Source organism: Actinoplanes hulinensis (assembly GCF_019429605.1).
Lineage (GTDB): Bacteria > Actinomycetota > Actinomycetes > Mycobacteriales > Micromonosporaceae > Actinoplanes > Actinoplanes campanulatus.
On the sequence record NZ_JAHXZI010000007.1, the window covers coordinates 75,377 to 131,271 of the forward strand.

General features: G+C 70.7%; 57 protein-coding genes. 30 read left to right on the forward strand and 27 right to left on the reverse strand.

All coding sequences use genetic code 11. From position 1 onward, the window contains the following. Positions 1-90 precede the first annotated feature (90 nt). Positions 91-855, reverse strand: a complete 765-nt coding sequence (locus KZ829_RS44490) for a CAP domain-containing protein (protein ID WP_308285482.1) — start codon at positions 853-855, stop codon at positions 91-93. A gap of 227 nt (positions 856-1,082) precedes the next feature. Here KZ829_RS44490 and KZ829_RS14545 point away from each other — a divergent pair, with 227 nt between their 5' ends. From KZ829_RS14545 to KZ829_RS14555, 3 genes are all read left to right on the forward strand, one after another. Further along, positions 1,083-2,390, forward strand: a complete 1,308-nt coding sequence (locus KZ829_RS14545) for a choice-of-anchor B family protein (RefSeq protein ID WP_220144429.1) — start codon at positions 1,083-1,085, stop codon at positions 2,388-2,390. A 38-nt stretch (positions 2,391-2,428) separates the two neighbouring features. After that, a complete protein-coding gene (locus KZ829_RS14550; protein WP_308285483.1) occupies positions 2,429-3,250 on the forward strand; it encodes a DUF8832 domain-containing protein in 822 nt (273 codons plus the stop codon). 64 nt (positions 3,251-3,314) lie between these two features. After that, entirely contained in the window at positions 3,315-6,239 is a 2,925-nt protein-coding gene (locus KZ829_RS14555) for a glycosyl hydrolase family 65 domain-containing protein (RefSeq protein WP_220144430.1), read from the forward strand. Between the two features lie 12 nt (positions 6,240-6,251). On the opposite strand, the gene KZ829_RS14560 is transcribed toward KZ829_RS14555, so the two are convergent. Together KZ829_RS14560 and KZ829_RS42950 are read right to left on the reverse strand one after the other, a co-directional pair. Then, positions 6,252-8,378 (reverse strand): PQQ-dependent sugar dehydrogenase, encoded by a 2,127-nt coding sequence (locus KZ829_RS14560; protein WP_308285484.1) that lies wholly within the window; start codon positions 8,376-8,378, stop codon positions 6,252-6,254. Positions 8,379-8,563: 185 nt separating this feature from the next. Next, positions 8,564-9,199 (reverse strand): hypothetical protein, encoded by a 636-nt coding sequence (locus KZ829_RS42950; RefSeq protein WP_246635642.1) that lies wholly within the window; start codon positions 9,197-9,199, stop codon positions 8,564-8,566. Positions 9,200-9,320: 121 nt separating this feature from the next. Here KZ829_RS42950 and KZ829_RS14565 point away from each other — a divergent pair, with 121 nt between their 5' ends. Then, entirely contained in the window at positions 9,321-9,923 is a 603-nt protein-coding gene (locus KZ829_RS14565) for a YdeI/OmpD-associated family protein (protein WP_220144431.1), read from the forward strand. 71 nt (positions 9,924-9,994) lie between these two features. After that, a complete protein-coding gene (locus KZ829_RS14570; RefSeq protein ID WP_220144432.1) occupies positions 9,995-10,756 on the forward strand; it encodes a DUF899 family protein in 762 nt (253 codons plus the stop codon). Positions 10,757-10,766: 10 nt separating this feature from the next. Here the strand turns inward: KZ829_RS14570 and KZ829_RS14575 are convergent, their stop codons facing one another. Beyond that, positions 10,767-11,432: a nitroreductase gene (locus tag KZ829_RS14575; RefSeq protein WP_220144433.1), complete on the reverse strand. Its 666-nt coding sequence runs from the start codon at positions 11,430-11,432 to the stop codon at positions 10,767-10,769. 82 nt (positions 11,433-11,514) lie between these two features. Between KZ829_RS14575 and KZ829_RS14580 the strand changes: the two genes are divergently transcribed. The 3 genes from KZ829_RS14580 (at position 11,515) to KZ829_RS14590 (ending at position 14,128) form a co-directional block, all read left to right on the forward strand. Continuing rightward, a complete protein-coding gene (locus KZ829_RS14580; protein ID WP_220144434.1) occupies positions 11,515-12,702 on the forward strand; it encodes an extracellular catalytic domain type 1 short-chain-length polyhydroxyalkanoate depolymerase in 1,188 nt (395 codons plus the stop codon). A gap of 53 nt (positions 12,703-12,755) precedes the next feature. Next, positions 12,756-13,454, forward strand: a complete 699-nt coding sequence (locus KZ829_RS14585; RefSeq protein WP_220144435.1) for a nucleotidyltransferase domain-containing protein — start codon at positions 12,756-12,758, stop codon at positions 13,452-13,454. 155 nt (positions 13,455-13,609) lie between these two features. After that, on the forward strand, positions 13,610-14,128 hold the full coding sequence (locus tag KZ829_RS14590; protein WP_220144436.1) for a hypothetical protein: 519 nt from the start codon (positions 13,610-13,612) through the stop codon (positions 14,126-14,128). Here KZ829_RS14590 and KZ829_RS14595 read toward each other — a convergent pair whose 3' ends face one another. Both KZ829_RS14595 and KZ829_RS14600 read right to left on the reverse strand, forming a co-directional pair. After that, positions 14,129-15,397 carry a metallophosphoesterase gene (locus tag KZ829_RS14595; RefSeq protein ID WP_220144437.1) on the reverse strand — a complete coding sequence of 423 codons (1,269 nt, stop codon included), beginning with the start codon at positions 15,395-15,397 and terminating at the stop codon, positions 14,129-14,131. A 271-nt stretch (positions 15,398-15,668) separates the two neighbouring features. Next, a complete protein-coding gene (locus tag KZ829_RS14600) occupies positions 15,669-18,017 on the reverse strand; it encodes an MMPL family transporter (protein ID WP_220144438.1) in 2,349 nt (782 codons plus the stop codon). Positions 18,018-18,135: 118 nt separating this feature from the next. Here KZ829_RS14600 and KZ829_RS14605 point away from each other — a divergent pair, with 118 nt between their 5' ends. The 3 genes from KZ829_RS14605 (at position 18,136) to KZ829_RS14615 (ending at position 22,323) form a co-directional block, all read left to right on the forward strand. Then, the gene (locus KZ829_RS14605) at positions 18,136-18,717 is read left to right on the forward strand and encodes a TetR family transcriptional regulator (protein ID WP_220144439.1); all 582 of its coding nucleotides are present in this window, start codon (positions 18,136-18,138) and stop codon (positions 18,715-18,717) included. Positions 18,718-18,851: 134 nt separating this feature from the next. Continuing rightward, the gene (locus KZ829_RS14610; RefSeq protein WP_246635643.1) at positions 18,852-20,723 is read left to right on the forward strand and encodes a sigma-70 family RNA polymerase sigma factor; all 1,872 of its coding nucleotides are present in this window, start codon (positions 18,852-18,854) and stop codon (positions 20,721-20,723) included. Between the two features lie 181 nt (positions 20,724-20,904). Then, positions 20,905-22,323, forward strand: coding sequence for a pectate lyase family protein (locus KZ829_RS14615; RefSeq protein WP_220144440.1), 1,419 nt, complete (start codon positions 20,905-20,907; stop codon positions 22,321-22,323). Positions 22,324-22,371: 48 nt separating this feature from the next. Here the strand turns inward: KZ829_RS14615 and KZ829_RS14620 are convergent, their stop codons facing one another. Together KZ829_RS14620 and KZ829_RS14625 are read right to left on the reverse strand one after the other, a co-directional pair. Further along, entirely contained in the window at positions 22,372-23,142 is a 771-nt protein-coding gene (locus KZ829_RS14620) for an SDR family NAD(P)-dependent oxidoreductase (RefSeq protein WP_308285485.1), read from the reverse strand. Positions 23,143-23,179: 37 nt separating this feature from the next. Then, complete coding sequence (locus KZ829_RS14625) at positions 23,180-24,112, reverse strand: S41 family peptidase (protein ID WP_220144442.1); 933 nt, start codon at positions 24,110-24,112, stop codon at positions 23,180-23,182. A gap of 85 nt (positions 24,113-24,197) precedes the next feature. On the opposite strand from KZ829_RS14625, the gene KZ829_RS14630 reads away from it, so the two are divergent. Both KZ829_RS14630 and KZ829_RS14635 read left to right on the forward strand, forming a co-directional pair. Further along, positions 24,198-25,073, forward strand: coding sequence for a GNAT family N-acetyltransferase (locus KZ829_RS14630; RefSeq protein ID WP_220144443.1), 876 nt, complete (start codon positions 24,198-24,200; stop codon positions 25,071-25,073). Between the two features lie 72 nt (positions 25,074-25,145). After that, complete coding sequence (locus KZ829_RS14635; protein ID WP_220144444.1) at positions 25,146-25,952, forward strand: class I SAM-dependent methyltransferase; 807 nt, start codon at positions 25,146-25,148, stop codon at positions 25,950-25,952. A 40-nt stretch (positions 25,953-25,992) separates the two neighbouring features. On the opposite strand, the gene KZ829_RS14640 is transcribed toward KZ829_RS14635, so the two are convergent. Continuing rightward, positions 25,993-26,079 carry a ricin-type beta-trefoil lectin domain protein gene (locus tag KZ829_RS14640; RefSeq protein ID WP_220144696.1) on the reverse strand — a complete coding sequence of 29 codons (87 nt, stop codon included), beginning with the start codon at positions 26,077-26,079 and terminating at the stop codon, positions 25,993-25,995. Between the two features lie 130 nt (positions 26,080-26,209). Here KZ829_RS14640 and KZ829_RS14645 point away from each other — a divergent pair, with 130 nt between their 5' ends. The 4 genes from KZ829_RS14645 to KZ829_RS42955 all read left to right on the forward strand — a co-directional run bounded on the left by KZ829_RS14645 (position 26,210) and on the right by KZ829_RS42955 (position 28,751). Beyond that, the gene (locus KZ829_RS14645) at positions 26,210-26,452 is read left to right on the forward strand and encodes a hypothetical protein (RefSeq protein WP_308285486.1); all 243 of its coding nucleotides are present in this window, start codon (positions 26,210-26,212) and stop codon (positions 26,450-26,452) included. Between the two features lie 128 nt (positions 26,453-26,580). Beyond that, a complete protein-coding gene (locus KZ829_RS14650) occupies positions 26,581-27,021 on the forward strand; it encodes an SRPBCC family protein (RefSeq protein ID WP_220144445.1) in 441 nt (146 codons plus the stop codon). A 63-nt stretch (positions 27,022-27,084) separates the two neighbouring features. Next, complete coding sequence (locus KZ829_RS14655) at positions 27,085-28,068, forward strand: RNA polymerase subunit sigma-70 (protein ID WP_220144446.1); 984 nt, start codon at positions 27,085-27,087, stop codon at positions 28,066-28,068. Between the two features lie 5 nt (positions 28,069-28,073). Next, complete coding sequence (locus KZ829_RS42955; protein WP_308285487.1) at positions 28,074-28,751, forward strand: DUF6069 family protein; 678 nt, start codon at positions 28,074-28,076, stop codon at positions 28,749-28,751. A gap of 14 nt (positions 28,752-28,765) precedes the next feature. On the opposite strand, the gene KZ829_RS14665 is transcribed toward KZ829_RS42955, so the two are convergent. From KZ829_RS14665 to KZ829_RS14685, 5 genes are all read right to left on the reverse strand, one after another. Further along, a complete protein-coding gene (locus tag KZ829_RS14665) occupies positions 28,766-28,954 on the reverse strand; it encodes a hypothetical protein (RefSeq protein ID WP_220144447.1) in 189 nt (62 codons plus the stop codon). 108 nt (positions 28,955-29,062) lie between these two features. Then, positions 29,063-30,520, reverse strand: coding sequence for a class I adenylate-forming enzyme family protein (locus KZ829_RS14670; RefSeq protein WP_220144448.1), 1,458 nt, complete (start codon positions 30,518-30,520; stop codon positions 29,063-29,065). After that, positions 30,517-31,494, reverse strand: coding sequence for an acyl-CoA dehydrogenase family protein (locus KZ829_RS14675; protein WP_220144449.1), 978 nt, complete (start codon positions 31,492-31,494; stop codon positions 30,517-30,519). The genes KZ829_RS14670 and KZ829_RS14675 overlap by 4 nt, the downstream gene beginning before the upstream one ends. Further along, positions 31,491-32,648 carry an acyl-CoA dehydrogenase family protein gene (locus KZ829_RS14680; RefSeq protein ID WP_220144450.1) on the reverse strand — a complete coding sequence of 386 codons (1,158 nt, stop codon included), beginning with the start codon at positions 32,646-32,648 and terminating at the stop codon, positions 31,491-31,493. Before KZ829_RS14680 ends, KZ829_RS14675 begins: the two co-directional genes overlap by 4 nt. Positions 32,649-32,658: 10 nt before the next feature. Beyond that, on the reverse strand, positions 32,659-33,933 hold the full coding sequence (locus KZ829_RS14685) for a cytochrome P450 (protein WP_308285488.1): 1,275 nt from the start codon (positions 33,931-33,933) through the stop codon (positions 32,659-32,661). Positions 33,934-34,155: 222 nt separating this feature from the next. Here KZ829_RS14685 and KZ829_RS14690 point away from each other — a divergent pair, with 222 nt between their 5' ends. Then, complete coding sequence (locus KZ829_RS14690; RefSeq protein WP_246635644.1) at positions 34,156-34,914, forward strand: ZIP family metal transporter; 759 nt, start codon at positions 34,156-34,158, stop codon at positions 34,912-34,914. Positions 34,915-35,524: 610 nt separating this feature from the next. Here the strand turns inward: KZ829_RS14690 and KZ829_RS14695 are convergent. The 3 genes from KZ829_RS14695 to KZ829_RS14705 all read right to left on the reverse strand — a co-directional run bounded on the left by KZ829_RS14695 (position 35,525) and on the right by KZ829_RS14705 (position 37,022). Beyond that, complete coding sequence (locus KZ829_RS14695) at positions 35,525-35,905, reverse strand: hypothetical protein (RefSeq protein ID WP_220144452.1); 381 nt, start codon at positions 35,903-35,905, stop codon at positions 35,525-35,527. After that, positions 35,902-36,624: a rod shape-determining protein gene (locus KZ829_RS14700; RefSeq protein WP_220144453.1), complete on the reverse strand. Its 723-nt coding sequence runs from the start codon at positions 36,622-36,624 to the stop codon at positions 35,902-35,904. The genes KZ829_RS14695 and KZ829_RS14700 overlap by 4 nt, the downstream gene beginning before the upstream one ends. 68 nt (positions 36,625-36,692) lie before the next feature. Next, entirely contained in the window at positions 36,693-37,022 is a 330-nt protein-coding gene (locus KZ829_RS14705) for a TraR/DksA family transcriptional regulator (protein WP_220144454.1), read from the reverse strand. 388 nt (positions 37,023-37,410) lie between these two features. Here KZ829_RS14705 and KZ829_RS14710 point away from each other — a divergent pair, with 388 nt between their 5' ends. After that, a complete protein-coding gene (locus KZ829_RS14710; RefSeq protein ID WP_220144455.1) occupies positions 37,411-38,400 on the forward strand; it encodes a restriction endonuclease in 990 nt (329 codons plus the stop codon). A gap of 125 nt (positions 38,401-38,525) precedes the next feature. Next, a complete protein-coding gene (locus tag KZ829_RS42960; protein WP_308285489.1) occupies positions 38,526-39,107 on the forward strand; it encodes an NADP-dependent oxidoreductase in 582 nt (193 codons plus the stop codon). Between the two features lie 9 nt (positions 39,108-39,116). Here the strand turns inward: KZ829_RS42960 and KZ829_RS14720 are convergent, their stop codons facing one another. Then, positions 39,117-39,914, reverse strand: coding sequence for an alpha/beta hydrolase (locus tag KZ829_RS14720; RefSeq protein ID WP_220144456.1), 798 nt, complete (start codon positions 39,912-39,914; stop codon positions 39,117-39,119). Between the two features lie 226 nt (positions 39,915-40,140). Continuing rightward, complete coding sequence (locus KZ829_RS14725) at positions 40,141-40,623, reverse strand: hypothetical protein (protein ID WP_188123656.1); 483 nt, start codon at positions 40,621-40,623, stop codon at positions 40,141-40,143. 149 nt (positions 40,624-40,772) lie between these two features. Here KZ829_RS14725 and KZ829_RS14730 point away from each other — a divergent pair, with 149 nt between their 5' ends. Genes KZ829_RS14730 through KZ829_RS14745 form a run of 4 tightly spaced genes read left to right on the forward strand, consistent with a single transcriptional unit; the run spans position 40,773 to position 44,218 of the window. Continuing rightward, entirely contained in the window at positions 40,773-41,678 is a 906-nt protein-coding gene (locus KZ829_RS14730) for an ATP-binding cassette domain-containing protein (RefSeq protein ID WP_220144457.1), read from the forward strand. After that, positions 41,675-42,382 carry a hypothetical protein gene (locus tag KZ829_RS14735; RefSeq protein WP_220144458.1) on the forward strand — a complete coding sequence of 236 codons (708 nt, stop codon included), beginning with the start codon at positions 41,675-41,677 and terminating at the stop codon, positions 42,380-42,382. Before KZ829_RS14730 ends, KZ829_RS14735 begins: the two co-directional genes overlap by 4 nt. Before the next feature lie 10 nt (positions 42,383-42,392). Beyond that, positions 42,393-43,571, forward strand: a complete 1,179-nt coding sequence (locus KZ829_RS14740; RefSeq protein ID WP_220144459.1) for a sensor histidine kinase — start codon at positions 42,393-42,395, stop codon at positions 43,569-43,571. Beyond that, positions 43,568-44,218, forward strand: coding sequence for a response regulator (locus KZ829_RS14745; RefSeq protein ID WP_220144460.1), 651 nt, complete (start codon positions 43,568-43,570; stop codon positions 44,216-44,218). Before KZ829_RS14740 ends, KZ829_RS14745 begins: the two co-directional genes overlap by 4 nt. Here KZ829_RS14745 and KZ829_RS14750 read toward each other — a convergent pair. Both KZ829_RS14750 and chrA read right to left on the reverse strand, forming a co-directional pair. Then, entirely contained in the window at positions 44,194-46,233 is a 2,040-nt protein-coding gene (locus KZ829_RS14750) for a hypothetical protein (protein ID WP_220144461.1), read from the reverse strand. The two genes, KZ829_RS14745 and KZ829_RS14750, sit on opposite strands and share 25 nt — an antisense overlap. A 226-nt stretch (positions 46,234-46,459) precedes the next feature. Further along, on the reverse strand, positions 46,460-47,836 hold the full coding sequence (gene chrA, locus KZ829_RS14755) for a chromate efflux transporter (protein ID WP_220144462.1): 1,377 nt from the start codon (positions 47,834-47,836) through the stop codon (positions 46,460-46,462). Positions 47,837-48,132: 296 nt separating this feature from the next. On the opposite strand from chrA, the gene KZ829_RS14760 reads away from it, so the two are divergent. From KZ829_RS14760 to KZ829_RS14775, 4 genes are read left to right on the forward strand one after another with little or no spacing between them, the layout of a single operon-like run. Beyond that, positions 48,133-48,459, forward strand: coding sequence for a PadR family transcriptional regulator (locus KZ829_RS14760; protein WP_220144463.1), 327 nt, complete (start codon positions 48,133-48,135; stop codon positions 48,457-48,459). Continuing rightward, the gene (locus KZ829_RS14765) at positions 48,456-48,812 is read left to right on the forward strand and encodes a DUF1048 domain-containing protein (RefSeq protein ID WP_220144464.1); all 357 of its coding nucleotides are present in this window, start codon (positions 48,456-48,458) and stop codon (positions 48,810-48,812) included. Before KZ829_RS14760 ends, KZ829_RS14765 begins: the two co-directional genes overlap by 4 nt. Position 48,813: 1 nt before the next feature. Next, positions 48,814-49,119 carry a DUF1048 domain-containing protein gene (locus KZ829_RS14770; protein ID WP_220144465.1) on the forward strand — a complete coding sequence of 102 codons (306 nt, stop codon included), beginning with the start codon at positions 48,814-48,816 and terminating at the stop codon, positions 49,117-49,119. 24 nt (positions 49,120-49,143) lie between these two features. Next, on the forward strand, positions 49,144-50,760 hold the full coding sequence (locus KZ829_RS14775) for a sensor domain-containing diguanylate cyclase (protein WP_220144466.1): 1,617 nt from the start codon (positions 49,144-49,146) through the stop codon (positions 50,758-50,760). 172 nt (positions 50,761-50,932) lie between these two features. Here the strand turns inward: KZ829_RS14775 and KZ829_RS14780 are convergent, their stop codons facing one another. The 3 genes from KZ829_RS14780 to KZ829_RS14790 form a co-directional block, all read right to left on the reverse strand. Continuing rightward, complete coding sequence (locus tag KZ829_RS14780; protein ID WP_220144467.1) at positions 50,933-51,082, reverse strand: hypothetical protein; 150 nt, start codon at positions 51,080-51,082, stop codon at positions 50,933-50,935. Positions 51,083-51,273: 191 nt separating this feature from the next. Further along, positions 51,274-51,684 (reverse strand): nuclear transport factor 2 family protein, encoded by a 411-nt coding sequence (locus tag KZ829_RS14785; RefSeq protein ID WP_220144468.1) that lies wholly within the window; start codon positions 51,682-51,684, stop codon positions 51,274-51,276. A 68-nt stretch (positions 51,685-51,752) separates the two neighbouring features. Continuing rightward, positions 51,753-52,154: a hypothetical protein gene (locus KZ829_RS14790; protein WP_220144469.1), complete on the reverse strand. Its 402-nt coding sequence runs from the start codon at positions 52,152-52,154 to the stop codon at positions 51,753-51,755. Between the two features lie 368 nt (positions 52,155-52,522). Here KZ829_RS14790 and KZ829_RS14795 point away from each other — a divergent pair, with 368 nt between their 5' ends. Next, positions 52,523-52,996 carry a hemerythrin domain-containing protein gene (locus tag KZ829_RS14795; protein WP_220144470.1) on the forward strand — a complete coding sequence of 158 codons (474 nt, stop codon included), beginning with the start codon at positions 52,523-52,525 and terminating at the stop codon, positions 52,994-52,996. Here the strand turns inward: KZ829_RS14795 and KZ829_RS14800 are convergent. The 3 genes from KZ829_RS14800 to KZ829_RS14810 all read right to left on the reverse strand — a co-directional run bounded on the left by KZ829_RS14800 (position 52,974) and on the right by KZ829_RS14810 (position 54,987). After that, positions 52,974-53,441 carry a GNAT family N-acetyltransferase gene (locus KZ829_RS14800; protein WP_220144471.1) on the reverse strand — a complete coding sequence of 156 codons (468 nt, stop codon included), beginning with the start codon at positions 53,439-53,441 and terminating at the stop codon, positions 52,974-52,976. The genes KZ829_RS14795 and KZ829_RS14800 overlap by 23 nt on opposite strands. Positions 53,442-53,788: 347 nt before the next feature. Next, positions 53,789-54,634, reverse strand: coding sequence for a sigma-70 family RNA polymerase sigma factor (locus KZ829_RS14805; RefSeq protein WP_220144472.1), 846 nt, complete (start codon positions 54,632-54,634; stop codon positions 53,789-53,791). Next, positions 54,631-54,987, reverse strand: a complete 357-nt coding sequence (locus tag KZ829_RS14810; RefSeq protein WP_246635682.1) for a VOC family protein — start codon at positions 54,985-54,987, stop codon at positions 54,631-54,633. Before KZ829_RS14810 ends, KZ829_RS14805 begins: the two co-directional genes overlap by 4 nt. A 75-nt stretch (positions 54,988-55,062) precedes the next feature. On the opposite strand from KZ829_RS14810, the gene KZ829_RS14815 reads away from it, so the two are divergent. After that, positions 55,063-55,851 (forward strand): sulfite exporter TauE/SafE family protein, encoded by a 789-nt coding sequence (locus KZ829_RS14815; RefSeq protein WP_246635645.1) that lies wholly within the window; start codon positions 55,063-55,065, stop codon positions 55,849-55,851. The last annotated feature ends 44 nt before the right edge of the window (positions 55,852-55,895 follow it).

Below are 55,895 nucleotides of genomic sequence, written 5' to 3' on the forward strand. Positions count from 1 at the left end.
CCCCCCCCCATAAATCCCCCCCCCCCCTCGTGCGGGGCGGCCCCCCCCCCCCCCCCCCCCCGCTTCCGCATGTGTGTATCGGCAGCCGGGTCAGGCGGGTGTGGCGAAGTTCTGGGTCCAGTACAGGGTTCCGGAGGAGGACTTCGCCAGGCCGACGCCGATCTCGGTGTAGTCGCAGTTGAGGATGTTGGCCTTGTGGCCGGGGCTGTTCATCCAGCCGTCCATGACGCTGGACGCGGTGGTGTAGCCGGCCGCGACGTTCTCGGCGACGCCGCGCCACTGGTAGCCCGCGGCGGTGACCCGGTCGCCCATGCTCGCCTCGCCGGGCAGCTGGTGCGACATGGTGTTCTGCGCGGCCTGCAGGCCGGAGTGCTTCTGCGCCGCCGCCTCCAGATGCGACTCCCGGCCGAGCCCGGAGCAGCCGGCCTTCTCCCGTTCGGCGTTGACCAGGCGGAGCACCTCGGCGTTGACCGTGGCGGAGCCGGTGGAGCCGCTCGACGGCGCCCTGGTCGTCGTGGTGGGCTTCGCCGTCGCGGTCCGCCGGCTGGTCGTGGCCGTCGTCCGCGAGCTCTTCGGGCGCACGGTCGCCGACCTGCTCGCCGATGGTGTGGCCGATGCCGCCGGTGTGGCGGGCGCCGAGGCCGTGGGCGGCGTGGACGGCGCCCCGGTCTCCGTGATCTCGTCCGGCGCGGCGGTCCCGGCCGTGGTGGTGGCAGGGTTGGTCGCGGCCAGGCGGATCTCCCGGTCCCCGGTGCCGGCGCCCGCGACGATCGTGGCCGAGCCGGCTCCGATCAGTCCCAGGGCCCCGATGGCCGTCAGGACGTAGCGGGTCCGCCGTTGGGATGGGGTGGGCACGAAGGTACTCCTCGTCGACTCGCCTGGTAGCAGCCGACTCACTATTCATGCCCAGCGCGCGTGAAGATCGATACTAAGGAACGCTTAAGGATCGCCTCATCGAAATCTAACGGTCGGCCGGGCTAGGACATTGACGATTGTCGAAGTGCGGCTTAGCGTTCAGGCACGCATCCGGTGCGTGCCACACCCCCGCGCGCGCCGGTTCCCCCGCGCGAAAGGGCGTCGACATGCTCCGAGGCGTACGTCGCACCATCCTTGCCGTCACCGGATTCCTGCTGCTGCTGGCCGTCGCCGGCCCACCGGCCACCGCGCACGACCCGGACACCCCGGAGGGCAGAGCCGAGCAGGCGGAGATGCTGCGCATCTACCAGCCCACCTGGCGTAGCGGCGAACTCCTCGCCGGCGCGCCGATCACCTGCGTCAACGGAATGGCCGACAAGTACCCGTGCAAGAACGTCGACCTGCTCAGCTTCCTGCCGCAGTCGGCGCTGGGCGGCGGCGGCTCGTCGAGCATGTGGTATTGGACCGACACCCGCGACAGCAACGAGTACATCCTGTACTGCCGGTCCAACGGGGTCTCGTTCGTCAACGTCACCGACCCGTCGAACCCGCGCTACCTGGGCAACCTGCCGTCGTCGAACGGGGTCAGCTCGTCCTGGTGCGACGTCCGCACCTACAAGAACTACGCCTACATCGGCAAGGACTCGGTGTCGCACGGCATCCAGATCTTCAACCTCAACAAGCTCCAGGGCGTCACCACCCCGCAGACGTTCACCGCCGACGCGCGGTTCACCGGCCTGACCAACAGCCACACGCTGCAGATCAATCAGAACACCGGTTTCCTGTACGTCTCCGGCGCGAACACCTGCAGCAAGGGCCTGACGATCTACAACATCAAGACGCCGCTCACCCTGACCCTGGCGGGCTGCTACAGCCGTGAGGTCTACTCGCACGAATCGATCGTGGTGAACTACGCCGGCCCGGACACCCGCTACACCGGCCGGGAGATCGCGTTCAACTACACGGGGCAGGGCAAGCGGTTCCAGATCCTCGACGTGACCAACAAGTCGAACATCGTCGTCCTGTCCAGCGTCACGCACCCGGGCGCCAGCTTCATCCACCAGGGCTTCGCCACCAGCGACTACAAGCACATGATCGTCAACGACGAGACGATCAGCACCGCCAGTGGCAGCCCGGACTTCGTCTACAACATCGAGAAGCTCGACGCCGCCCGGTACGTGGGCAGGGACAACGGCACCCGCGGCACGTTCGTCAACCACAACGGCTACACCGTCGGCAACCGGCACTTCCAGGCCTCGTACCGCGGTGGCCTGCGCATCCTCGACACCACGAACGCCGCCTCGGCCTCGCTGCCCGAGGTCGGCTACTTCGACGTCGACCCCAGCTCCAACGCCAGCGGGTACAGCGGCAGCTGGATGGCACTGCCGTACCTGAAGAACGGTGTCGTCGCCGTGCAGAGCATCGGCGTCGGGTTGTTCCTGGTCCGGCCGACCGGAACGGCGGCGGTCAGCTGACCGGCACCGGATCGCGTCACCGCCGCCTCTCGGCGGCGGTGACGCTGGCGGGTTTCGTGGCGGCCGCCTACCTCTTCGCCGACAGCCGAGGCCCGTCTCCGGCCACGGTTCCGGCGCCGGCCGCCTCGGCGGTCGCCTATCACAGCGACGGGCTCTCCGACAGCTACGACGGCTTCCGGGTGGAGCCGCTGGCCCTGCCCACCGGCCGCGGCCCAGGCCGGGTGTCGCTGCGGGTCACCGGGCCCGGCGGCGCCGCCACCGACTTCCAGCACGTGCACACCAAACCCATGCACATGTACGTGCTCCGCGACGACCTCTCCGAATATCAGCACCTGCACCCGGAGGTGACCGACGGCGCCTGGACCGCCCCGGTGACCATCGCCGACGGCGGCGCCTACCGGGTGTACATCGAGTTCGTCCCGCACGGTCGTCCGGCGGGCGCCGACCCCACCGTTCTCGGGGTCCCGTTCGTGATCGCCGGCGACACCAACATGGTGCCCGTCCCGGCCCCGCAGGCCCAGGCACGCTCCGGGCCCTACCTCGTACGCCGCCTCGACGGCACCGCCGACCTGGTCTCCGGCACCCAGACGGCGTTGCGGTTCCAGGTGTTGCGCGACGGCCGCCCCGTGGTGCTCGAACCGTACCTCGGCGCCTACGCCCACCTGTCGAACTTCGAGGTGCGCACCCAGGGCCTCAAGCACCTGCACCCGATCCCGGCCGGCCCGGACGGCGCCGCCCCGCCCGACGCCGTCCTCGCGTTCCACGCCGCCTTCGCCGAACGCGGCGACAAACGCCTGTTCCTGCAGTTCCGGGCCGGCGGCGCCATCCATCAGGTAGCCTTCACCATTTTCGCCACCTGACCAGCGGCGATGCCATCCGCTGGGGGTGATGGCGCCGAGATGATCCGGGCCCATCCTGTCTCTCATGAGTGGTACGTCGGTGACCGGTCGGGACTTCGACGCGGTGCTCTTCGGCCTGGACGGAGTCCTGATCCCGCGCACGCCGGGCACCGCGGACCGGCCGAGCGCCGGGATCGAGGCGTTCCCCGGATCCATCGCCTGGGTCCGTGAGTTACGCGAGGCCGGTCTCCGGACCGCCGTGGTCACCGACCGCGCGGACCGCGCCGCCGTTCTGGCCTGCGCGGGCCTGACCAACCTGTTCGACACCGGCGTCGACGGCCGGGCGGCACGGGAGCTGAGACTCTCCGGTGAACCGGGCCCCGGCATGCTCCTGGAGGCCGCCCGCTGGCTCGGTGTCGCGCCGGCACGCACGGTGGTGGTCGAGGACACGGCCGCGGGCGTAGCGGCCGGCGGGGCGGGAGGGTTCGGCCTGGTCATCGGGGTCGACCGGGACGGGGCCGCGGCGGCGCTCACCCAGAACGGAGCCGACCTCGTGGTCGCCGACCTCGGTGAGCTGCTGGTCGCGGCGACCGACGACGTGCACCGGGCCGGGCCGAAGGAGCACCGCCTCCTGGCCGCGAGCCGCCGGCTGGTGGCCGCGGCCGGAGACCATCCGACCGATCCCTGGCACATCGTCGAGCACATGTACAACCCCGGCTACGTCGAACAGACCGAGACGTTGTTCGCGGTGGCCAACGGCTTCCTGGGCATCCGCGGCGCGTTCGAGGAGGGCAAGCCGTCCTTCCGGCCCGCCACGCTGCTCAACGGCTTCCACGAGACCTGGCCGATCGTCTATCCGGAGAACGCGCACGGCTTCGCCACCACCGGGCAGACCATCGCACCGGTCCCGGACGGCACCGCCCTCCGGCTGTACATCGACGACGACCCGGTGACCTGTGAGACGACCGAGGTCCGGGAGTTCGAACGGGCCCTGGACATGCGCCACGGAGTCGTTGTTCGCACGGTGGTCTACCAGCTGGCCGACGGACGGCGGTTCCGGTTGGTGACGACCCGGTTCGTGTCCCTCGTCCAGCGCCACCTGGCCGGCATCCGCTTCGAGCTGACCGCGCTCGACGGCCCCGGCCATGTCGTCATCTCCTCGGAGATGGTCCTGCACCGCCCGGCGACGGAGACGGCGGCCTTCGACCCGCGGCAGACCCGGGCACTGGACGACCGGGCCCTGGTGCCCGACGGCGATCGAACGGACGGCGCCCGGGTGATCCGCACCTACCGGACGGCGCGCAGCGCGCTGCGCGTGGCGGCCGGAATGGATCACGAGTTCGACGCCGAGGCGCTCACCCACCTCCGCACGAAGCTCGAGGACGACCGCGCCATCGTGGCGTTCGAAGGGGAGGTGCCGGCCGGCCGGACCGTCACGCTCACCAAATGGCTCGCCTACCACTACGGCCCGACGACCGACACCGACCTGATCGAACGCGCCGCGGTGACCCTGCACCGGGCGCGGAGCACCGGCTATCCGGCCACGCTGGCCGCCCACCATGATCAGGTCCGCGCCTTCTGGGATCGCAGTGACGTGATCTGGGAGGGCTCGCCGGCGGCCCAGAAGGCGCTGCGTTTCAGCCTGTTCAGCGTCATGCAGGCCACGCTGCGCGCCGAGGGGCACGGGATGCCGGCCAAGGGCCTGACCGGGACCGGGTACGAGGGACACTACTTCTGGGACACCGAGGTGTACGTCCTGCCGTTCCTGGTGCACACCTGCCCCGAGGTGGCCCGCAGCCTGCTCATGCACCGGGTGCGGATGCTGCCGGACGCCCGGCGCCGGGCCCGCGAGGTGGGTTGCGCCGGCGCGCTGTTCCCGTGGCGCACCATCGGCGGCGACGAGGCGTCGGCGTACTACGCGGCGGGAACGGCCCAATACCACATCGACGCGGACATCGCCTACGCGCTCGACCAGTACGTCCGGATCACCGGAGACGTCGACCTGTTGTTCCGGCACGGCGCCGAACTGCTGGTGGAGACCGCCCGGATGTGGGCGCACCTCGGCTTCTTCTCGGAACGCCGGAACGGCCGGTTCGTGATCCACAAGGTGACCGGGCCGGACGAGTACACCACGGTCGTCGACAACAACCTGTTCACCAACATGATGGCCGCCGAGAACCTGCGCCTCGCCGCGGACGTGGTGGACCGTCTGCGGCTGGAGTCGCCGCCGGATCACCTTCGGCTCGTCGACCGCACCGGGCTGGACGACGAGGAGGTGCGGGTCTGGCGGCGGGCCGCCGACGAGATCTACATCCCCTACGACGAGCAGGCCGGGGTGCACCTCCAGGACGACGGCTTCATGGACCAGGCACCGTGGGACTTCGCCGGCACACCACGCGACCGGTACCCGCTGCTGCTGCACTACCACCCGCTCGTCATCTACCGGCACCGGGTGATCAAGCAGGCCGACGTCGTCTTCGCCACGGTCCTGCTCCCGGAGCGGTTCACCGCCGTTCAGCGCCGCCGGATCTTCGAGCACTACGACCCGCTGACCACCGGCGACTCCTCACTGTCCGAATGCGTCCAGGCGATCGCGGCGGCCGACGTGGGCAAGTACCGGACCGCGGAGGAGTACCTGGTCGACGCCGCGGCCGTCGACATGGCGGACACCGCCGGCAACCTGCGCGACGGCATCCACATCGCGTCGGCCGGCGGCACCTGGATGGCGCTCGTCTACGCCTTCGCCGGGTACCGCTGGCGCCCACCGGAACCCGAGTTCACCCCGATGCTGCCGACCCGCGCCCGCCGGCTGCGGTTTCCGCTGCGGATCCGCGGGTCGGTGCTCGAGGTCGACATCGAGGAGGAGCGGGTCACCTACTCGATACGCGACGGTGAACCGCTGACCGCCCGGCACCACGGGCAGCTGTTCACCGTCACCGCCGCGGCACCGGTCTCCTTCCCCGGCCGGTACCGCACCCACGACGCCGGGCCCGGTTCGCCACCACGGTGACGAACCGGACCGTCACAGGCGGGGTTTGAGCAGGGTGATCCGGTTGGCGCCGAGTTCGGTGACGTAGAGGAAGCCGGTGGCGGTGTCCTCGATGAGGTCGAGAGGCTGCCGGAAACCGGTGAAGCCGGGAATGCCGGTCCGCCGGTTGGACAGTGCGCCGCCGGCCGCCACGTCGAACGTCTGCAGGTCCTGGCTCACCGAGTACCGCACGTTGATCAGTCTGCCGCGCAGCGCGCCACCGAACGCGCCGCCCCGGTACTCGATGACGCCGTTGGCGCTGGCGTGCAGGCCGGCGTCGTAGGTTCCGGCCAGGTCGAAGTTCGGGTCGGGGGCGGTGCCGTCCGGGTAGTCGGGCACCTCGTACGGGTCGGTACCGCCGCTGGGATCGCCGCCGGCCAGCACCCACTCGCAGCGCAGCGGGTTCGGGTGCCCGTAGTAGCGGCCGGGCTTCACGTCGAAGACGTAGTCGGTCTCCGCGGTCGACACGCCGGCCAGCGCGGGCACCGGCGGCCCGGTGTAGCCGCGCCGCGCGCACGAGGCAGGCAAGGTCGCCGGTGTGCCCGGGGTGTTGCCGCCCGCCGCCGAGCCGTTCGTCGGCGCGTAAAGATGACCATTGCTGTGCCACAGCAGATCGAACGCGTTACGCACGCCGGTGGCATACAAGGTCAAAGGCGCACCTTGGGCGTACGGGTCGTATGCGCCGCCGGAGGCGGTCCTGACGTCGAGCGGCAGGCCGGCCGGAAGGCGCGCCGGGTCGAGACGCAGGACGGCCGCACTCAACAGCTGGTCGGGCCGGTTCCCCCAGGTCGAGTCGGCGGCGCCCATCGCGTTGTTGGAACCCTGGCTGACGTACAGGGCCCCGTCCGGGCCGAACGCCAGCGAGTTGGTCTCGTGATCCTTCACCGAGCGCGGCAGGTTGACCACCACGGACGTGTAGGTGCCGAGGTCGGGGCCACTGAGCCGGCCGACGCGCCCGGTCCAGTCCGGCACGTTCGAGGTGCCGGTGTACTGGTAGTTGTCGGTGACCCACAGGATCGGGGCGGCCGCCGTCGACGCCGGGTCGAAGGCCATCCCGATGACGGTCCGGTTGGGCTGACCGGGCAGGTTCACGGCCGCGGCGTTCACCCGTACCGTATCGATGATCGTGGCCGCGCCGAGCGTGCCGTCGGCGTTGATCGGGAAGCGGTGGATCTGGCCGGTGAGCGTTCCGGCGTAGAGCCGGCCGTCGGGTCCCTTGACGACCGAGGTGAACGCCGCACCGGTGGCCACGCCCTCGGTCTTGTCGAAGGCGATGCCGTCGGCCGGCTCGCCGCCGCCGGCGGCCGTGGTGAAGACCGTCGAGAACGGCAGGAACGCCTTCCCGGTGACGTCGCGGGCGGCGGCGGTGACGGTGAACCGGTACGTGGTCGCGGCCGCCAGCGGCGACGCGGGCGAGAAGTTGACGACGTCGCCGCCGCCGCTGGTGAACGCCTGGCCCGGCACGGTCGCGCCGGTGTCGGCGCGGGTCAGGGTCACCGCCGTGGCGGTGAGGGAGGTGGCGTCGACGGCGCCGTTCGGCAGGATCAGATCATCGACGATGCTGGCCGTGACGCTGACCTCGGTGGCGAGGTTGGCGGGGGTGCTGGTGCGCACCGACGGCTGGGCGCCGGCCTTCGGCACGCTGACGATGTCGATGTAGTCGAACTTGGTGTTGACACCGCCCGCCGGGCTCAGGGTCAACCTGCCGTCGGTGACGGTCACGGTACGGGTGGCGGTGGCGTGCCGGACCGCGGCGGTCGGCCGGAACTCGGCGATGGCGTTCTGGTCCTCGACGTTGGCCCAGTGGACGCTGTCGGTGGCGGTCCCGGAGTCGCCGACGGCCACCGTGACCTGGTAAGTGCCGGCCGGGACGGTCGCCTCCCAGGCGCCGGGGGTGTGCGATCCGGCGGAACCCGCGGGCAGCTGCGCGTGGATGAGGGTGGCCAGGCGCAGGTCGGCCTGCCCGGCGGCCGGGTTCCGGTTACGGCCGTTGCCGACCAGGCTCGCCGGCGTCAGCTCGCCGAGGTCGATCCAGCCGTGTCCACGGGCGGCGGTGAACGCCTCCCCGAAGTCGCGGACGTAGCCGGCCGGCGGTGCGGTGGCCGCGTCGGAGAAGTTCACCCTCAACGAGAACGCCTGCGGGGTGGCGCTGACCGTGGTGCTCCGTCCGCCGTCGGCCGCGCGGACCTCGTACGCATAATTCGTGCCGTTGACGACGTCGGTGTCGAGATAGGCGGGTCTGGCGGTCGCGCCGATCCGGGCGCCGTCGCGGTAGACGTCGTAGGAGGCGGCCGCACCGGTCCAGGTCAGGTCACCTGGCTGTCGCCGGGCGTGGCGGTCAGCGCGGTCGGCGGGTCGACCCGGGCGATGTCGGCGTAGCCGAGTTTGGTGTTGGCGCCGCCGATCGCGTCGATGGTGATCCGGCCGTCGGACACCGGCACGGTCACGGTGGCGGTGCGGTACTCGGCGGCGGCCGTGGAGACGAACCCGCTGATCGCGGGCACACCCTCGACGCGCAGGGTGTGACTGCTGTCGTAGGCGGGCCGGTCCCCCGCCGCGACGGTGACCTGGTAGGTGCCGTTCGGCACGGCGTACTCCCAGGCGCCCGCGGTGAGAGTGCCGGCGGTGCCGCCGACGTCGCCGTACTGGAGATGGATCAGCGTGTTGAGCCGGGCGTCGACGCCGGCGCGGGCCCGGTCGCGAGTGTTGGCGGTCAGGTCGAGCGGCACCCGGGCACCGCCGACACTGTCCTGGCGCACCCACCCGTATCCGCGGGCATCGGTGAACGCGGCGCCGGTGTCGGCCCGGTAGCCGGCGGGCGTGGTGGAGGCGGCCGGCTGGAAGTCGATCCGGTCCACGATGGTCACCGCCGCGCGGGCGGGGACCGCCGGAAGGAGGGTGAGCAGCAGAGGCGTGACCAGGGCGAGCACTCGCAGGCGCATCGTCGTCCTTTCGCGCCGGGCCCCCGTGGACTCCGGCGCGCCCCACCCTCGCATGTGGATGGTCGGCTCCTCGATGTCGAAAAGACCGTTCCCAGCTCATCCGCTCAACTACCCTGCCGCCATGGGGAAAGCGGAACTGGAAGAGTTGATCGTCGCCGACGCCGCGGAGCTGCGGGTCTGGCTGGCCGAGCACCACACCACGTCACCCGGGGTGTGGCTCGCCCTGACCAGGAAGGGCGGCACGGTCACCACGCTCACCTGGCAGCAGGCCGTCGACGAGGCCCTGTGCGCCGGCTGGATCGACGGTCAGGCCCGCAAACGGGACGAGCACTCGTCGTGGATCCGGTTCACCCCTCGTACGGCCCGAAGTTCCTGGTCGCAACGCAACGTCGGCCATGTCGCCCGGCTGGAGGCGGAGGGCCGGATGCTGCCCGCCGGCCGAGCCGCGGTGGAGGCCGCCCGGGCGGACGGCCGGTGGGCGGCGGCCTACGCCCCTCCGTCGGAGGCCGAGGTGCCGGCCGACCTGCTGGCCGCGATCACCGCCGTCCCGGCCGCGCGGGCCATGTTCGAGGTCCTCACGAAAGCCAACCGGTTCGCCCTGATCCACCGGCTCAACGCCGTCAAACGGGCCGAGACCCGCGAACGCAAGATCGGCGAGTTCGTCGCGATGCTGGCCCGCCACGAGACCGTCTACCCACAGAAGGCGAAGCCCGCCACGGAATGACCACCGCGTACCGATGAGTTCTGGTCTGGTCGTCGGTCTACCAGGGTGACCCACTGACTCCGGAGGTAACCGTGACCGACATCAAGCCCGGCTTTCCACCCGTCGCCGACCTGGCCACCTGGCAGGCCGCGCGCGACGAACTCCTCGTCCGGGAGAAGGCGCACACCCGGGAGGGCGACGCGATCGCGGCGGCCCGCCGCCGGCTTCCGATGGTGGAATTCGACGGTACGGTCGAGGTCACCGGGCCCGGCGGGCCGGTGCCGTTCATCGATCTCTTCCAGGGCCGCGACGAGCTCGTCGTTTACAAACACATGTGGTACGACGGCGCGCCGCACCAGGGGCAGTGCGAAGGCTGCACGAACGCCGCCTGGCATCTGCGGGACGCGGCCTACCTCAACGCGCGCGGGGTCTCGTTCGCGGTGCTGACCACCGGGCGGTGGCCGGAGGTGGCGGCGTTCACCGCGTTCATGGGGTACACGCAGCCGTGGTATTCGGTGCGCGGTGTGGACGGCCCGGCCGGCGGCGAGATGGGCTATCTCACCGCCTACCTGCGCGACGGTGACCGGACGTTTCTCACCTACGCCACCACCGGCCGCGGGAACGAGGCGACGAATCCGACGTTCGCGCTGCTCGACATGACGGCGTACGGGCGCGGCGAGGCGTGGGAGGACCAGCCCGACGGCCGTCCCGAGGGACGCCACCCGTGCTGGTACTGGCGCACGGAGGAGGACGGCGCGCCGTCGTGGGGTCCGGCGAGCCGGCCCGTGCCGCAGTGGACCCGGCCCGGCGTGACCGCGGAGACCACCCTCGGCCGCGACGGCCACTGCCACTGAGCCGCCCTGATCACCAGCCCACGAAACGAACCGTCTCGCCCATCTCGGCCCGCCCCGTGCGCAGGGGCGGCACGCCGGGATCCTCGAAGCCCACCGAGACGCCGCAGAGCAGTGACAGTCCGTCCGGGGCGCCGACGATCCGGCTGACGGTCTCGCGGTACATCGTCCACATCACCTGCGGGCAGCTGTGCAGCCCTTCGGCTCGCAGCAGCAGCATGACCGTCTGGAGGCACATTCCCGCGTCCGCCCACTGGCCCGGCCCCATCGTGCGGTCGAGATAGCAGAACAGGACGACCGGAGCCCCGAACGCCGCCGTGTTGAGCGCGGCGATCCGCATCGGGCGGTCCGGGTCGTCGCGGTCGACGCCCAGCGCCTCATAGCGCTGGGCGGCGGCGGCCGCGAACCGGTCACGGTACGGCGCCACCAGGTCGGCCGGGTACATCGGGTAGTCCCGCTCATCGCCCGGATCCCCCGCCCGGGCCCGGGCTGTCGCCCGCCTCTTCAGCTCGGCCAGGGGCTCGCCGGTCAGGACGTACAGATGCCACGGCTGGAGGTTGCCGCTCGACGGTGCCCGCGCCGCCGCGGCCAGCACCCGGACGAGCACGTCCCTGGGCACCGGCTCGTCGCTGAACGCCCGCACCGACCGGCGGCTGCGCACCGCTTCGTACACGTCCATAGCGCATCAACATAGATGAATGACGGGTTGTGGCGATCGCACACGTTACGGCCCGGTTCACAGGATCGTAACGTTCGCGAGCATGAATCCCCGCAGAATGGGGTCGGTGCTGCTCGCCGCGGTGCTGATCGTCGCCGGTTTCGCCCTGTCGCCGTTCTTCCCCGTCTCCCCCGCCAGCGCGGCCGCCACACTCACCCAGGTCGGCTCGTTCGGCGGCAACCCGGGCGCCCTGCGCATGTACTCGTACGTGCCGACCGGGCTGCCCGTCGGCCGCCCGCTGGTGGTGGCGCTGCACGGATGCACCCAGAGTGCCCAGGACTACTACAGCCACTCCGGCTGGCCCAAGTACGCCGACCTCTACCGGGCGGCCGTCGTCTTCCCCGAACAGACCTCGTCGAACAACGCGCTGTCCTGCTTCAACTGGTTCAATGCCGGCGACATCGGCCGCGGCCGGGGCGAAGCGCTGTCGATCAAGCAGATGGTCGATCACGCGATCACGGCGTACGGCTCGGACCCCCGCCGGGTCTACGTCACCGGGCTCTCCGCGGGCGGCGCGATGACCGCGGTGATGCTGGCCGCCTACCCGGACGTGTTCGCCGGTGGCGCGGTCGTCGCCGGGTTGCCGTACAACTGCGGCACCGTCTGCCAGTACCAGGCCCAGTCGAAGACCCCGAAGCAGTGGGGTGACCTGGTCCGCGCCGCCCATCCCGGCTACACCGGACCGTGGCCGCGGATCGGCATCTGGTACGGCACCGCCGACACCACCGTGGTGCCCGCGAACGCCACCGAACTGCGTGACCAGTGGACGAATGTGTGGGGCGTTCCGCAGACCGCCACCTCGACGGAGAACTTGCCGGGCTCCACCACGGTCGAGTACTACCAGGACGCTGTCGCGCTCTACCGGGTGCAGGGCATCGGGCACGGCACCCCGGTCGCGCCGGGCAGCGCCGAGAACCAGTGCGGCACGACCGGCTCGTACCACCTCGCCTCGATCTGCTCGTCCTACTACATCGCCCGGTCATGGGGCCTGCCCGACGGAGCCACGCCGCCGTCGCCCACGCCGTCGGTGTCGACGTCCCCGAGCACACCGCAGCCGTGTTTCACCGCCAGCAACCACGCGCACACGGTCGCCGGGCGGGCCACGCAGTCCGGTGGCAACACGTTCGCCAACGGTTCGGGTCAGGCGATGGGCCTGTGGAACACCTTCATCTTTCACACGCTGCGCCAGACCGGCCCGAACCATTACGTGATCGCCGACGGTCAGTGCTGACCAGCCGCGAATTCGCGTTGCCCGATGACCTGCCCGGGCGGAAGGATGCGGTCATGATCGAGCCCGCGAACGTCCTCCTGTCCGGCATCGTCGGCTCCACCGCCTACGGCCTGGCCGGCCCCGGATCCGACATCGACCGGCTCGGCCTGTTCGCCGCCCCGACCACCGCCTTCCACGGACTCACCTTCCCCGAGGACTCCGTGGTGTCGAAGAAGCCGGACGCCACCTTCCACGAGGCCCGCAGGTACGCCAACCTCGCCTTCGGCGGCAACCCGACGGTGTCCGAGCTGATGTGGCTGCCCGAAGACCTGTACGAGACACGGCATCCGCTCGGCGACGACCTCATCGGCATCCGCACCGCCTTCCTGTCCGCGAAACGGGTCCGGGACTCCTATCTCGGGTACGCCACCCAGCAGTTCAAGCGGCTCGAAGCCCGCGGCGACGGCTCGTTCTCCGCCGACACCCGCAAACGCACCGCGAAACACGCCAGGCATCTTCTGCGCCTGTGCGTCCATGGCCTCGACCTGTACACCACCGGCCATCTGCGGATCCGCCTCGACGATCCGCAGCGCTTCCTGGACTTCGGCGAGCGGGTCGCCGCCGGCGACGTGGACATGGCCAGCCGGACGATGGCCGACTACGAGTCCCGTTTCGACACCACCCCGACGCCCCTGCCGAACGAGCCGGACCGCGCGGCCGTGGAGGCCTGGCTACGGCGTGTACGAGCGCACTTCTTCGACGCGGCCGGCTGACCCGTCCCCAACGCTCGGGCGAGAGCTCGAACGATCAGGCAACGAAAGGCCCGGAATGAAGCCGATCAATGCGCAGGCGGCGGCCGGCTTGACCACCGACGAGAGGTCGGCCCGGATCTTCATCGGGGACCTCCCATGCGGCACAGGCAACGACGGTGCCGGCTGACAACGTGACACATAGTGACGCCACGGACCTTTGCCGGATCTATGGCCTGCCGGACGAGACCCGGGAACAGTTGATGGAACTCGCGTGTGGCAGAAGCGGCAGGACACACTCCGGCTGCACCGACCACCAGCCGTGCGGATCGTCATCGACGAGGCTGTCGTACGAACAGCTGCAACATGTCAGCGAAGTGGTCTCGGCCGGAGGGTGTGATTCCGTTCGGCGCCGGGGTGCACCTCGGGCTCAAGAACGGCCCGATGGTGTCCACCCCGGCGCGATCCAGGCGATCCGCGAGGAGGGCGCCGCGGTCACCGTCGTTTCCGGCGACTACGACACAGCGGTACGCGCGGCGCGCACCGAACACGGTCTGCTCGTCCAGGACACCGCCTGGCCCGGGCACGAGCGGGTGCCCGCTGGCTCGTCGACGGCGGCATTGCACCAACTGCGGCCGGGCGGCTCCGTATCGCTGCTGGCCACTGAGGGCTCGGCGGCGAATCCCGGTTCCGGGTGACTATGCGGTGGAGCGGAGGGTGAGCAGGGTGATGTCCGGGTCGGCGCCCACCCGCACCGGCGGGCCCCAGAAGCCGGCGCCGTTGGTCACGTACACCGGTGTGCCGTCCACCTCGCCGAACCCGGACACCACCGGCTGCTGCAACCCGACCAGGTAGTCGAACGGGAACATCTGACCGCCGTGGGTGTGACCGGAGAGCTGGAGATCGACCCCGTACGGGGCGGCGTCGTGCACGGCGACCGGCTGGTGCGCCATCAGCACCACCGGCCGGCTCTGGTCCCGGCCGGCCAGCGTCCGCTCGTAGTCCGGCGGGTCAGCGTACTGGGCGCCGGTGATGTCGTTGACGCCGGCGAGATCGATGACCCCGCCGCCGTGGGCGATCTCGACGCGTTCGTTGCGCAGCACACGCAGGTCCAGTTCGGTGGCCGCCTCGGTCCAGTTCTCGGCGCCGACGTAGTACTCGTGGTTGCCGGTCACGTAGAAGACCCCGTGCCTGCCGCGCATCCTGGTCAGCGGCAGCAGCGAGTCGCGCACCCGGCCGGGTTCCGAGGTGACCACGTCACCCACGACGGCGACCACGTCGGCGTCGAGACCGTTCACGATCTCGACCATCCGCTCCACCTGTCCGCTGCCGAGCAGCGGCCCGACGTGCAGGTCGGCCAGCACGGCGAGCCGCAGCCCGTCGGCCCGTCGTGCCAGGCGGGCCATCGGGATGTCGTACCGCTTGATGGTCGGCGCCCGGTAGGCGCGGGTCATGCCGAATCCGGTGAGACCCACCGCGACGGCCCCGGCCGTGACGGCCACTCCCCTGCGCAGCAACAGCCGCCGGCCCGGATCGTGATCGGACTCGGCCACCGGCGGGGCGTCCACGACGGCACCCGCCGACACGGGCGCGACCCGCTCCGATGAGGCATCCGCAACGGCGCCCGCCGGGACCGGCGTGGCCCGCTCCGCCGGGACCGGCGTGGCCCGCCTCGCCCGGATCCGCAGTGCGACGAGCACCGGCACCTCGAACAGCCACAGCACGATGAGCAGGTAGAACATCACTGCCAGCCACACGAAGCCGGGCAGCGTCAGCCAGCGGAGCCCGGACGGTAACCGGTCTCCGACGGCCATGGTGGCGAGGAGAGTCACCAGGGCGCCGCCGATCGCCACCGCGCCCACCTGCCGCCACCGGCGCGACGTGGTGGTGTCCCGCACCAGCCGCCGCCACAGGTAATAGTGGATCAGGCCGGCGATCGCGAACGCGATGATGATGAAAACGAACACGCGGTTCCTCTCAGCGGCGGCCTTGAACGGTAGGCAGCGTCGCCTCCGCCGGCCAGAGCACCACAGCCGGTTCTCAGATTCACTGTGCCATGAACGGTCAGGCGATCTGCTGCCACCAGGGGTCGATCTCCGGCGGGTTGTCCACGTCGATCCGCTCCCCCGGCTGGACAGCGATGTTGGTCATCCTCTGGGGTCCCTTCCAGGGCGTGATTCGCAAAGTGGTGAGCGGTACGCGGGTCCGCTGGCGGCCGGACCCGCGTACCGCTGGAATTCACACTCGGACCGGCTCCTCGGCGGAGTCGGTGGAGCGGTAATGGTCCGCGAGGTGCGGGCGGTCGAGGCTCTCGCCCTCGACGTCGATGTTCGGCAGGATGCGGTCCAGCCACTTCGGCAGCCACCAGGCGCGCTCGCCCATCAGATACATCAGGGCGGGGATCAGGCACATGCGTACGACGAACGCGTCGAACAGGACGGCGGCGGAGAGGGCGAAGCCCATCGACTGGATGATCGGCTCGCCCATGAACATGAACCCACTGAAGACCGCGGTCATGATCAGTGCGGCGGCGGTGACGACGCGGGCGCTGTTGCGGAACCCGTCGACGACGGCCTCCCGGTAGGAGGCGCCGTGGATGTGCGCCTCACGGATACGGGTGACGAGGAAGACCTGGTAGTCCATGGCGAGGCCGAAGACCAGGCCGATCAGGAAGATCGGGATGAAGCTGATGATCGGCTGGCCGGGGAAGAGCCCGAACACGCCCTCCTGGAAGAACAGGACGGTGGCGCCGAGGGTGGCCCCGACCGACAGCAGGAACCCGAGGGTGGCGGTCAGCGGCACCAGGACGGACCGGAAGACGACCATCAGGATGAGGAACGCCAGGCCGATGACGACGCCGAGGTAGAGCGGCAGGGCGTCGGCGAGCCGCTGGGAGGTGTCGGTCTGGATGGCGGTCAGGCCGGTGATGCCGATGCTCGTACCGGTCTGCTCCTCGACGCCGGCCTGGCTGTCGCGCAGGTCGTCGAGCAGGTCCTCGGTGGCGGTGTCGTTCGGCCCGTGTTTCGGGGTGATCAGGATGAGCGCGCCGGTCCCCTGCTCGTTCATGCCGCCGAGCTGGGCGTTGGCGACCTCGGCGTGCCCGGCCGCCCAGGCCACGACCTGCTGGTAGGCGGCGGGCCGCTCCTGCTCGGGCACCCCGCGGCCGTCGACCACGGTCAGCATCGGGGCTAGACGGCCCTCGCCGAAGGCGCCGTTGATCAGGTCGGCGGCTTTACGTTGGGTGGTGTCGGTGGGTGCGGTCGAGTCCGACGGGAAGGCCAGGTGCAGCCGGGCCGACGGGATGGCGATCGCGCCGAGGACGACGACCACCAGCAGGGCGAACACGGCCGGTGCGCGGCCGACGAGCCGGGCCCAGCGGACGCCGGCGTTGACGACCTTGCCGGTCTCGTCGCGGGCCGGGGTGTAGCGGCGGAACCGTCCGGCGAACGCCCTGGACCTGAGGATTCCCAGCACCGCCGGGAGCAGGGTGAGCGCGACCAGGACGGCGATGATGACGGTGGCGGCGGCGCCCCAGCCCATGGCGGCCAGGAACGGCACGCCGGTCAGGCTGAGCGCGGCCAGGGCGATGACGACGGTGAGGCCGGCGAAGACGACCGCGGAGCCGGCGGTGCCGACCGCGACGCCGATCGCCTCGACGCGGTCGTCGGTGTGCTCCAGTTCGTTGCGGTAGCGGGCCAGGATGAACAGGGCGTAGTCGATGCCGACACCGAGCCCGATCATGGTGGCCAGCAGCGGCGTGCTGGAGTCCAGCTCGGCGAAGGCGGTCATGGCGGTGATACCGGTGACGCCGAGGGCCACGCCGATGCCGGCGGTCAGGATCGGCAGGCCCGCGGCGACCAGCGACCCGAACGTGAACGCGAGCACGATCAGGGCGACGCCGACACCGATCAGCTCGACGCTGACACCGCCCTCCTCGTCGCCGGGACCGCCGCCCTCCATGCCGGAGCCGGACACCTCGACCCGCATGCCGTCGCCGCGGGCGTGCTCGATCGCCTCCAGGACCTTGTCGCGGGTGCCGGCTTCGACGTCGGTGGGAGTGGCGACGTCGAAGGCGAACTCGATGGTGCCGACCCGGCCGTCCGGCGACAGCGGCGCGACGGCGGCCGCGTTCTTCTCCGCGGCTTCCCGTGCCGCCGTGACGTCGCCGCCGGTGGCCTGCGCGCCCTGCACGGCCATGTCGACGATCCGCTGTTTCATCGCGGCGGCCGTCTCCACCGGCCCGGCCAGCGGTTCCTGCGGCATCTGCGGCACCGATGTGAGCTCGGTGAGCAGGTCGGAGATCCGGCCCGCGTACGGCTCGTCGGCGAGCTTGCTGCCCTCAGGCGCGGCCACCACGATCGAGACGGACGCCTCGTCGATGGCGCTACCGGAACCGGGGAACAATTGTTGCTGCAGGTCGGTAGCCTTCTCCGACGGGATGCCGGGGATGGAGAACTGGTCCGACATCGGCTGCGACATGGTGGTGGCGACCGCGCCGACCCCGATCAGGGCGACCAGCCAGGCGACCAGCACCAGTGGCCATCGCCGGTAGGCGGTCTTGCCGAGCCGGTACAGCAGGGATGCCATGGGGAGTCCTCCGGAGATTTAATTGAACGGCCGGTATGGTCCGTGGCGAGAGTAGGTCCCGGCCCCTGAGAGCCGGCTGAGACGATGGGATACGACACACAGAAAGAGGTGGACGGAATTGGCTCGCACCGTCGGCAGCGACGCGGAGGAGACACGGCGGCGCATCCTCGGCGAGACGACCGCGCTGTTCATCGAACGCGGCTATGCGAGCACGTCGATCCGTGACATCAGTGAGCGCCTGGGCATGACCAAAGGGGCGCTGTACTACCACTTCACCTCGAAGGAAGACCTGCTGCACGCGATCGTGGCGCCCCTGCTGAGCGGCTTGCGCGCCTTCGTCGGCGACGTGCGCGACGCCGGCACGGTCCGGGCCGAACTGGTCCGGGAACTCGTCGACCTGCTCGACACCAACGCTCCCCTGGTGCGGTCGCTGTCCAGCGACCCCGCGGTCAGCCGCAGCAAACTGGAAGGACGTGGGGCGGGCGCCCCCTTCACCGAGCTGGCGCAGATCCTGAGCGGGACCGACGACGGCGACGCGCTGCGTGGCCGCTGCGCCGTGGGCCTCATCTTCGCCAGCGTGATCGGGCCACCCCCGCACAAGGGACTCGACGACAGCCTCACCGGCCGCCGGCTCACCGAGCCGGAGAAGCGATTCGTCACCGCGGCCGCCATGGCGGTGCTCGCGATGCCGGCCCCCTGACCGCTGACCCGCCGCCAGGCCGCCCATGGCGGCGTGGGGCCGTGCTGACGTTCAGCCTCGCCCGAACCGACCGCCCGTAGACCGAAAACGCCGCTGTTTCGGTTATCCCGTGGTCGCCACCGGCACCACTGAGCATGTCCGTCCCCGATCTCGTCCGCGCCGCCCAGAGCGGTGACCGGGCCGCCCTCGAGCGGTTGGTCACCGACCACTTCGACCTCGTCCGAAACGCCGTCGGCCGTGCGCTCGGCGGCCATCCCGACGTCGACGACGTCGTTCAGGAGACCCTGATCCGGGTGATGCGGGACCTGCCCGCACTGCGTGATCCGGACCGGTTCCGCGCCTGGGTGCTGGCGATCGCCCACCGGCAGGTCCGGGTCCATCTGCGGGCGCGGCGCCGGTGGCTCGGGCGACATCGCGGCTCGCCCGGCGATCTGCCCGGCCCCCGCGGCGACTTCGCCTCCGGTACGGTCGCCGAACTGGTACTCACCGCCCAGCGCCGGGAGGTGGCCGAGGCGACCCGCTGGCTCGGCGACGACGACCGGATGCTGCTGGCGCTGTGGTGGCGGGAGGCGGCCGGGGAGATCACCCGGTCCGAGCTGGCCGCGGCACTGGGCACCGGTCCCGGTCACGCCGCGGTCCGGATCAAGCGGGTGCGCGACCGGCTCGACGCGGCCCGGGTGGTGGTCCGGGCGCTGCACGCGGGAGACTGCGCGGCGCTGTCCGCGACGATCGCGGGCTGGGACGGCACGGCCGATCCGCTGTGGCGCAAGCGGCTGATCCGGCACACCCGCGCCTGTACGCGCTGTGGCCCGTACCGGAAAGGTCTGGTCGTTCCGGAACGTCTGCTGTCCGGCCTGGTCGCCGCGCTCGGGGCGGTCTCGGCCAAGATCACCGCGACGGTGAAGCCGGTCAAGCTGGTTGCCGCGGCCACGGCCGCTTCGGTGGTCGCCGCCGGAGCTTTCTCGTACGCCGTACGCACGGAGAAAGTGGAGCCGCTCCAGGAACTCGCCTCCACCATCGTGGTGGCGCCGGACGGCACCGCCGCCGGGGACGGCACCGTGGCGCGGCCCTACACGCTGGCCCGGGCGGTCGAGGCGGTCCGGCCGGGGCAGACGATCGCACTGCGGGGCGGGATCTACCGGCTCGCCGCACCGATCGTCATCACCACCGGCGGGGACGCCCGTAACCGGATCACGCTCACCGGCTACCAGGGCGAGCGGCCGGTGCTGGACGCCGCCGCGCTGCCGGACGACACGTGGGCGGTCACCCATGAGGCCGACTTCTGGACGGTACGCGGGCTGGAGGTCACCGGGTCGCGCAGTCACGCGTACGTCTGCGTCTCCTGCGCGAACAACGTGTTCCAGCGGCTCGCCCTGCACGGCAACGTGCGCGGCGGCCTGACCCTGCGCGACCCGGACACCGTGGCGAACCAGGTGCTGGACAGCGACTTCTTCGACAACGACGGCATCGGGCTGGGCGTGAAGTTCGGTTCCGGCGCCGGCAATCTGGTGCGCGGCAATCGCGCCTACCGCAACGGTGACAACGGTTTCGACCTCGGTGACTTCGCCAGTCCGGTCACGGTGGACACCAATTGGTCGTACGCCAACGGGGTGAGTGGTTTCGCGCTCGGCGGCGGGGATCCGGCGCCCCGGGCGGAGCACGTGGTCCGCAACAACGCCGCGTGGGCGAATCGGCTGCACGGGTTCTCCGACGACGAGAACGCCGCGTTCATGCGCCTGACCGGCAACACGGCCTGGCGCAACCGCGGGACCGGGTTCTCGATGCCGTCCGGCCTCGTGCGCCTGCGGTCGAATGTCGCGGCCGGGAACCATGCCCCCGCCGATCTCACGCCTCGGACCAGCGCCGCGGGCAACAGCTGGCGCCCGGTCTTCCGTTCCACCGACCCGGCTTCGGCCGAGGGGCCGCGCCATGCCGACGGCAGCCTGCCGACCACCTCTTTCCTCGTCAGCCGCACCGGGCTCGGATCCACGATGCGCACGCCGTGAATTGTTTCCCGGAAATCTGTAATCCGGGGCCCTCGGCGTGCACCTACAGGTCATGGGGTCGGCATGTGCGCAGGTCAGAGCAGGTTTATAAGTGAAATCGGATATTTACAAGAGTTAATTGAAGCGGTATCAATGAACCGGTTCAGCATCGCCGTCCCCGCTCCCCTGAGGAGAATCGTTCATGCGCCGGGCACTCCCCCTCTGCTTAGCCGTACCGGCCCTCGTGGTCGGCCTGTTCGCGCTGCCGTCCGAGGCGGCCGTCACGCCGGTCGCCGGCGGCGTCTACACGCTCGCCTCCGGATCCAGCGCCAAATGTGTTCAGGCCGCCGGCACCGCCAACGGCGGACTGCTCACCCAGATCGCCTGCAACACCGCCGCCACCAGCCAGCTCTTCACCGCCGTGGCGCAGAACGGCGCGTTCGGGTTCACCGACAGCGCCAGCGGCAAGTGCGTCGACATCCCCTACTCGGACACCACCGCCGGCGTCCAACTGTGGCAGTGGACGTGCGGCGCCAGCGCCAACCAGACCTGGTCACTGACCGCGTCCACGGCCGCGCCCGGCAAATACCTGATCAAGAGCGCCTCCAACGGGCTCTGTGTCAGCAACAAGGACGGCTCCACCGCCGGCAACAACCCGATCGTGCAGGAGGCCTGCTCCGACATCGCCCGCATGCAGTGGTCGTTCACCGCCGTCGGGACCACGCCCGGGTCGTGGTCGAACACCGCGGACGGCTTCGCGCAGGGCACCACCGGCGGGGCGGGCGGCACCGCCGTCACGGTGACCAACTTCGCCGACCTGGTGAAGTACGCGACGGCGTCGACGGCGCACGTCATCCGCGTGTCCGGGACGATCACGGTGACCCCGTACGGGCACGAGATCCCGGTCACGTCCAACAAGACGATCGTCGGGCTGGGCACCACCGGGCGGATCAAGAACGGCGGCTTCTTCCTCGGTGCCGGCGTCAAGAACGTGATCATCCGGAACCTGACCATCGGCGACACCGCGATGGCGTCCGACGACCCGGACGACAAGGACTTCGACTACGACGGCATTCAGATGGACACCGCGTCGAACGTGTGGATCGACCACAACACGTTCACCAACATCAACGACGGATACATCGACAGCCGCAAGGACAGCACCCACATCACCGTGTCGTGGAACCGGATGGGCGACCACAACAAGACGTTCGGCATCGGCTGGACGACCAACGTGACCGCGCGGATGACGATCCACCACAACTGGATCTACAACTCCAACCAGCGCAACCCCAGCGCGGACAACCTCCAGTACGCGCACCTCTACAACAACTACCTGAACAACGTCACCTCGTACGGGAACTACGCGCGCGGCGCCACCAGGATGGTCATCGAGAACAGCTACTTCGACAAGGTCAACAACCCGTACTACCCGGACACGGCGACCGGCGCCCAGCTGCGCCAGAGCGGTAGCACGGTGGTGAACTCCACCGGCCGCAAGGAGACCTCGGGGTCGGCCTTCACTCCGGGCAGCTTCTACTCCTACACCCTCACCCCGACCGCCGACGTGCCCACCGTGGTCAAGGCCTCCTCCGGCCCCCAGGCAGGCATCGTGATGTGACATCCGGCCGCGCCCCTTCGCCAGGGGCGCGGCCGTTCCGGGTCGCCGCTACCGGCCGAGAACCGCTCCGCCGTTGAGACCGATGATCTGGCCGGTCAGATAGCCGGCGTCGACGGAGGCGATGAAGCGGACCGCGGCCGCCACATCGGACGGCGTCCCCGGCCGCCCGACCAGCGTGTCGGCGACCTTCGCGGCCACGAATTCCGGGGTGTCCTGCCCGCGGAAGATGTCGGTGTCCTGGATGTAGCCGGGGGCCAGGACGTTCACCGTGATGCCGTCCGGGCCGAGCTGCCGGGCCAGCCCCAGAGCCCACCCGTGCAGGGCGGCCTTCGCCGCCGCGTACGAGCCGGCCGAATGCGAACCCGCACCACCCCGTTGGGCCGCCGCCGAACTGATCATGACAAGCCGCCCGCCCGGCCGGCTCAACCGGTCCAGCAGCGCGTTCGTGAGCAGCACCGCGGTGATCAGGTTGATCTCCAGGTCGTGACGCCAGGAGGCGGCCAGCGCGCCGAGCCCCCGATCCGCCGGTGGCGTGATGATGGCGCCCGCGTTGTTCACGAGCACGTCGACCGTGCCCAGTTCGGCGATCCGATCCGCCGCACGCTCAACCTCGGATGGCTCGGTCAGATCCGCCCTGATCGGAATCACGCAAGCCGAGCCGGCCGCCCGATTCATCTCCTCGGCCGTCTGGCGCAGCAGTTCCACCCGCCGGCCGATGATGACCACCCGGTCGCCATCACTCGCGAACGCGCCGGCGATCGCCCGCCCGATCCCCGTCGCACCACCCGACACGACCACCAAACGAGACTCATCGATCACGACGGGCACCCTAACCCGTGCAGGATCATCACCGCTCTCAGCCCAGCGCGGACCGCGCCTCGGCCAGGATCGCGGGCGAGGTGCCGGTCGCCAGGACATGCTGGAGAGCCTGCCGGTAGGCCACGTCGAACGCCTCCGCGGCGGGCACCGGAACATCCGGCTCGACGCCCACGCCCTCCCAGTTGCCGTCGGTGACCGGATTGATCGAACGGGCCACCGGCACAGTGATCTCGAAGGTGGACGTGATCGGGAACGCCTGCGTGGGATGGGCACCGCCCCGTGTCGTTTCACCGATCAGGATCGCACGGCGCTGCGCCTTGAGGTTGTAGCAGATCTCCTCACCGCCGGAGAACGTGGTTCCGCTGGTCAGCAGATACACCGGCCGATCGAGATAGCGCTTGCCGGGCAGCCAGGAATGGCTCCAGTACTGGCGCGTGTGGCCGGTCGCGCCGCTGTGGACGCTGTTGAGGTGGGTCTCCCCGTCGGGAAAGAAGTAGCTGGTCCAGAAGATGGCCCCGTCGGGAGCGCCACCGCGGTTCTTCCGCAGGTCGACGATCAGGGCGTGGGTCTGTGACACCAGCTCCATCGCCGCGGCGATCGCGCGCCCTCCGACCGCCGCGGAGGTCACCGACCGTAGATCCACCAGGCCGATGTTTCCGTCCAGGCGTTCCACCCGGGCGATGCCGTAGTTGGTGAGCCGCAGCTGCTCACGCCACGCCGCCTCCAGCTCGGGCTCGGTGAGGGCCTCGCGCATGCCCTCGGCCCGTACCCGTACCCGAAGGTGTTTGTCCTTGCACACCTCGAACAGCTCGGCGGTCAACCGCTCGCCGAGAGCGTCCTCGTCCAGGCCGTCATACTCGCCGGCCGCCAGCCGGCGACGGATGCCCGCGGCCGCCTCCTGAGCCTTGCCGGGAAAAATGTAGTTGTCGCAGAGCAGCTCGACCGCTCTACCAACGAGATCCATTGACATCCGGCACACGATATCCAAGAGCCCCGATTCGTGGTGGGCGGCGAAACCCGATTGCGCCGTCGCCGTTTTGTGGTTGGGTCGGCGCATGTCGATCGCGATGCGGTTGGTGACGCCGGACTCGTTGGGCGAGGTCGTCGATGCGGTGGCGGGCTGGCAGCGGACCGGCGGGCCGGTCCAGCTTCATCCGGGTGACCTCGGGTGGAACTGGAGCATGGGCGGGCCGGAGTTGGCCGAGGCCGTCCGGGTGTGGACCCGTGACGGGCGGATCCTGGCCGTCGGCATGGCGGACGACGGCCCGGGCTTGATCCGCATGGGCATCGCGCCGAGCTCCGGCGACGACACCATGTTCGCCGCCCGGATACTGGCCGACCTGTCGGATCCGGGGCAGGGCGTGCCGCCCGGGGCTGTCGAGGCTCGCTTCGGCGCCGCCTTTCGAGATCTCCTGGAGCGCAGCGGTTGGACGGCCGACGAACCGTGGACTCCGTTGTCCCGTGATCTGACGGCGCCGGTGCCGGGTCACGGGCTCAGGGTCGAGGTCATCGATGCGCACCAGGTGCGGGATCGGATCGTCCAGGATCGGGTCGCGGTGCAGCGTGCGATGTTCACCGGCTCACGGTTCACCCTGGAGCGCTGGCGCACGATGGCCGCTGCCCCACCGTACCGCCGGGCCCGGTGCCTGGTCGGTTACGACGGCGACGGCGAGGCGGTCGCCACGGTGACGGTGTGGTCGGCCGGCGAAGGGCGGCCGGGTCTGCTCGAACCACTGGGCGTTCACCGGGATCACCGTGGCCGCGGGTACGGCCGTGCCATCACGATGGCCGCGGCCGCCGCGTTGCGGGAGATGGGCTCGTCGAGCGCGACCGTCTGCACCCCGAGCAGCAACCTCGGCGCCGTGGCGACCTACGTCTCGGCCGGCTTCCAGAAGCTCCCGGACGTCACCGACTTCCGCCGCCCGGGCTGACCGCCGGGATGTCCGTGGCCCGCCCCGACGACATCTACGGACGCGTACTCGCCGGGGCGTATCGTCGTTGACGTGGAACTCGTCGGGGTGCAGAAGACCCTCAGCCCCGTCCTCAAGGCCAAGGCGCTGGACAACCGGCTGCCGGCCCCCATCCTCGGTGACGTGCGCGCCGAGCGGGTGATGCGCCGTCTCGACCCCGGCTACGACAAGGGCATATTCGCCGCCAGCCAGCTCGGCCTCGCCGCCGTGGCACGCGCCAAGGTCCTCGACGACTGGGCCCGGGACTTCCTCGCCGATCATCGCGACGCGGTGGTGCTGAACCTCGGCTGCGGCCTCGACGCCCGGGTGTACCGCATCGATCCGCCGGCCACCGTGGAGTGGTATGACCTGGACTATCCCGCCGTCATCGAACTACGAGGGCAACACCTGCCGCCACGCGAACACTGCACCTTGATCGGCTCAGACGTCACCGACCTCACCTGGCTGGAGCGTGTTCCACGCGGCCGGCCGGCACTCGTGATCGCCGAGGGCCTGGTGCCCTACCTGACGGAGGACGACGTCCGGCGGCTGTTGACGAGTGTCGTCGGCGCCTTCCCGACCGGCCGGATGCTGTTCGACACGGTGTCGGTCTCGGCATGGCGCGGTTCGAGATGGGATCCGATCGGACGGAGGTACAACGCCCGGTTCCGGTGCGGTTTCGACGACCCGGCCGCGCTGGCCGACTGGCACCCGCGGTTGCACTATCTCGACGAGGCGCCGATGAACGACTCACCGGTCCTGATGGACAGGGCGCCCGCGACCACGCGTCGCCTGTATCGCCTGCTGAATCTGATTCCAAGCTTCAGGCGGTCCAGCCGCATCCTGCGGTTCCGGTTCTGAGACCTTCGGAGGACACGGGCCGGAGGGAAGCGGTCCCCATCTAGAGCCACTGCTGGTTGGCGCCGCCGTGGCAGTCCCACATGACTACGTTCGCGCCGTTGGCCCGGTTCCAGTTCGCAATATCCAGGCATTTGTTGGTTCAGCTCAGACCTTATTTCCACTGCGTCCGCCCTAGCCGCAGCGTGCGGGGCCACTGCGCGGCGGGTCCGGGCCGGGGAATCACCGCGGCTGGTGTGGGCGGGGGTTAGATTCGGCCGGTGAGCGATACATGGGACGAGGGGTTCGACCCCTCCAGCGGGGCCCGAAACACCCTGCGGTGGGCGTACGAGATGGGCGCGACGACGCTCGGCGAGGCATACGACATGCTTGATCAGTTCGAACTCAGCAACGACGTGCCAGAGGTGCTGGGCCACGACGACACCGTGGACGGTGTACGGGAGGAGTTCGAATTCGGCCTGGAGACCGTCGGGCCCGACACCCTGCTGACGACGCTGCTGTGACGACGGCCCGCCGGCGGCGGAAGAGGGACGACGGCGAGGGCTGTGCCGAGCGGATTCCGCTGACCAGCGCGTAACCGGTCGCTCGTGTGTGTCTGGACGGCTCGGGGTGGGTGTGCTCGGATGAGGGGATGCGATTCGACGTCGAGACGCAGGCCTCGCCCGAGCAGGTGTGGCGGGCCTTCACGGACTTCACCGATCGGCGGCCACGGATCTGGAAGAGCACGCTCGACCCGAAGACGTACAAGGTGCGCGAGCAGGGTGACACCTGGGCGGTCGCTCGGGAGAGCACTCCTGGGTCGCCGTTCTGGGTGGTCGCCCGCTACGACTGGTCCGAGCCCACGGTGATCCGCTGGACCGTGGTCGAGAGCAGCTACGGCGGTGACGGCGACGGGTTCGTCCGGATCGCGCCGGCCGGTGCCGGGGGCAGCCGGGTCCACGCCGAGTGGACCAGCACGCATGCCCGCTCCCAGAGGCTCATGCTCTTCCTGCTGCATCGCGGGCCACTGCACCGGATGATCTCCCGGATGTGGACCACCACCCTCGACCGGTACGCCCGGGAGGGCCGGTGATGAGTTCTCCCGCCCGTACCCGTCATATCTGTGACGGCACACGATGAGCGGGAGGATGACCTCATGGGTACGGACACGCGGCCGGTGGACCTGAACGAGATCGACGAGCCGGCGTTCTCGGGGCTGGCCGAGCGGCATCGGCGGGAGCTGCACGTGCACTGCTACCGGATGCTCGGGTCGTTCGAGGACGCCGAGGACACCGTGCAGGAGACGTTCCTGCGGGCCTGGCGGCGGCGGGAGACCTTCCAGGGGCGGTCGACGTTCCGGGCCTGGCTGTACCGGATCGCCACCAACGCCTGCCTGGACCTGCTCGCCAAGTGCCGGCCGGAACCGGCGACCGGCGGCGAGGTGCTGTGGTTGCAGCCTTACCCGGACCGGCTGCTGGACGAACTGCCCACCGACGGCACCGACGAGCCGGAGACCCTCGCCGTGGCACGGGAGACGATCGAGCTGGCGTACCTGGTCGCCGTCCAGCACCTGGCGCCGCGCCCGCGGGCCGTCCTGATCCTGCGCGACGTGCTCGGCTGGCCGGCCAAGGACGTCGCGGAACTGCTCGGTGACTCGGTCAACTCGGTGAACAGCGCGCTTCAACGGGCCCGTGCCGGCATGCGTGACCATCTGCCGGCGGAACGGCAGGACTGGACCGGCGGTGCGGACGACGCCGCCACCCGCGACCTGGTCCGCCGTTTCACCGCCGCCAGTGTGGCCACTGACATCCCGGCGCTGACCACGATGCTGCGCGACGACGTGCGCTTCTCGATGCCCCCTACCCCGGGCCTGTACGCCGGCCGCGACGCGGTCCTGAACAACTGGATCGAGGGCGGCTTCGAGGGCATGACGGGCCTGCGTGCCGTCCCCACCGCCGTGAACCGGCAGCCCGCCGTCGCCTTCTACCTCTGGAGTGAGCAGGAAGGTGCGTACCTGCCGCTGACGATCGACGTCCTGCGCATCACCGGCGGGGTCGTCACCGAGGTGTTCACCTTCCACAACGACCGGTTCCCGCCGCTCGGGCTGCCGGAGCGCCTGCCGGCGGACGGCATCGAGTAGCCCCGGTGCGGACACTCGCGCTGCGTGGCGGCGCGCGTGTCGTCGTGGTGCCCGCGGAATGGCCGGACGCGTTCGCCGTCGTCACCCGTGGACGGGTGCAGCTGGAGCTGCGCGACGGCGAACCCGGGCCGGTCCTGGGACGCGGCGCCGGGTTCTGGCTGCGCGGCACCGGCGTCCGCGCCCTGCGCAACCCCGGTCGGCGCACCGCGATCGTGCGCGTCGTGACACGGCGATCAGCTCACCCCGTACCCCGAATCTTGGATCTTGGAGGTTGTGAAATGAGCAGCGTGATTCGGACCGGCATCGTCGCCACGCTCGCGGCGGTGGTGGCCACCACTCTCGCGGCCGCGCTCGCCCGGGCGGCCGGCGTCGATTTCGAGATCCCGGACGGCGGCGAGGCGATCCCGCTGGCCGGGTTCGCCACGGTGACCGGTTTCTTCTCGATCGTGGGCGTCGCCATCGCGGTCGCTCTACTGCGGTGGAGCGCCCGCCCCGCCGAACGGTTCGTGTGGACGACCGTGTCGCTGACCGCGATCTCGCTGGTGCCGCCCCTGATCTCCGGAGCGGGCACCGCCACCGTCGTCACCCTCATCGGGCTGCATCTGCTACCGGCGGCGGTGATCATCCCCAGCCTCGCGCGGAGCCTGCGCTCCCGGTCTCAGGTGACAGCGATGTCGGCCTGAGAAGAGCGACGCGGTCACAGGTACAGGTCGACGCCCTTGCCGTCGCTGAGGTTCTGCACCATCTTCATGGGCAGGTCGGAACTGACCATCGCCTGGAGCAGGTCGGCCTGGGCGTTGACCTGCTCCTGCCGGGCCTGCGGGTCTTGCAGTTGGCCTGGTGCGATCATGCTGAACGCGACGGGACCGATGGAGCCTACCGACATGATCACTCCTTGGGGCTGCGGGCAGTTGTGATCGTTGATCGTCCGCGGTCACCCCGGCATGAGGAGAATGGCGATCCGGTCGGGAAACCGCGGACACCTCGATCCCGCTCAACTTCGAGGAGCCAACATTTCGCGTACGGCCTTGCGGTTGATTTTTCCGACGCTGGTGAGGGGGACCGCGTCGAGGACGGTGACCTCGCGGGGGTATTTGTATTTGGCCATCCGCTCGCGGGTGAAGGCGACGAGTTCCGCACCGGTGGCCTGTTGGCCGGGCGCCAACTGGACGACGGCGACCACCTCCTCGCCGCTCTCCGCATCCGGTCTGCCGACGCAGGCCGCGACCTGCACGGCCGGATGTTCGAGCAGCACGTCCTCGACATCGCGGGGGTAGACGTTGAAGCCGCCGCGAATGATCAGGTCCTTCATACGGTCGACGACGTAGAGGTAGCCGTCGTCGTCGAGATGGCCGATGTCACCGGTGTGCAGCCAACCGTCCCGGATGGTCCGCGCGGTCAGGTCCGGGTCGTTCCAGTAGCCGAGCATCACGCCGGGACCGCGGACGCAGATCTCGCCGTCGACGATCGCGACCTCGGCGTGCGGCAGCGGTTTGCCGACGCTGCCGGCACGATGCTCGGTGAGGGTCTCCGCGGACACGACGGCGCTGGTCTCGGTGAGGCCGTAGCCCTGCAGGACGGTCACGCCGAACGCCTTCTCGGCGGTGGCGCGGATGGCGGGCGGCAGGGTGGCGCCGCCCGAGCCGAAGGATCGTAGCGACGACAGGTCGTAGTCGCCGTACGGCTGGGCGAGCAGCATCTGGAGCATCGTGGGCACGACCGGGCTGGATTCGAGGCGGTGCTCGGCGACCAGTTCGAGCCAGCCGACCGGGTCGAACCAGCGTTGCAGCACCGACACGAGCCGCCGTTCGGAGTGCAGGCCGCCGATGACGACGATCAGGCCGTACGCGTGCGACAGCGGCAACGGCAGCAGCGACCTGGTGGTGTTCGCCGACCGGGCGACCTGTTCGAGGGCGCGGCCGTTCTCCCACAGGCCGCGATGGCTGAGCATGACGCCTTTGGCCCGTCCGGTGGTGCCGCCGGTGTAGAGCAGTGCCGCGAGGTCGTCGTCGGCGCGCGGTTCGATCCCGGCGGGTTCCCCGGTTTCGAGGTCGGCGTAGTTGCCGCCGATGACGAACGTCGTGATGTCCAGCCCGTCGGCGGCCCTACCGAACAGTCCGGCCAGCTCCGGGCTGATGATCGCCGCGGTGGCGCCCGAGTCGGTGAGGATGTGCCGCAGCTCCGGCTCGCTCTGCAGGAAGATCACCGGCGTCACCACGGCGCCGGCCCGCCAGATCGCCCGGTAGGAGATGAACACCTCCGGCGTGTTCATCGTCATCACGACCACCCGGTCGCCCGGCCGCACCCCGTGCGCGCGCAGTCCGGCGGCGACCCGGGTGGACCGTTCGTGGATCTCCGTCGAGGTCAGCCACCGGCCCTCGAAGAACAGCGACTCGTAGTGGCCGAGACGCCGGTACGCCTGCTCCGCGAGGACGCCGAGGTGGTGACTCATCGCGCCGCCTCCCCCATCGCGAGCCGCGCGACCTCGTCGAAGGCCGCCACATCGTCACCGAGCAGGAACCGGTCGGTCTTGGCGCGCCGCCAGTACAGGTGGGCGTCGTGTTCCCAGGTGTACCCGATGCCGCCGTGCACCTGGATCACCGTCTCGGCCGCGAGTTCCAGGGTGGTGGCCGCGGCGGCCTTCGCGGCGGCCGCGGCCAGCGGTAGTTCGCCGGGTGCCCGGTCGGCGGCCCAGGCGGCCCACCAGACCAGCGACCGCAGCTGCTCCACCGCGACGTAGACGTCGACGAGCATGTGCTTGACGGCCTGGTAGGAGCCGATCGGGCGGCCGAACGTGTGCCGTTCCTTCGCGTACTCGACGCCCATCTCCAGCAGCCGGGCGGCGGCCCCCAGGCCTTCGGCGGCGAGGATGGTACGGCCGACGCGTTCCGCTCTCCCCCACAGTGGGCGCGCGTCGCGTACCAGATCGGTGGTCTCGCCCAGGGTGACGTCACCGAGACCGCGAGTCGCGTCGATCGGCCGGCGTGCCGTCACCTCGCCCGGCCCGCAGACCAGCGTGCCGTCGCGCAGCGTGAGGAAGGTATCGGCGCCGATCGCGTCGAGAACCGGGCCGTCGTCGATGACCGCGACGGCCAGGCTGCCGTCGGCGAGTCCGGCAAGCCGGTCCGGAAGATTCTCCAGGAGTACGGCGGCGCGCGCGAAGTTCACCAGAGACGGACCCGCGAGCACCCGTCCGGCCTGCTCGGCGACCACGGCGAGCTGGAGGACGGTGCCGCCTCCCCCGCCGGCGCTCTCCGGGATGGTGATCGTCGCGTAACCGCTTTTGATCAGCTCGGCGCGGCCCGGCCGCACACCGGCGCCCTCGTCGAGCGCGGCCCGGGCCGCCGCCGGGGAGGCCGAGCCGGACAGGAAGTCACGGGCGCCGTCGGCGAGGTCGAGGTGCTCCTGATCCAGATCGAAGTTCATCGGATGCTCTCCCTGAACGTGACGCCCTTGTCCGCACGAGGTTCGGCGGGCAGGCCGAGGACCCGCTCGCCGATGATGTTGCGCAGCACCTGGTCGCTGCCGCCGGCGATGGCCATGCCGGGCAGCATCGCCTGCATGTCCTGCCACTCGGCGTCGCCGGTCACCGCGTCCGGGCCGAGCACGCGTACGGCGAGGTCGGTCAGATCCCGCGCCGACCGGGTGCCGCTGAGCTTGCCCGCCGACGCCTCCGGGCCGGGCAGTTCACCGCGGCTCAGCTTCGACAGCTGCCGGTAGCCGGTGTAGCGGGCGCCGAGCGCGGCCACGTACCCCCGGCCGAGTTCCTGACGGGCCAGCACCTGCCGGTCCTCGGGGAGCGCGCCGATGTGCGCGGCGACGTGCCGGGCCACCGCCTCCGGTTTCGGCCCGATCGACGTGCCACCGCCGCCGAGCGACAGCCGCTCGCTCATCAGCGTCGTCAGCGCCACCCGCCAGCCGTCGCCGACGTCGCCGAGCCGCTCGTCGTCGGGGATCCGCACGTCGTCGAAGAACACCTCGTTGAAGTGGGAGTCGCCGTTCATCTGCCGCAGCGGACGGACGGTGACGCCGGGGGCCTTCATGTCGACCACGAACATCGTGAGGCCGCGGTGTTTCGGCACGTCCGGATCGGTACGGGTGAGCAGGATCCCGAAGTCCGCCAGGTGGGCGAGCGTCGTCCACACCTTCTGCCCGCTGACCCGCCAGCCGTCGCCGTCGCGGACCGCCCGCGTGCGCAGGGCGGCCAGGTCGCTGCCGGCCGACGGTTCGCTGAACAGCTGACACCACAGGTCGTCGGCCCGCAACAGCCGTTTGAGGTAGCGCTGTCTCTGCGAGTCGCTGCCGTGCACGATCACGGTCGGCCCGCACATGCCGATGCCGATCAGGTTGATCAGCGGGGGCAGGCCGCGCCGGGCGGTCTCCTGGTCGACGATCGCCTGCTGCATCGGTGTGCCACCGCGTCCGCCGGCCTCGACCGGCCAGGTGACGCCGACGAACCCGGCGTCGTACAGGGTGGCCTGCCAGGCCCGCGCCTGCTCCGGGACGGGCGGGTGCCGCTCCAGGAAGGAGCGCACCTCCGCCCGCCAGGCCGCCTCGTCGGGGGTGTCGTCGAAATCCATCCTCGTCCCCTCAGTTCCTGATCAGGGTGATCGGCTGGCCGTCCTTCGGGAACGGCAGCGCATGGTGGTCCAGCGGCGCCACATAGTGCGGGTCCACGTTCCAGTGGTACTCGCGCAGCAGCCGGTGCAGGATCGCCTTCACCTCGAGGCCGCCGAAGTGCATGCCGATGCATTTGTGGACGCCGCCGCCGAACGGCATCCAGGCGAACCGGTGCGACCGGTCCTCCCTGCGGTCCGGGCCGAACCGCTCCGGGTCGAAGACGGTGGGGTCGGTCCAGTACTCCGGCATCAGGTGGGTGAACTGGATGCCGAGCGAGCAGAACGTGTCCGCCGGGATGCGCACCCCCTGCACGACGGTGTCCTTGACGGTGTAGCGGACCAGCACCGGAACCGGCGCCCGCAGCCGCAGCGCCTCCCGCATGACCAGGTCGACCGAGACGAGCGAGTCCAGTTCGGCCCGGTCCGGGGCCGGTCCGAGCGCCAGCGCCTCGGCCCGGCAGCGTTCCTGCCAGCCGGGGTGCTGGCCGAGGTATTGCAGGATCGCGGTGGTGGTGATGGTGGACGTGTCGTGCGCCGCCATCATCAGGAAGATCATGTGGTTGATGACGTCGTCGTCGCTGAACCGGTCGCCGTCCTCGGTCTCGATGTGGCAGAGCACCGAGAAGATGTCGTCACTGACCGTGGCCCGCTTCGCCGGCAGGTAGCCGCGCAGAAACCGCTCCAGCTTCCGCCGGCCACGGTAGGCGCGCCCCCAGCGGGTCATCGGCACGTCCGCCCGGACGATACCGGCGGCGGCCTGCACGCAGGCGATGAACGCCCGGTTGATCCGGTCCATCTCGTCCCGGCCGGCGCCGCCCACCCCGCCCATGAACAGGTCGGCGGCGATGTCCAGGGTGAGCTGCTTGAGCCGCCAGTACGCCGGCACCTCCGTACCGGTCTCCCAGCCCACCAGGGCCCGTTCGACGGCCGGATGAAGGCGGCGGGTGTAGCCGTCCAGCCGCTGCGGGGTGAACGCCTCCTGCATGATCCGCCGATGACCGTGGTGGTCGTCGAAGTCGATGAGCATGAGACCGCGGCGGAAGAACGGCCCGACCAGCCGCGACCAGGCCGGCCCGTTGGCGAACGCCTTGTCCCGGTTCTGCAGCGCCTCGCCGCAGGCGTCCGGGCCGAGCAGCATCGCCGTGGTCTTCCCGAACATGTACGACGGCGCGACCGGCCCGTAGCGATCCCAGTGACGTTGGTAGAGCGCGACCGGATCCCGCTGGTACTTGAAGAGATTGCCCACCCAGGGCAGCCCTCGATCCTCGCCTCGAAGGCGCGGAAGGGGGCGCGGGTCAACCTGTTCCCGAGTCTCGGCCGCCATTGGCTCTCACCTCGAAGAGTCGCATCCTCGTATCGGCCAGCGTGATTCTCCGAGGGAGCCCCTGTCAATGTCCGCGGCGCCCTCCCGCGTGAGCGATCACCGCACCGCCACTGTTGATCATGGTTGAACTCGTACGCTCGCTGCATGGTGCCCATGTGGTTGCAGGCCGGATTCTGGGGGCTGTTCGCGGGGTCGGCGCTGCTGTTCGGCGCGGCGATCGGCTACCTGGCCAAGGTGCCCCGCCGGCTGCTGGCGTCGGTGATGGCGTTCGGCGCCGGCGTGCTGCTGTCGACCGTAGCCTTCGAGTTGATCGATGAGGCCTACGAGCAGGGCGGCATGCGGCCCACCACCATCGGCGCCGCGGCCGGCGCACTGATCTACACCGGCTGCAACATCCTGCTCGCCCGGCGCGGCGCCCGCCACCGCAAACGCTCCGGAGATCAACAACCTTCGGAGCAGGAACAGGACGGATCGGGTACGGCCATCGCGCTCGGCGCGTTGCTGGACGGCATCCCGGAGTCCATCGTCATCGGGACGAGCCTGCTCAGCGGCGGTACGGTGGGGGCGGTGACGGTCGCCGCGGTGTTCATCAGCAACGTCCCCGAGGGCCTGTCCAGCGCCGCCGGCATGCGCGCCGCAGGCCGGAGCCGCCGGTACGTGTTCGGCCTGTGGACCGGCATCGCCGTGATCAGCGGCCTGGCCGCGCTCACCGGCTACACCGTCCTCGGTGACGCCTCCGACGCCCTGATGGCGTCCATCGTCGCCCTGGCCGGCGGCGGGATCCTGGCGATGGTCGCCGACACCATGATCCCGGAGGCCTTCGAGAACGCCCACCTGCTGGTCGGCCTGATCACCGTGGCCGGCTTCCTGCTGGCCTTCGGCGTCTCCCAGCTGGAGCCCTGACGGCGACTCGGGTTCAGGACCGGCTCAGTCTCGCACCGCTCGACGACGGTGTCGGTGAGAACGCCATCTACCGCCTTCACCCGGCGGCGACCCCGCCGAAGCAGGGCCGAACAGCTGTAGAACCTCTATCTCGCCTCCGGCTCCTTCATCCGGTACGCGTGTCCTCGTCCTCGTCTCATCAGGGCCGTCCCGCCCGGTCGGCGCGCGTCTGCGGTGAAAGCACACGAAAGCCGCCACGTGAGCGGCCATCTCGGCGATAGGCCACCCAGTCGACCACGACACCGCCGCCGTGCGCGCCCACCCTCGTGAAAGCGTGACCGCCCACACCGGACGACCCGCGCACCGGCCGCGAGCGGGCACCCCCGGTGCTTGGCACGCAAAACCGCTTCCACTCAGCCAGCGCGACCGGCGCAACGGCCGAGTGCAGGCAGCCCCAGGCCGGCAACATCGCGACCACCCGCCCAGCGTGACCGAAAGGGGCGGCGAGGCGGCGGCAGACGGGGTGGCGGCGAGATAGGCCGGCCTGCCCGGGCACCGATCTACGCCCGGCGGGCGCGGCACGGGCCGCAGCGGGCAGCGAGGTCGCGCCGACCGGACGGGACGGCCCTGATCAGCGGGGACGAGGACACGCGTACCGGAAGAAGGAGCTGGAAGCGAGACGCGGACCTGGACCACGAGAGATCTCCAGCTCCGCCCAGATGACGCCGCCCGTGCCGGTGGAGCAGGCGCCACAGGTCCAGCAGGGTGTGGGCGGGCTCGGCGGTGCGCCGTCGAGGACCGTTCGGGTCACGAGTTCGATGAGCAGGTTGTTGTCGCGGCGGCTCACGATCAGCTCGCCCTCGCCGCCGGCGTGGTCGACGAGCGCGGCGATCATCGTGAGGGCCTCGTCGAGGTGCCCGCTGCCGAGCTGGCCGTCGAGGTGCGTCCGGGCCGACGCCCGCAGCCCGGCGAGGTCCGTGCCGGCGCAGAACGACAGCCAGAGGGTGGTCAAGCGAACCCGGGATGACGCAGGGCGGACATGGCGGCCCGGCCGGCGCCGTCGAGCGCGGCGGTGCGGGGGTCGGCGGCGCGGTGTACGCGCACGTCCAGGGCGGTGGCCAGCGCCTCCGGCAGGCCGGGGTGCAGGGCGCCGTCGCCGGCCAGCAGGATGCCGCGGGCGGTGGCCTCGGCCAGGGTTTCGGCGTGGTCGGTGGCGCGCAGGTTCGCGACGTGCTGGGCGACGATGTCGGTGAGGAGCCCGGTCGCGCCGTCGCGGCCCAGGTCGCGGATGCCGTAGTCGGCCCGCTGGGCGGCGGTGACCCGGCCGTGTTCGAGCAGGGCGGTCTCGGTGAGCTGGGCGCCGATGTCGACGACCAGCAGGTTTCCGGCGGTCGCGCCGGATCCGATGGCCGCGGCACGGACCGTGTCGATGAGCAGTGTCCGGCGGGGCGCGAAAGCGCCGTCGATCACGCGGCGCATCAGTTCCTGGTCGGCTTCGGTGGACAGCACCGGCCGGCAGGCCACGACGACGTCGGCGACCGGCGCCGGCCGCGGGAAGCGGTTGACGAGCTGGGTCAGCAGGGCGACGCAGCCGTCGACGTCGGTGACACGGCCACGCCGGACAAGCGCGCCGACGCCGGTGGGGGCGCTGACGACGCCACGGCCGGTGGCCCACACCGAGGCCGTGCTGCTGCCCAGGTCGACGGCGAGCGCTACCGGTGAGGTGGTCAAAGCGGATCCTTTCTCAGGGATGACGACGGCGGAGGCTGCCGCACCGGGTGGCGCGGCAGCCGGTCGGCTCAGCCGTGCTGTTTCTGCTGGCACGGCACGCAGAACCGGGCGTGCGGGAGCACTTCCAGGCGCTCGGCCGGGATCGGGGTCGAACAGCGGTCGCAGCTGCCGTAGGTACCCTCCGCGATGCGCCTCAGCGCGCTGGTGATCTGGTCGAGGCTCTGCCGGGTGGCCGCCAGCATCGCCGCCCGGTCGTGGGCCTGCGCCGGGTCGCCGGTGTCGGCGTTGATCTCGGTGAGGTCCTTGAGCCGTGCCGTCTGGACGGCGAACTCCTCACTCAGCCACGATCGTACGGTGCTGAGCCGGTCCTGGCCGGGACGTTCGATCTGGAGACTCATGGTCTCTCCTGTTCGGTGAATGAGCCGGAAAAAGAAAAAGGGCCGAAGCTGATGAGCTTCGCCCTGGCGGCGGATCGAGGATGCGGATCCGCCGGTGGGCCACGGCCGGCGGTCACCGGGCGCGGCAGCCCGTTGGTCGCCGTCGTGGCCATCGGCCGGTGGACAGCACGAACGGCCGCCACCACGGTGGCGGCGAGCGGACGCACTGTCACTGCCGGCATCCGACCACCATAGGTGGATCTTGACGGAGAAGCCAACGGGATCATCGCCGGGTCGGCGGATGCGGGTGTCCTGGCCGCCGCGATAGAACTACGCGGTGGCATTGGTAGGACTACTGTCGTTGGATCGCCGGACCGCTTCCGTGTACCCCGAGTCAGGCTGCAAGGACGTGACGGACAGTCCGGCGGTGCTGGCGGCGCTCGGTAAGGCGCAACGGGTGGACGCGCTGGCCCGGGGCCGGCACGGCCGGGACGCGGTGGTCATCGCCGTCGCCGACGGCCGGGTCCTCGTGGTCGCGGTCGGGTTCTTCTCCGACATGGGGCACGCCGCACGGCAGACCAGTCCGGTCCGGCTCGATCTACCGGTCGCGGCCGTCCGGTTCAGCGCCGTCCCGACCGTGGTGCTGGAGAGTCCCACCGAGCGTTTCGACATCTCGGACGTACGTGAGCGGGCGCTCGCCGGGCTGTCCCGGGCGTTCGCGATGGCCGAGGATCCGATCGTCGGCGAATGGCGGGCCGCCGCGAAACCGGCCGGCGACTGGCGGGCCGCCGAGGAACTGGCCGTGCGGCATCTGCGGGACCTCGGCTTCCACGACGCGCGGACCACCGCGGGCGGCGCCGACGGCGGCGTGGACGTGGTGGCTACCGGTGCGGTGGCGCAGGTCAAGCACTGGGCCCAGCCGGTCGGCCAGCCGCCGCTGCGGGACCTGTTCGGGGTGGCCCAGGCGGCCGCCGCGACCGCGTTCTTCTACAGCCGCTCCGGCTACACGCCCGCGGCCCTGGAGTGGGCGAACGCCACCGGGATCGCGCTGTTCACCTACACCCTCGACGGTCAGGTCCAGGCGTGCAACGCCGCCGGCCACGAGCGGCGCAAGCCCGGGGCGGCACTCGGGTTCTTCGCGCAGATGCGGGCGGACAGGTACCGCAAGGAGCAGGCCGGGCTGCGCGGCGAGATCGACCGGCTGACCTCCCGCATGGCGAAACGCACCCAGTCCCGGCGCGCGTCGGCCCGGCAGTCCGCCGGCACGGCCGCGGGACTGCTGCTCGCGGCGAGCCGCACCCTGGACGGCGGTGACGTGCTGCCACCGGCCGACCGGCGGCGCGAGGACACGTACAAGGTGGTCCGGGACGCTCTCACCCAGGTGAAACAGCTGCTCTGAAAAGGTTGGTGGATGCGGAAGATCAGGCAGGACGAACTCGGCGACCCGTCGGTGCTGCGCCTCGTCGAGGCGGACCGGCCGGAACCGGGCCCCACCGAGGTGCTCGTCGAGGTGCGCGCGGCCGGGTGAACCCGGTGGACTGGACCCACGAGCAGGCGGCCGGCCTGGCGCTGGGCGGCCTGACCGCCTGGCAGGTGCTGGTGGAGACGGCGAACGTCCAGCCGGGTCAGCGGGTCCTCATCCCGGGTGCGGCGGGCGGGTTCGGGCATCTGGCCGTCCAGGTGGCGAAGGCGCGCGGGGCGTACGTCATCGGCACCGCGAGCGCCCCCAAGCTGGACTTCGTCCGCGGCCTCGGCGCCGACGAGGCGATCGACTACCGGACCACCGATGTGGCCGCGGCCGTCCACGACGTGGACCTGGCGATCGCCACCGTCGATGGCCAGCTGCCGCAGCTGGCGGCGACGCTGCGGGCGGGTGGCCGGATCGTCGCCCTGAACAGCGCCGAGGCCACCGCGGTCCGCGAGCACGGCGGTGTCTTCCTGCTGGCCGAACCCGACCGGGCCGCCCTGGAGGAGCTCGCCGCACTGGCCGGGGCGGGCCGGCTGCGGGTGCACGTCGACCGGGTTTTCCCGCTGGCCGAGGCGGCCGAGGCGCACCGTGCCGGGGAGACCGTCCGGACCACCGGCAAGCTCGTCCTCCGGCCGTGACGGCCGGCCTCAGCCGATGAGGGCATCGACGGCGCCGATCAGCTGGGGGCCGTCCAGCAGGACACGGTCGTTGTGGTCGGCGCCGTCGACCACGGCCAGGTGGGTCAGGCTGGCGGCGGCCTCGGCCACGGCCCGGCTCTGGTCCGGCGGCACCACCTGGTCGGCGGTGCCGTAGACGATCGCGGTCGGGGCGGTCACCCGCGGGATCAGCGACGCCACCGGGAAACGGTCACGCAGCAGCAGGCCGACCGGCAGGACCGGGTAGTGGGCGCTCCCGGCGGCGGCCAGGTCGGTGAACGGGGAACGCAGCAGCAGCCCGGCCGGTGGATGACGGATCGCCAGCGCGGTGGCAACGGCGGCGCCGAGACTCTCTCCGTAGTAGAGGATCGGGTGATCGATCTCGGTCAGGTAGGCGTGGGCGGCGTCGGCGTCCATGGCCAGGCCGGACTCCGACGGGCTACCCGGGTTGCCGCCGTAGCCGCGGTAGTCGAGCAGCAGCACGGTCAGGCCCCGGGCGGTCAGGGCGGCGGCCAGCGGCGCCCGGCCCGCCCGATTTCCCCCGTTCCCTGGCGTTACCAGTACGGAAACGGCTCGCTTCGGCGTACCGGGAAGGGGTTGGAAAAGCCATGCGGTGAGCCGCAGCCCGTCCGCGGTGCGCAAGGTGACCTCTTGCGCGCCCGCCGCGAGCGGTGGCCGCCCACGGTCCGGGAAATAGATCAGCTTGCGCTGCGCCGCCCACACGAGAATCAGGATCAAAACCAGACAGAGGAGTACGCCCAGCGCACCGCGCATCACCATCCGGCCCATCCTGCCAGTGTGCGCCCGGTCATCCGTCACCGGCGATGATGTGAGCGCTCGGCCGCGGGCCGTCCAGTTATGATCTTGCCGCGAGTTCGACAGAACGGTCCTTCGTGAGGCGCCGGCGAACGCGGAACCGGCGCCGGAGGCTGTCTACGACCTGCTGGACGGTGCCACGGCTCGGGCATGAGGTCCGTGCCGGGGCCGCCGTCCTGCCACGGCGGCCCCGGCCGGATCAGCCCTGGGACAGGGCGTAGACCACGAACCCGATCAGGGCGGCGACGATCGTCAGGCCGAACCAGGTCATCGGGCGCTCGAGCAGCCGGGGGCCCGGGTCCATCGGCTCCCGGCTGGGGCCGTACGGGTTCGGCTGCGGCGCGTCCAGCCCGGCGACGTGCCGGCGGCGGATCAGGTTGATCAGAACGGTGATCGGCGTGATCACGAGCGACCCGTAGCCGTACCAGCCCTGCACCAGGGTCTTCGACGTCATCTGGCGGTACGTGGCCAGGCCGCAGTCCCGGCAGAACGGTCCCTCGACGCTGAGGAACCGCATCACGATGATCATTCCCTGGTGCCCACGGAAAGTGGTCTTCTTCGCCGGCACCGATCCGCACATCCGGCAGGCGACGACGGGCTGTTGCCCGAAGCCCGGCCCGGCGGGCGGGTACGACTGGACGGGATCCGGATATGGGTGAGCCGGCGGCTGCGGCTGAGACATGCGCACCTCTGTTGCTGGGAAAAAGCTGTAAGCCGCGTCAGGGTACTGTTTGATCAATATCCGCGCACCCCCGGATAGGCCGAACGACATAGGTGGCCGCAGACCGTCGGGAGATGTGTGGCGGCGCCCGCCCGGCGAGGCTGAATGCCATGATCGAACTTCAAGATCTCACCAAACGGTACGGGGACCGCACAGCCGTCGACCAGGTCACCGTGACGGTCCCGTCGGGCCGGGTCACGGCGCTGCTGGGGCCCAACGGGGCGGGCAAGTCCACGATCATGCGGCTGGTCCTCGGGCTGGACCGGCCCACCTCCGGCACGGCGCTGGTCGGCGGGCGGCGCTACCCCGAACTGCGGAACCCGCTGCGGCTGGTCGGGGCGCACCTGGACGCCCGCGCCTTCCACCCGCGGCGCAGCGGCCGGGCCGGGCTGATGGCGCTCGCCCGGTACAACGGCTTCGCCTCGGCCCGGGTGCGGGCGGTGATCGACGAGGTGGGCATCGGCGCGGTCGCCGGGAAGCCGGCCGGAACGTACTCGCTGGGCATGGCGCAGCGGCTCGGCATCGCGGGGGCGATGCTGGGCGACCCGGGCACGGTGCTGCTCGACGAGCCGGTCAACGGCCTGGACGCCGACGGGGTGCGCTGGGTCCGGGCGCTGCTGCGCCGTTGGGCCGGCGAGGGTCGTACCGTGCTGCTGTCCAGCCATCTGATCAGCGAGGTGGAGCTGATCGCGGACCGGGTCGTGGTGATCGGCCGGGGCCGGCTGCTCGCTGACGCGACACCGGCCGCGTTCACCGCGGGGCAGGAGGCGGCCGTCGACGTGGCGGCCGCCGACGAGCAGTCGTTCACGCTGCTCACGCAAGCATTGGGTGAGCACGCGGAACGCACCGGCGCGGACCGGCTGCGGGTGCGGGGGCTGGACGCGACTACGGTGGGCCGTCGCGCGCAACAGGCCGGCGCGGTGTTGCGCGAGCTGCGCACCGACGCCCCCGGCCTGGAGGAGGCGTACGTGCGCCTGGTCGAGGACGAGACCGAGTACGTGGCGGTGACCCGATGAGGAACGCGTTCACCGCCGAATGGGGCAAACTCTGGTCGCTGCGGTCGCCGTGGTTCTGTCTCACCGCCGCGGTGCTGCTCACCGCGATCCTGGCGTGGACCCTGGCCAACGACTTCGTGCACGACATCAGGATGGGCCGGCTGCCGGAGTCCGCCACTCTGCCCGTGCTGGAGCCGCTGATACAGGCCGTACAGGTCGGACAGCTCGCCGTGGTGGCGGCGGCGATGCTGATGGTCACCTCCGAGTACGGCACCGGCGCGATCCGGTCCACCCTCCTGGCCCGGCCGCGCCGGGGTGACGTGCTGCTGGCCAAGACCGCGGTGGCCGTGGTGGTCGGGTTCGGGGCCGGGCTGGTCTGTGCGGCCGCCGGCTGGCAGTCCGCCGCGCTGGCGCTGGGCTCGCACGCGGTGCCCGGCGAGCCGGTCGCCGACACGCTGCGGCTCGCCGTGGTCGTGGCGGTCGCCTGCGGATTCACCACCGCGGTCGGGTTCCTGCTGCGCAGCGGGGTGGGCACGCTGACCACGATGGTGGTCCTCCTGCTCGGGCTCCAGATGATCAGCCAGCGGATCGGCGTGTACCTGCCCGCCCAGGCCGCGGTGCGTTTCGCCGGCGGGGACGGCGTACGTCATCTGCTGGTCCTGACGGGCTGGACGGTGGCCGCCTGGTTCGCCGCGCGGCTGCTGCTGATCCGCCGCGACGCCTAGGCTGGCGGGCATGCACGGGTGGGGGCAGTGGTACGCGCTCGCCGCGGCGGCCGTGATCGTCGTCTGCCACCTGGGCGGGCGGCGCGGGCGGACCTGGCCGGTGGTCGTGCTGCTGTGCGGCGTCGAGGTGGCCGCCGCGATCGCCGTCGCGCACGGCCAGGACACCGTGTCGTGGCTGTTCGACCAGGCGGTCGTGGTGCTCGCCGTCTTCGCGGCGCTGACCGGCAGCTACCTGCGGCTGCGGCAGGAGTTCGTCGAGCAGGGCTGGGCCCGGGCCCGTGCCGCGCGGCTGCGGGAACGCGCCCGGATCGCCGCCGACCTGCACGACACGCTGGGACACGACCTCACCCTGCTGTCGTTGCAGGCGGCGGGCCTCCAGGTGACGGCGCCGGACGAACAGACCCGGGAGCAGGCCGCGGCGCTGCGGGCGGGTTCGGCGGCGGCGATCGACACCGTACGCCGGATCGTCGACCTTCTCGACGTCGAGGCGGAGGCGGATGTCGTGGCCGTGCTCGACCGGGCCCGCGCCGCGGGGATGACGGTGGAGGTCACCGGGGTCCCGCCGGCCGACCGGTTCCTGGCCAGGCTGGTGTCGGAGGCGCTGTCCAACGCCGCGCGGCACGCGCCGGGCACACCGGTCACCGTCGTGTTCAACGGCCGGCGGGTGGAGATCGTCAACCCGGTGCCACCGCAGGGGCCGCCGAGACGGGAGGGAACCGGGCTGTCCGCGCTCGCGGCCCGGGTGCGGCGCGCCGGCGGCTCGCTGGCCGCCGACCGGGTGGACGGCCGGTTCCGGCTGGTCGCCGAGGTGCCGCCGGGCATCGGCGAGGACCACGGGCGCGGCGACTACGACACCGGCCGGCTGCGGATCCGGCGGATGCTGGCCGGCACCGTCCTGATCCCCGGCGCCGCGCTGGTCGTGGTCGCGACCGGCTTCTACGCCTGGGCGGTCCGGGACGCGTCGATGGAGGAGGAGACGTTCGGCGCGTTGCGGGTCGGGATGCCACGCGCCGCGGCGGTCGCCCTTCTGCCGGCGCGCGAGGCGCCGATCCGTTTCGAGCGGGGGTACGGTCCCGGCTGCCACTACTACACCGATGGGAACTATCCGCTGGCGTACGGGAACTATGTCGTCTGTTTCGACGGTGACCGCGTGGTGCGGTTGCACGATGGCACCGGGCGTACCGAATGATCCGGATTCTGATTGCCGACGATCAACCGCTCGTCCGGGCCGGGCTGCGCACCGTGCTCGCCACCGATCCGGAGCTGGAGATCGTGGCGGAGGCCCAGGACGGCCGGTCGGCGCTGGAGGCGGTCGAGCGGTGGCGGCCCGACGTGGTGCTGCTCGACATCCGGATGCCCGGCATGGACGGTCTGGCCGCGGCCGAGTCGATCCGCGCCCGGCACCCGGCCGTCCGCGTCATGATCATCACGACGTTCGACGAGGACCGGTACATCGCCCGTGCCGTCCAGGCCGGGGTGCATGGATTCCTGCTCAAATCCGGGGATCCGTACGAGCTGATCGGCGGGGTGAAGGCCGTGATGAACGGTGGAACGGTGCTGGCACCCCCGATCGCCCACCGGATCGTCGGTCTCCTGCACGGCCGGGAACTACAGGACCGGCTGGCCGCCCGGACCGCGGTGCAGGCTCTCACCCCGAGGGAACGCGACGTGCTCGCACTGCTCGGCGCCGGCCTGTCGAACGCGGAGATCGGGCAGCGGCTGCACGTGGCCGAGGGGACCGTGAAGATCCACGTCAGCGCGCTGCTCGGCAAACTCGGGCTGGCCAACCGGGTGCAGGCGGCGGTCTACGCCTACCGGGCTGGGCTCACCGGCTGATCCGGCGGATCACGGTCCAGCCGGTCCAGGGCGGACCGGATCTCGAGGAGACGCTGTCCGAGTTCGGGTGCCCGTCTCCGTACGAGATCGTGGTCTCCTCTCATCTCCAGCCACTGCGTCCACAGGACACCCCGGCTCTGCTCCAGGACCTGGATCGCCGTCAGGGGCGCCGCGCCGAGGTGGGCGGCGGCGGACTCGGACGCGAGATGGCTCCAGCGGGCGAGCATCGCCTCACCGCCCCGGCGGCCCAGACCTCGCCACGCCGCCACCGACAGTAGTTCCACCGCCCTCCGGTACGAGTCGGCGGCCTCGGCCGGCCGTCCGGCCGCCATCAGGATCTCCCCGATCTGGGCCTCGGCGAGGAGGCGGGTGGAAGCGGGTGCGGTGCGGGTGCCGGACGCACCGGCGAAGGCGGCGATCGACGCGTCGAGGTCGGCGGGGTGCCCCGTGATGTCGTGCCGGTCATCCAGGGTGACACCGAGATTGACGAGGTAGCCCGCCCGGCCCGGAAACGATGGCGGCAGCTCCTCGACGATCTCCTCCAGCAACTCCACCGCCCTGGTGATGTCCTCGCCCGATCCCGTCGCCAGGAAACGCCGGCGCAGCGCCTCTGCCACATAGGATTTCGTGATGACGGTGTCTGTCCGCTGCGGATCAGACGCGTCCATCGCCTGGCCGGCGACCTCGACCGCACGATCCAGATCCCGGATGTCCCGAGTCGCTCCGTAGCGGGCCAGCAGGGCGATCCCGAGACTCGCGTGCTCCTGTTCACTGCGATGCGAGATCACCTTCATCGCCTCGATGGCGTCGGTCAGGATCGCGATCGACTCGTCGAGGACGGCGAGGTCGCCGGTGACCTCGAAATGGACCCTCATGATCCGGGCACGGGCCCCGAGTGCCGTGCTCCTGAGCTCGTGGTCGGCGGGTGCGCTCAAGGTCATCGCCGATTCCGACAGCCGCATGGCATCCGCCAGATCCGCCGGCTCGCTGAAACGCGCGAAGCGGTCGGCGAGGCTCGTCGCCAGCCCGACCATGATCGTGACCGTGAGGTGGGCGTCCACCGCCAGCCTCAGCGCGTGCCGGTAGTGGCCGACAGCGCTCGCCAGGTCGCCGGGCTCACCGGTCGCCTGATGGCGTTCCCGGAACGCCTCGGCGAGGCCGGTGAGGATCAGGCCGCTGTCCGCGCCCCCACCGTCGGGTTGACAGCGCAGGGCCGCCAGCCCGGCGCGAATGCCCTCATCGAGGTCGGCGATGGATCCGCTGTGCCGGTAGAGCACACGGCACACCCGGCTCAGCGCCTCGTGCATGCCCGCCTGGCTCAGATCGTCGCTGTGCCGCGCGCCCAGGCCCCAGCGCTGCCAGAGGGCCGCTTCCCGGAGATCATCGGTGCCGCCCAGCATGGCATGCCTCTGCAGCAGCAGGTCGGCGAGAGTGCTCAGCAACCGCGGGAACACGCTGGAGGCGGCATCGACCTCCAGCACGGCCGCCCGGCAATGCTGGAGCGCCGCTTGCAGGTCCGCCGCCTCGCCGGTGGCCCGGTACCTGTTGTTCAGGACGACGGCCAGGTTGTTGCCGAGGGCGGCTCGTGCCTCCGGCTCGACCTCGCCGAGGTCCAGGGCGGCGTTCAGGTGCCGGATCGCCTCATCCAGGTCATCGATGCCGGCGTTCCGCTTCAGTAACGCCATGGCGAGATTCGCCAGCGCCGGGGTCTTCATCGGCAACTGATCGAGGTGCGCGGCGACCAGTGCCCGAAGCAGCCGGATCGCCTCGTCGAGAGCATGCGGCGCCTGGAGGAACTCGATCATCTGGAGGATTCGCATGGCGTCGTCGAACATCCGCCCGGGCTCACGATCGCGCGACCCGTTCCGGCGGAAGAGCACGTGCAGCTCGGGTGGAACCTGGTCGATGTCGACCTCGGCGAGGTGATGGAACAGCCGTACCGCCTGCTGGGCATCGGTCAGCTGGTGGTCGGCGTAGAAGCAGAGCCAGTGATAGGTGGCCAGAATTCCGCACACCGGAAGCGGTAGACCGTCCGCCTCGAGTCGAGGAAACGCATCCGACAGCACCGCTGCCGCCGCCCTCGCCTCATCGGACCGCAATCCGCCGGCATCACCCTCCTCGACGTATCGTCCGATCCGTTGACGCAGAGAGTCGAAGGCGGTCTGCGCATCCATGCGGTCACTCCGTTGACGAGGTTCCGCCTGGTTTCTGACGGACAAGGCCCTGGCTCGGTGGCGCGCTCTAGATCCCGGGCAGGCCGGCGAGTCCGGCGGCCAGTCCGAGCAGGGCGCAGACGCCGAGGACCCGCAGCACCGACCATTTGAGCTTGAAGATCAGCACGCTGGCGATGATCGTGATGGCGAGCGGCACCCAGCGGATGGTGCCGACATGGGGCACCTGCATGTTCAGCGGGCCGGCGGTGATCGTACCGGTCTCGGTGAAGAGGGTGTGGACGGCGAAGTAGAGGCCGAGGTTGGCGATGACGCCGACCACCGCGGCGGTGATGCCGGTCAGCGCCGCGGACAGGGCGGTGTTGCCGCGCAGCCGTTCCACGTAGGGGGCGCCGAGCAGGATGAACAGGAAGCACGGCACGAACGTGACCCAGGTGGTGAGCAGTGACGCGATCACGCCGGCCGCCCACGGGTCGAGGCCGCCGGGGTGGTGGTAGGCGCCGAGGAACGCGACGAACTGCACCACCATGATCAGCGGACCGGGGGTGGTCTCGGCCAGGGCCAGGCCGCGGACCATGTCGCCGGCGGACAGCCAGGCGTAGTGTTCGACGGCCCGCTGGGCGACGAAGGCGAGGACCGCGTACGCGCCGCCGAAGGTGACCACGGCCGTGCCGGAGAAGAACAGTCCCTGCTGGGTGTAGACACTGCCGGCCCCGGTGAGGACGGCGACCAGCGCGACCGGGAGCAGCCACACCAGCAGGCCGACGGCCAGGATGGTCAGGCCCCGGCGGGCGGACGGCTGATCGTGGTGCAGGGCGCCGTCGGAGATCAGCGGCTCCGGGCCGTCGGAGGCACTGCCACCACCGTGACCGCCGCCGGTGACCAGGGCCGGGCGGTAGCGGTGCAACAGCCAGGCGGCAAGCGCCGCGACGGCGATGACGATCGGAAACGGCACGCCGAACACCGCCAGCGCCCCGAACGCCGCGACCGCGAACCCGATCAGCGCCGGGTTGTTCAGGGCACGGCTGCCGACCCGCCACACCGCCTGGGCGACGATCGCGACCACGGCCGGGGCCAGGCCGGCGAAGAGGGCGGTGACCACCCGGGTGTCGCCGTAGCCGGCGTAGATCGCCGACAGCGCCAGCAGGGCGATCATGCCGGGCAGCACGAACAGGGTGCCGGCGACCAGGCCGCCGCGCAGGCCGTTGAGCAGCCAGCCGACGTAGATGGCCAACTGCTGGGCTTCCGGGCCGGGCAGCAGCATGCAGTAGTTCAGCGCGTGCAGGAACCGGTGCTGGCCGATCCAGCGGCGCTCGTCGACCAGATGTCGTTGCATGACGGCGATCTGGCCGGCCGGGCCGCCGAAGGTCTGCAGGGAGATCGCGAACCAGGCGCGAACCGCCTGCCGGAACGGGACGACGTCGCGCGGTGCGCCGGTGGTGGTCATGCGGTCCGCCGGTGGTGATCGAGGGCGGCCTCGTCCGTGATCTCGGCGGTCCTCGGCACCTCGGGCATCACCACGATGTAACCAGGGTTACGCCGGCATCGGCAATCCACTCACGCGCGATATTCCGCGGCCGGCCGGTGCGCCCGAAGTGCAGCCCTTCGGCGAGCGTCAAGAAGATCTCGATGTCGCGGCTCCATTCGGCGAGTGGAGCCGGGGCGTTTGGCGCAGTCAGTATTCGGTGATACCGTATAGCGGTACCCGGTGCTACGGGGTACCGACCCGCGGAGGAACCCCCGATGGAAGACCTGACCGAGATGCTGAAAGGCACCCTCGAAGGCTGTGTCCTGGAGATCATCGCCGGCGAGGAGACGTACGGATACGCCATCACCCGGCGGCTCAACGACCTGGGCTTCACCGACGTCATCGACGGAACCGTCTACACCATCCTGCTGCGCCTGGAGCGCAACGGCCTGGTCCAGGTCACGAAACGGCGATCCGACGTCGGCCCGCCGCGCAAGTTCTACACGCTCAACGAGGCCGGCCGTCGGGAACTCGTCACATTCTGGTCCAAATGGGAGTACGTCTCCTCCCGCATCGACAGGCTCAAGGAGGCCCGCGGATGAGTTTCTGGGAAACCGTCACCGGCAGCGACCTCACCCGGGAGTGGCAGGCGTTCGACACCCGGGCACAGGCACTGCCGGCCGACCACCGGGCGGCGTGGCAGGAGATCACGAACAGTCTCGCGCCCTACGCGAACTTCTCCGGCCGCAACCTGCTGCCGATCGTCGACGCCGCCCTCGGCCTGCTCGAAGAGGCAGCCGCCGAGGGGCAGAGCGCCCACGAGGTGCTCGGCGACGACATCCCGGGTTTCTGCGCGGCGCTGGCCGGCGGCGAGGGCGCCCGGAGCCAGCGCGACCGGTGGCGCGAGCAACTGAACCGCAACGTGGCACGAAAACTGGCCAGGCTGGGAGGCTGACATGGGCATTCACGACCTCATCGAGGGCAAACGGCAGTGGCGGGCACACATGGCCCGGGTCAAGGCCCTCCCGCCGGACTACCAGATCGTCTACAAGGAGATGCAGCGCTACCTGTTCAAGATCGGGCCCGTCGACCTCACCGACGGACCGCTGCTCCCCGGCATCGTCGACTTCTTCGAGGAGGGCGCCGCGGCCGGCCAGCCGGTCCTGAAGGTCACCGGCCGGGACGTCGCCGCCTTCTGCGACGAGCTGATCAAGGACTCCCCCACGTACGCGGACCTCTTCCAGCAATCCCTCAAGAAGTAGGCCCGGCCGTCGAAGTAGAGCCGCGTGGCCGACATCCAACTGAAGCCCGACGACCGGGACGCCGTTTTCAAAGCCGTGCTGGCACAGCACCCGGACGCCTTCATCGGGGCCATCGGGGCGAACGGGCTGTTCCTCCCGCTCCCCCGAGAGGCCACCGACACCGGGCTGCGCCCGATCGAGAGCGCGTCCTCCATGCTCGGCCTCGCCGTCACCGACGACCACCGGCTGGTCATCGACGCCTGGTCCGAGGCGGTCACCGCGGGCGTGGCCAACTGCCTGGTCCACCTGATCGCCGCACCCGACCGTCTGGCCCGGATGCACTTCATCGACATGACCCACCGGTTCGGCGTCTATATCGGGATCATCAGCGGATCGGGGCTCGCCGCCGAGCTCACCCTGCAACCCGAGCTCGTCCGGCCACGCCTGGTCACGATGCACAAGAGCCCGGTCTCCGTGGTCACCGAGGTCGGCCCGGAGATCACCGACCTGCTCGGCTGGGACCCCGCCGAACTCGTCGGACAGCGCACCCTCGAACTCGTCCACCCCGACGACCAGCAACGTGCCATCGCCAGCTGGATGGACATGCTGAGCACCCCGCACGGCTCGGCCCGCCGGGTCCGGCTGCGCCATCTGCACCGCGACGGCCGCACCGTCTGGTTCGAGGTGACCAACCACAACCACCTCGCCGACCCCGACCACCCCCGCGTGGTCGCCGAGATGCTCGACATCTCCGACGAGATGGTGGCCCAGGAGGCGGTCCGCGCCGCCGAGCAGCTGATGCGCCGGCTCACCGAGACGATCCCCCTGGCCATCCTCCAGACCGCCCACGACGGCCGGATCACCTTCCTCAACGAACGCGCCGCGCAACAGGTGAAAGCCCAGGTCGGAGACATCCTCACGGATGCGCTCCTGAAACTGGCCGAGCCGGTGGACCGCCGGCGCGTCGGCGACGCCCTCGCCGGCGTCCTGACCGGCGAGGACACCGACCTCGAGTACGGGCACCGCAAACCGGGCGCGGGCATCCGCCGGATCAGGGCCAACCTGCGGTCGCTGACCGACGACTCCGGCACCGTCACCGGGGCGATCGTCTGCCTCGCCGACGTCACCGAGGAGGCGCTGCTGCGCGAACGGCTGTGGCGCCAGGCCACCTTCGACGCGCTGACCGGCTGCCACAACCGCGCCGCCACCGTGGCCGCGCTGGACGACGCACTCGACACGGCCGACGAGCACGCCGGCACCGCGGTGGTCTTCCTCGACCTCAATGCCTTCAAACCCATCAACGACCGGTACGGCCACGCCGCCGGCGACCTGCTGCTGAGTCACGTGGCCGCGAGTCTGCGCAGTGCCGTACCGGCCGGCGCCATCGTGGGCCGGATCGGCGGCGACGAGTTCGTGGCCGTCTGCCGTGACGTGGCCGGCCGCGACCACGCCGACCGGATCGGCGCCGACCTGCTCACCGCGCTCAGCGCCGCCCGGGTCCAGATCGGCGGCCACACCCTGGTGCCGCACGCCAGCCTGGGCGTCGCCTGGTCCCCGTACGGCACCGGCGACTCCGACGAACTGCTGGCCCAGGCCGACGCCGCCATGTACGCGGTGAAACGCACCCGCGGCGACTCCCCCGCCCTCAGCCACACCGGTTAGGGACCTGGCCCGGACCCCGACATTTCCAACGCATCGACGCCACCCGAATCGCCGGTATGGTTCCCGCCTTGAGCGACACCCCGCTGTCCGACGTCATGGCCGAACACATTCACAGTCAGGACCAGACGGCGTACGAACGATCGTCCCGCATCCAGGCGTAGGCCTTGATCCCTCAGTTGACGGTCGTGTAGTTCGGCACGTCGTCCTCTTCCCGTTCACCGAAGGGCGTGAAACGCATACCCTCCGGAACACTCACCCGGGATACCTGGACGCCCTTGACGCAGTGGTCACACCAGGCGTCCAGGTATCCGACCCTGCTCATCGGGTCAGCGACATAGTGGAGCCTGAGATTGCCCTTGCCACACACCGGGCAGGGCGCGGCTTCACCCTCGATCGACCGCGCAAGAGCGGACAGGAACATCCCCCGTTTGGATCCCACGCCGGCAATGATCCCAGCACCGGCGCTCGATCGCGCATGCGGCTCTTCCCGAAGACGACTGACCACGGTGCCGCTCAGCGCAACGATGGCGGCTCGGCGAAGTAGTCGCGGAGTCTGGCGATCCGGCCGTCGCGGAGGCGGAAGATCTGCACCAGGGACATCGTCGCCTGGTTCCCGTCCGGGTTGTCGAAGACGACGTCGATCTCGGCCATGAAGACGTCGGGATCGACGGTCTCGTGCAGAACGTAGGCGGACCGTTCCGCGTTCATCGTGCCCGGGTGAGCAGGAAGCCGGTGATACTCGGCGATTCCGGCGCGGATCGCGTCGCGGCCCACCAGGGGCCGGTGCAGCGGATGGCCGTCGGGAACCAGCGGCGCCTCGAACACGCCGTCCTCGGTGAACAACTCGGCGATCGCGTCCGGGTTCCGGGTGACCGCGCCGGCGTACACGTACCGTTCGAAGATCTCTTGGTGTGTCAGCTCCACTCTCCACTCTATCCCGCACCGGATGCCGGGACCGAGCCGCGTGCAGGCCCTGCCACGACACGGCCCGGCTACTTCGACAGGACCAGGTCGACGACGGCCGGCTCGCACGGACTGTCCCCGTTCATCTGCAGCCGGTAGGTACCGGGATCGACCTTGACCTGGACGAACTTCTGCTCCAGGACATCACTGACCTTGATCATGCCCGACGGCACGGAGATCGTCGTGACGCCGATCTCGTGCGCGCCCTGGTTGCCCCAGTCCTCCTCGCCGACCCAGAGCCGTACCTCGACGTCGCCGTCGCTGCCGTGCTGCACCCGAAGCACCGTGGCGGTCTCGTTGCTCATGAAGTCCACCTGCCGGCCGTCGGGCTCCGTGTCGAAGGCCTCCGAAAGCCCGGTGTCCTCCAGTGCGGAGTCGGTGATGAAGACGAGGCCCCAGTTCAGGTTCTCGCACAAACTCGCCACCAGCATGATCGGCTCAGTACCCTTCCCGGCCCGCATGGCAGCCCCGCCAGGACACGAACTCCAGGAAGTCCTCCGCCTCCGGATGGAGGCACGTCTCCTCGAAGTCATACCGGCTCACCTGTTCCGAGCAGACACCGTCCTCCGTGATGAAACCCCGGTGGTCGCCGGTTCCGACCGCTGCGATGGAAACGAATCCTGGCCTCGGACAACCCCCGGCGAACGTTTCATGATCTTAACGTTCTCGATGTAGCCCCCTGGGAAGGGCGGGGCCTGGCGACCGCCGGAGTCAACGGCCATTGGTCCCCACCGTCGCGTGGCGTTTGCCATGCTTCGGACAGGTACGGAAGCGCCCGATTCCGTGGTTGCCTGGAAGCATGTGCGAATACTGCGGCTGCCAGTCCGTCGCCGCCATCGACGAGCTAACCCGCGAACACGACCTGGTCGTGAACATGATCGGCGACGTGCGGGCGGCACACATCGCCGGCGACGTGGACCGGATGGCCGCCGTCGCCCGCCGGATCAGCGCGGTGCTCGGCCCGCACACGGAGGTCGAGGAGCACGGCCTGTTCCCGCTGCTGGCCGACGACTTCCCGGACCACGTCGCGGCCCTCGAACAGGAGCACCGCCGCATCGAGCAGGTTCTCGGCGCGGCGGCCACGGCGACGCCCCACGACGCGGCGTGGCCGCGACAGCTGATCGAGATCCTCGACCTGCTGCGCGACCACATCCTCAAGGAGCAGGACGGCGTCTTCCCCGCGGCGCTGACCACTCTCAGCGGCGAGGACTGGGATCGCGTCGACGCCGTACGCGCCCGGGTGACATCGGCTACAGGCGGCGGTAGTAGGTGACCAGCGGGAACGGCGTGCACCCGAGGCTCGCGTAGAGATCGCGCGCCGGAGCGTGGAAGTCGTCCCCACCGGTGCCGATCGTCACGACCTCGGCGCCGGCCTGCTTGAGCTGGGCGAACGCGTGCTCGCACAGTGCCGCGCCGACGCCCGCCCGGCGGCTGGCCGCCGACACCGCGACGTGGGTGATCTCGCCGTTGCGGGTGGCGGGCACGACCGTCCAGGCGACGAACCCGCCGATCCGGCCGGCGATCTCGGCGACCGCGACGTGCTTGTGCTCGTCCGGCGCGTGCAGGCGCGGGATCTGCTCGGCGTACTCCTGCCGCCAGCCGGCGTCCTGGTTGGCGAAGATCTCCTCGCCGACCGCGGGCCGGAAGGACTCCTCGTGGAACGGCCCGAACACGTCGACGGCCAGCTCCACGACGGTGGCCACATCATTTTCGGACATGGAACGGATGAACATGTGTCTGCCTCTCGGAGAGTCGATACCAGCGAAAGTGGGCATCAACCGGCCGCGACGCAGCGAGCCGCAACTCGTCTGATCAGCGACCGGTCAGACGAGGCGAGTGCGATTGGCGGCAAACAATGTCATGCGCGCACCGTACCAGGCCACCAACCAAAACCATTCTTTGCGGTACGCCTACGTGTGCCGCCCGTGGCAGGCGGCGATCCAGCTGCCTACTCCCGCCTGTGCCGCCCGCGCCGGGCGTAGATCGGTGGTCCGGCCGGCTCCCAGAGCTGTCTCACGCCAGTTGACAAAGCGCTCAGAGCCGGCCGAGGGGTTCCGGGCCGGCCCTACTGGAGAGCGGCGAGTTTCACCGGGTCGGTGATGATGTGGATGGCGGTGATCCGGCCTTCGGCGACCTCGAAGGCGACGGCCGAGAGCGGTGTTCCGTCGGCACGCAGGGAGATGTGCCCGGGGCGGCCGTCGAGCAGCACCGGACGATGGCCGGCCACCTCGCCGGAGAACCTGCGGGCGCCGGCCGCGACCTCGGTGGCGCCGATGGTGACGATCATGCCGCCGGGCGTGTCCACGGTCAGTTTCACGTTCGGGTCCAGGACCCGTAGGAGCGCCTCGAAGTCGCCGGCGAGGGCGGCGGCCCGGAACGCCTCGACCACCTGCCGGTGCTCGCGGCCGGGGCCCGCCGGCCGGTCCGTGGCACGGACCTTCCGGCGGGCGCGGCTGGCGATCATCTTGGTGGCGTCGGCCGACTTCCCGAGGATCTGCCCGATCTCCTGGAACGGCACCGCGAACATGTCGTGCAGGACGAACGCCAGCCGTTCGCTCGGGGTGAGCGAGTCGAGCACCACGAGCAGGGCGACGCCGACCGCGTCGGCGAGCATCGCCTGCTCGTCCGGCGCGGGCTCGTCGGCGGGGGTCACCACGAGGTCGTACTCGCTCTCGGGGTGTGCCCGCCGGGATCGCAGCAGGTCCAGGCTGAGGCGGCCGACCACCGTGGTCAGCCACCCGGCCAGGTTGTCGATGGCCGTCGCGTCCTGGCGGGCGAGGCGGATCCACGCCTCCTGGACCACGTCCTCGGCGTCGGCGTGCGAGCCCAGCATCCGGTACGCGACGGCGCGCAGCCGGTCACGCTGGGCTTCGAACACCTCGGCCGGCAGGCCGGACGGCTCATCGGTCATCGGGCGCGCTGCTCCCGGAGTGCGATCCGGTTGCCGTCCGGGTCGATCGCCTCGACGCGGACGCCGAACGGGTAGTCCGCGGGCTCGGACTCGAAGGCGACGCCGCGCCCGCGCATGGCCTCGAAATCCTTGCGCAGGTCGTCGGATTCGAGGAACACCGGGCTGGGTGTGCCCGGGTTTCCGGCGGCCGCCGGGTACGGCCAGAGGAGCAGCTGCACGGGGCTGCCGGGGACACCGACGGTGAGGAAACGGCCCTCGGGCCCCGGGTGGTCGATCCGCTTCTCCAGGCCGAGGCCCTCGGTGTAGAACTCCAGCGCGCGGTCCTGGTCGGTGACGTTGATAGTCACGTACATGAGGTTGATCAGCATATCCCCATGACGAGCGCCGCCGGGGAAAGGTAACAGGGCCCGGTCACTAATATGTCGATCATGCTGAGCTGGCAGACCGGACTCAGTGGCTTCCTCGCCGGGCTCCTGATCTCGATCGTCACCGCGCCGGTCGGTGTGTCGGGCGCGGTGTTCCTGCTGTCGGTCCAGCTCAGCGTGCTGAACGTGCCCAGTCCGGCGGTCACCCCCACGAATCTGCTGTACAACGTCGTCTCCGGGCCGGGTGCGCTGGCCCGGTACCGCCGCAACGGGCAGCTCACCGGTCCGCTGGCCCGGCTGCTGATCGCCGGCACGGTCCCCGGCGTGATCCTGGGAGCGCTGATCCGGGTATTCGCCATCCCCGGGCCCCGGGTGTTCCGGCTGGTCGCCGCCGCGGTGCTGCTCCCGCTGGGGCTGTGGCTCTGCGCCCGGGCGGTGCGCCCCGGCGTCCGCGATCGGCCGCCGCTGTCGCGGCGCACCATCCTCGGTCTGAGCATCGCCACCGGTACGGTCGGCGGCATATACGGCATCGGCGGCGGCTCCGTCCTCGGTCCGATCCTGGCCGGCCGCGGCACGCCGATGTCCCGGATCGCGCCGGCCGCCCTGGCCTCCACGTTCGTCACCTCGATCGCCGGCGCGGCCACCTACGGCGTCCTCGCCCTGGTCACCAGCGGCGACATCGCCCCGCACTGGGCTCTCGGCGTGCTCTGCGGGGCCGGCGGTCTGCTCGGCGGCTACCTGGGCGCCCGGCTCCAGCCCTACCTGCCGGAGCGGGCCCTGCGCCTACTGCTGGGCGGGCTCGCCACCGCCCTCGCGGTCCTCTATCTGGTCCAGGGCCTGACCCTGGCCTGAGCCGCGCGGCTCCTAGGCCCCGAAGGTCGCCTTCCACGCGAACG

Coding starts and splice junctions, on each gene's coding strand:
- KZ829_RS14665 (WP_220144447.1), bottom strand. CDS start 28,954: ATGTCGGTAGGCTCCATCGGTCCCGTCGCGTTCAGCATGATCGCACCA.
- KZ829_RS14805 (WP_220144472.1), bottom strand. CDS start 54,634: ATGACCGATGAGCCGTCCGGCCTGCCGGCCGAGGTGTTCGAAGCCCAG.
- KZ829_RS14745 (WP_220144460.1), top strand. CDS start 43,568: ATGATCCGGATTCTGATTGCCGACGATCAACCGCTCGTCCGGGCCGGG.
- KZ829_RS14730 (WP_220144457.1), top strand. CDS start 40,773: ATGATCGAACTTCAAGATCTCACCAAACGGTACGGGGACCGCACAGCC.
- KZ829_RS14615 (WP_220144440.1), top strand. CDS start 20,905: ATGCGCCGGGCACTCCCCCTCTGCTTAGCCGTACCGGCCCTCGTGGTC.
- KZ829_RS14720 (WP_220144456.1), bottom strand. CDS start 39,914: ATGGGCCGGATGGTGATGCGCGGTGCGCTGGGCGTACTCCTCTGTCTG.
- KZ829_RS14735 (WP_220144458.1), top strand. CDS start 41,675: ATGAGGAACGCGTTCACCGCCGAATGGGGCAAACTCTGGTCGCTGCGG.
- KZ829_RS14675 (WP_220144449.1), bottom strand. CDS start 31,494: ATGAACTTCGATCTGGATCAGGAGCACCTCGACCTCGCCGACGGCGCC.
- KZ829_RS14810 (WP_246635682.1), bottom strand. CDS start 54,987: ATGTACGTGACTATCAACGTCACCGACCAGGACCGCGCGCTGGAGTTC.
- KZ829_RS42950 (WP_246635642.1), bottom strand. CDS start 9,199: ATGCGCCTGCGAGTGCTCGCCCTGGTCACGCCTCTGCTGCTCACCCTC.
- KZ829_RS14585 (WP_220144435.1), top strand. CDS start 12,756: ATGATCGAGCCCGCGAACGTCCTCCTGTCCGGCATCGTCGGCTCCACC.
- KZ829_RS14705 (WP_220144454.1), bottom strand. CDS start 37,022: ATGAGTCTCCAGATCGAACGTCCCGGCCAGGACCGGCTCAGCACCGTA.
- KZ829_RS14780 (WP_220144467.1), bottom strand. CDS start 51,082: ATGAGCAGGGTCGGATACCTGGACGCCTGGTGTGACCACTGCGTCAAG.
- KZ829_RS14680 (WP_220144450.1), bottom strand. CDS start 32,648: ATGGATTTCGACGACACCCCCGACGAGGCGGCCTGGCGGGCGGAGGTG.
- KZ829_RS14795 (WP_220144470.1), top strand. CDS start 52,523: ATGTGCGAATACTGCGGCTGCCAGTCCGTCGCCGCCATCGACGAGCTA.
- KZ829_RS14555 (WP_220144430.1), top strand. CDS start 3,315: ATGAGTGGTACGTCGGTGACCGGTCGGGACTTCGACGCGGTGCTCTTC.
- chrA (WP_220144462.1), bottom strand. CDS start 47,836: ATGACCACCACCGGCGCACCGCGCGACGTCGTCCCGTTCCGGCAGGCG.
- KZ829_RS14575 (WP_220144433.1), bottom strand. CDS start 11,432: ATGGACGTGTACGAAGCGGTGCGCAGCCGCCGGTCGGTGCGGGCGTTC.
- KZ829_RS14580 (WP_220144434.1), top strand. CDS start 11,515: ATGAATCCCCGCAGAATGGGGTCGGTGCTGCTCGCCGCGGTGCTGATC.
- KZ829_RS14815 (WP_246635645.1), top strand. CDS start 55,063: ATGCTGAGCTGGCAGACCGGACTCAGTGGCTTCCTCGCCGGGCTCCTG.
- KZ829_RS14610 (WP_246635643.1), top strand. CDS start 18,852: ATGTCCGTCCCCGATCTCGTCCGCGCCGCCCAGAGCGGTGACCGGGCC.
- KZ829_RS14670 (WP_220144448.1), bottom strand. CDS start 30,520: ATGAGTCACCACCTCGGCGTCCTCGCGGAGCAGGCGTACCGGCGTCTC.
- KZ829_RS14770 (WP_220144465.1), top strand. CDS start 48,814: ATGGGCATTCACGACCTCATCGAGGGCAAACGGCAGTGGCGGGCACAC.
- KZ829_RS14760 (WP_220144463.1), top strand. CDS start 48,133: ATGGAAGACCTGACCGAGATGCTGAAAGGCACCCTCGAAGGCTGTGTC.
- KZ829_RS14600 (WP_220144438.1), bottom strand. CDS start 18,017: ATGGCATCCCTGCTGTACCGGCTCGGCAAGACCGCCTACCGGCGATGG.
- KZ829_RS14690 (WP_246635644.1), top strand. CDS start 34,156: ATGGTGCCCATGTGGTTGCAGGCCGGATTCTGGGGGCTGTTCGCGGGG.
- KZ829_RS14765 (WP_220144464.1), top strand. CDS start 48,456: ATGAGTTTCTGGGAAACCGTCACCGGCAGCGACCTCACCCGGGAGTGG.
- KZ829_RS14630 (WP_220144443.1), top strand. CDS start 24,198: ATGTCGATCGCGATGCGGTTGGTGACGCCGGACTCGTTGGGCGAGGTC.
- KZ829_RS14725 (WP_188123656.1), bottom strand. CDS start 40,623: ATGTCTCAGCCGCAGCCGCCGGCTCACCCATATCCGGATCCCGTCCAG.
- KZ829_RS14740 (WP_220144459.1), top strand. CDS start 42,393: ATGCACGGGTGGGGGCAGTGGTACGCGCTCGCCGCGGCGGCCGTGATC.
- KZ829_RS14650 (WP_220144445.1), top strand. CDS start 26,581: ATGCGATTCGACGTCGAGACGCAGGCCTCGCCCGAGCAGGTGTGGCGG.
- KZ829_RS14625 (WP_220144442.1), bottom strand. CDS start 24,112: ATGTCAATGGATCTCGTTGGTAGAGCGGTCGAGCTGCTCTGCGACAAC.
- KZ829_RS14655 (WP_220144446.1), top strand. CDS start 27,085: ATGGGTACGGACACGCGGCCGGTGGACCTGAACGAGATCGACGAGCCG.
- KZ829_RS14800 (WP_220144471.1), bottom strand. CDS start 53,441: ATGTCCGAAAATGATGTGGCCACCGTCGTGGAGCTGGCCGTCGACGTG.
- KZ829_RS14545 (WP_220144429.1), top strand. CDS start 1,083: ATGCTCCGAGGCGTACGTCGCACCATCCTTGCCGTCACCGGATTCCTG.
- KZ829_RS14790 (WP_220144469.1), bottom strand. CDS start 52,154: ATGCTGGTGGCGAGTTTGTGCGAGAACCTGAACTGGGGCCTCGTCTTC.
- KZ829_RS14565 (WP_220144431.1), top strand. CDS start 9,321: ATGGGGAAAGCGGAACTGGAAGAGTTGATCGTCGCCGACGCCGCGGAG.